A 55,251-nucleotide genomic window follows, 5' to 3' on the forward strand; every position below is an offset into this window, starting at 1 on the left:
CGGGGATAGGCCTCCGCTCCTTCCACGTCATTGCGAGCGCAGCGAGGCAATCCAGAGTCCCTCGGCGGAAAGATTCTGGATTGCTTCGCTGCGCTCGCAATGACGAGGTGGATGCAGCACGCGCCAAATACTCAGCCGTCGTCCTGGCGAAAGCCAGGACCCATTACCCCTGGGAGGGGTTTGGCGAAGATTGGTGGTTCGGTACTGTGATCTTCCGCGGTCGAAAGATCACGCGGTATGGGTCCTGGCTTTCGCCAGGACGACACCGAGAGAGCTACAGCCCACCCTTGGCCAGCCGCTTCATCACCTCGTCGAGCTGATCGAGGTTGCGGTAGTTGATCTGCACGGAGCCGCCGGGATCGCGGTGATTGACGGTGACCTTGAGGCCGAGCGCATCACTGACGCGCTTCTCCAGATCGACCGTGTCGGGGTCCTTTTCTTTACCGCCGGTGCCGCGCGCCTTCTGCGGCTTGCGCTCCGGCACGCCTTCTTCATGCGCGAGCGCCTCGGCCTGGCGGACGTTGAGGCCTTCCTCGACGATGCGCTTGGCCGCGGCGAGCGGGTCGGGCACGCCGATCAGTGCGCGGGCGTGGCCCGCGGTCAATTCACCGGTCGCGATGAAGGCCTGCACCTCGGCCGGCAGCTTGGTCAGCCGCATCATGTTGGCGACGTGGCTGCGGCTCTTGCCGACGACCCTTGCGATGTCGTCCTGGCTGCGTTTGAACTCGTTGGCGAGCGCGTGATAGCCCTGCGCCTCTTCCATCGGGTTGAGGTCCTCGCGCTGCACGTTCTCGACGATCGCGAACTCCAGCGCGTCGCTGTCGCTGATGTCGACCGGGACGATCGGCACCTCATGAAGACCCGCCATCTGCGAGGCGCGCCAGCGCCGTTCGCCGGCGATGATCTCGTAGCGATCCTGCGCGCCCTTCACGGGGCGCACCACGATCGGCTGGATCACGCCGTGCTGCTTGATGGAGTCGCTGAGCTCCTTCAGCTCCGTGTCCGAAAAGGTGCGGCGCGGATTGCGCGGATTGGCCTTGATGAATTCGATCGGCACCTTGCGCTGTGCGCGCGGACGATCGACATGCTGAGCCTCGCCGCCGACGTCACCGATCAGACTTGCAAGACCCCGGCCCAGTCGCGAACGCGCTTCGTCGGCCATCGCCAGCTCCCTTGGATTCACGGTGCAGCACTCCAGAACTGAATTTCAAATCGTAGATCGTAGGGTGGGTTAGCGCAGCGTAACCCACCACTGCTTCGTTCGAGGCGGCAGACATGGTGGGTTACGCCTTCGGCTAACCCACCCTACGCGCCGGTGTTGGATCAATGCGTCGTGCGCAGCTCGCGCTCGCGCTGGATCACTTCGGTGGCGAGGCGCAAGTAAGCTTCGCTGCCGACGCATTTGAGATCGTAGACCAGCACCGGCTTGCCGTAGGACGGCGCCTCCGAGATGCGCACGTTGCGCGGGATCATGGTCTTGTAGACCTTCTCGCCCATGAACTGGCGGACGTCGGCGACGACCTGGTTCGACAGGTTGTTGCGCGAGTCGAACATGGTCAGCACGATGCCGTGGATCGACAGGTTCGGATTCAGCGTCGAGCGCACCTGCTCCACCGTCTGCAGCAATTGCGACAGACCTTCGAGCGCGAAGAACTCGCATTGCAGCGGCACCAGGATCGCATCGGAGGCCGCCATCGCATTCACCGTGAGCAGGTTGAGCGAGGGCGGGCAGTCGATCAGCACATAGGTGTAGTCGGCATCCGGCGAGACGTTGTTGTTGAGCGCGCCGATCGCGTCGCGCAGCTTGAAGGCGCGGCCGGGCGTGGTGCCGAGCTCGAGCTCGAGGCCGGAGAGATCCATGGTCGAGGGCGCGATGTGCAGCCGCGGCACCGCGGTCGAGACCACGGCTTCGCGCAGAGGCGCTTCACCGATCAGCACATCATAGGTCGAGCAGGAGCGGCTGCGGCGGTCGATGCCGAGGCCGGTCGAGGCGTTGCCCTGCGGATCGAGATCGACGATCAGGACGCGCTCGCCAATCGCAGCGAGCGCCGTGCCGAGGTTGATCGCTGTGGTTGTTTTTCCCACACCGCCCTTCTGATTCGCCAGCGCCAGGATGCGCGGATGACCGTGCGGGACCTCGGCCTTCTCCTGGTCGGTCTGTTCTTGCTGCGGCTCGTCAATCACGCTCATCGAAATTCCCCACTCCCCCTGAACGCCTCACCCACGCCGTTCGGCGGCACTCAGCTCCACGATCCAACCGTCGCCGGTCCGGCTTGGGTGGAGCTGCGGCTGAATATTCCAATATTTAGCGGCTTCGGTCAATTCAGCCTCTACATCTTGACCCTTGAGAAACAACGCCTTTGCGCCCTGGCGCATCAGCGGCTCCGCAAAGCCGATGAGTTGATGTAGCGGAGCCAGCGCACGCGCGGTGACGCAATCGACGGGGCCGGTGATTCTATCCACATTATCCCCGATCTCAGCGAGATGTACGACTCCCGGAGATGCGGTGACGCGAATCGCTTCGCGCAGGAATGCCGCCTTCTTGGCGATTCGCTCGACGAGATGGACGCTCGCTCCGGGTGTCCCAGCCATGGCGCAGGCGAGGACGACGCCGGGAAAGCCGCCGCCGCTGCCGAAATCGGCCCAGCGCTTTGCGGTCGGCGCGAGATCGACCAGCTGAAGCGAATCGGCGATGTGCCGGGTCCAGAGGTTTGGCAGAGTCGAGGGCGCGACGAGATTGGTCTTGGCCTGCCACTCCCGCAGCAGGGCGATATAGCGATCCAGCCGGGCTTCGGTTTCACGTGAAACGGGAGCGAGCTTGAGCGCCGCGATCTTGTCGGCAGCAACGATGGCGTAGAGCGACTGATCGTTGGCGCTGGCCTTGTCGATCCTCGGCCTAGCCGGCGACGGCTCGGCTCGGCGACTGGCGCCCTCACCCGCTCCGGGTCGTCGCGATAGCGGTTTGTCCCCGCCCGGTCCGCGCTGTTTCACGTGAAACGCCTATGCGATTGGCTTATGCGATTGCCTTGGAAGTCTTCCGTGCCTCACGGCGGAGATAGGCCGCGAGGATGCCGAGCGCCGCCGGCGTCATGCCATCGATCCGGCCGGCCTGGCCGACGGTGAACGGCCGTGCCTTCTCGAGCTTGGCGCGGACCTCGTTGGAGAGACCGGGGACCTGTTGGTAGTCGACCTCCGCCAGCACCATCCCCTCGTCGCGCCGGAAGGCTTCGACATCGGCGCTCTGGCGCTCCAGATAGACATCGTACTTGGCGTCGATCTCGAGATGCGTGGCGATGACGGGATCGATCGCGAACAGCTCCGGCCAGATCGCGCGAACCTGGCTCCAGCCGATCTCCGGATAGGCCATCAGCTCGAAGGCCGAGCGGCGCTGGCCATCCCGGTTCAGCGACAGTCCGTGCTTGATCGCCTCGTTCGGGGTGATGGTCAGCGACTTCGACAGGGTCCGGGCGGCGTTCAGGGCGTCCATCTTGGCGCGATGATGCCGGGTCCGGGCACTGCCGACGCAGCCGAGCGCGATCCCCTTCTCGGTCAGGCGCTGATCGGCATTGTCGGCTCGCAGGGTCAGCCGATACTCGGCGCGCGAGGTGAACATCCGATAGGGTTCGCTAATCCCGCGGGTGACGAGATCGTCGATCATCACGCCGAGATAGCCATCGGCACGGTCGAACACCGTCAGCGCGGCGCCACTCGCAGCGAGCGCGGCGTTCAGGCCGGCCACGATGCCCTGCCCGGCGGCCTCTTCGTATCCGGTGGTGCCGTTGATCTGCCCGGCCAGGAACAGTCCGCGCAGACGCTTGGTCTGCAGGGTCGGATCGAGCTCGCGGGGATCTACGTGATCGTATTCGATGGCGTAGCCGGGGCGGACCATCTTCACCCGCTCAAGGCCGGGAATGCTGGCAAGGATCGCGAGCTGAACCTCTTCCGGCAGCGAGGTCGAGATGCCGTTGGGATAGACGGTCGTATCGTCGAGCCCTTCCGGCTCCAGGAAGATCTGGTGGCCATCGCGATCGCCGAAGCGGACGATCTTGTCCTCGATCGAGGGGCAATAGCGCGGACCAGAGCTCTTGATCTGACCGGAGTACATCGGGGAGCGATGGACATTGGCCCGGATCACCTCATGGGTCGCGGGCGTGGTCCGGGTGATCCCGCACTGGATCTGCGGGGTCGTGATCCGCTCGGTCATCACCGAGAACGGCTCCGGCGGCTCGTCTCCGGGCTGCATTTCCACCGCTGACCAGTCGATCGTGGTGCCGTCCAGACGCGGCGGCGTCCCGGTCTTGAGCCGTCCGAGGGAGAAGCCGGCCCGCTCAAAAGAGCTGGAAAGCCCCATCGCAGGTGCCTCCCCGACGCGGCCGGCGGGCCAATTCTTCTCACCGAGATGGATCAGGCCACGCAGGAAGGTCCCGGTGGTGACGACAACGGCCCCTGCCCGAAGCTCCCGGCCGTCGGCCAGGCGCAGTCCAGTGACCCGTCCCTCAACCACGATCAGCTCGTCAGCCTCGCCCTCGATGACGGAAAGTCTCTCGGTCTCCCGGATCGCGGTCTGCATCGCCGCGGCATAGAGCTTCCGGTCGGCCTGGGCCCGCGGACCACGCACGGCCGGGCCCTTCCGACGATTGAGAACGCGAAACTGGATGCCGCCGGCATCGCCCACACGGCCCATCAGACCGTCGAGAGCATCGACCTCGCGGACCAGATGGCCCTTCCCGAGACCGCCGATCGCGGGATTGCAGGACATCGCGCCGACCGTGGAGAAACGATGAGTCACCAGAGCGGTCGCCGCGCCCATCCGGGCAGAAGCAGCCGCAGCCTCACAGCCGGCGTGGCCGCCGCCAATCACGATGACGTCGAAACTCTCTCGCTCTGTTCGCATGGGCGGACTTCTATCCCAGAGCGGAAAAAGCCGGAAGTGGAAACTGGGTGGGGCAGTGTTTCACGTGAAACAGGGTGTCCCGGCGTGGGAGAGGCTTTTTGACGAGAACAACCCCATGCACAGTAGAGGCGGTGTTGAAGGGACTATTGTTTCACGTGAAACAAGGTCAGGTCCGAGCGCAGAAAGGGATTGCATAGTCGACCTCTCACCGCGTTGGGCACGGGTCGGGAGAGGACGACACCGACCGGCCGAGCGCAGCGAAGCAATCCAGAATCCCCCCGCGGAGGCAATCTGGATTGCTTCGTTGCAGGGCTCCTCGCAATGACGAGGTTGGGGCGCAGCCGCCGGCCCAATTCCTCGTTGCTGGTGGCGGGAATATCAGATCCCGCAGACGAAACCTGAGAGGCCGAACGGCGCGCCGCTGTTTCACGTGAAACAGAAGGGAACCGATCCCCGTCCCCGGATGGAGCGGAGCGAAATCCGGGAAGTGTCCCCGTCGGAGCATCTGTCCCGGATTGCGCTCCGCTCCATCCGGGCTACAAGGCTGGAACAGCGAGCCAGCGTTTCATGTGAAACACAAGTAATGGAACAAGTGCTAGTTCTACAATGAAGAACTAGCGCTACTTTCCGATGCAGAATTTCTGGAAAATGGCCCCGAGGACGTCCTCGACATCCACCCGGCCCAGCAGGCGCCCCAGAGCATAGGCGGCGGCACGCAGCTCTTCGGCCGCGAGCTCTTCGCCCTCTTCTACAAGCTCCAGACTCCGGCGCAAGCTGTCTGACGCCTGGCGTAACAGGTCGCGCTGGCGGGCCCGGGTCACCAAGGCGCCCTCGGTCGTCCCGAAGAAGCTGACCGCGAATTTGACGAGCGCAGCGACCAGCTCAGGAATGCCATCGCCCCGGCTTGCCGAAATCCCGAACTCTCCCGGCTCGGATCCCCCGACCCCGCCAAGGTCGATCTTGTTGCGCACGATCCAGACCGAGCTGGATCGATCGTCTTCGGATGTCCGCAACGACCGCATTGCCTCGGGACCGACCGGCCCCTCACCCTCGACCAGCCACAAGACCAGGTCCGCGTCCTCGGCCCGCGCCCGTGCGCGGCGCACACCTTCCTGCTCGACCGGATCGTCGGTCTCGCGAATGCCGGCGGTGTCGATGACCGTGACGGGATAGCCGTCGAGATCGAGCTGCACTTCGATCACGTCACGCGTGGTGCCGGCATGCGGCGACACGATCGCGACGTCGCGGCGCGCGAGCTGATTCATCAGCGTCGACTTGCCGACATTCGGCTCGCCCGCGATCGCAACCACGAGGCCGTCGCGCAGACGTTCAGAATGTCCCTGTGCCGCAAGCACTTTTGCAATTTCGTCGTGCAGCGCTTCGATCGCTTTCACCGCCGGCGCCCTCAGCTCCGCCGGCACATCGCCTTCATCGGAAAAATCGATGCCGGCCTCGATCAGCGCGGATGCCTCGATGATGCGCTCGCGCCAGTCGCGCGCGCGGTCGCCGAGCAGGCCCTGCAGCTGACGCAGCGCCTGGCGGCGCTGGCGGTCGGTGTCTGCATGAATGAGGTCGTCGAGGCCCTCGGCCTCGGTCAGGTCGAGCTTGCCGTTCTCGAAGGCGCGCCGGGTGAACTCGCCGGGCTCGGCCGCGCGCGTATTCGGAATAAAAGAAATAGCGGCGAGGAGCGCCGCCAGCACCGCGCGGCCGCCATGGACGTGGAATTCGGCGATGTCCTCGCCGGTCGCGCTGCCCGGCCCTGGAAACCAGAGCACGACAGCGTCGTCGATCGGCTGGCCCGCGCCGTCCCTGAGCAACCGGCGGCTCGCCTGCCGCGGCGCCGGCGATTGGCCCGCGAGCGTCGTCAGCACCAGGCCGGCCTGCGAGCCCGACACGCGCACCACGGCGATCGCGCTGGGCGCCCGGCCGGATGACAGCGCAAAAATGGTCTGGTCTCGCGGATGCATGGCCTATTTGTCCGGCTGCCAGTGAAAAGGCAAACATCCGTTTTTGGCCGGCCAGCGCCGGGATTTTGCCGCACCAGATCTCGCAACAATTTATGCTGCATCGCAACAATCCCGCAGCATTTTTGCTGCAAGAATACGCCCTTGCGCGGCGGACAGGCCGGCGGCAATTCAAGTATTATTTTGATATATCAACAGATTAAAAGACGCCCCGAACTTCGGTGGCTGGCTGCCATTCATGCTGCACTTCGCTGCAGCAAAGCCGCAACAAAAAGGGCGCCCGAAGGCGCCCTCTGATCTTTGCTGCACTGCACTCAGGTGTTCATGGAGTCGAAGAACTCCGAATTGCTCTTGGTCGAGCGCAGCTTGTCGAGCAGGAAGTCGATCGCGTCCATCGTGCCCATCGGATTGAGGATACGGCGGAGCACGTACATCTTCTTGAGCACCTGCGGATCGGTGATGAGCTCCTCCTTGCGGGTACCGGAGCGCGAGATGTCGATCGCCGGGAAGGTGCGCTTGTCCGAGACCTTGCGGTCCAGGATCAGTTCCGAGTTACCGGTGCCCTTGAACTCTTCGAAGATGACTTCGTCCATACGGCTGCCGGTATCGACCAGCGCGGTCGCGATGATGGTCAGCGAGCCGCCCTCCTCGATGTTGCGGGCGGCACCGAAGAAGCGCTTCGGGCGCTGCAGTGCGTTGGCGTCGACACCGCCGGTCAGCACCTTGCCGGATGACGGCACCACGGTGTTGTAGGCGCGGCCGAGGCGCGTGATCGAATCGAGCAGGATCACGACGTCGCGGCCATGCTCGACCAGGCGCTTGGCTTTCTCGATCACCATTTCGGCGACCTGGACGTGGCGCACCGCCGGCTCGTCGAAGGTCGAGGACACGACCTCGCCCTTCACCGAGCGCTGCATGTCCGTGACTTCTTCCGGACGTTCGTCGATCAGAAGAACGATCAGGTAGCATTCGGGATGATTGTGCGTGATCGAGTGCGCGATGTTCTGCATCAGCACGGTTTTACCGGTACGCGGCGGCGCCACGATCAGCGCGCGCTGGCCCTTGCCGATCGGGGCTACGATGTCGATCACGCGTGCAGACAGGTCTTTCCGCGTCGGATCGTCGATCTCCATGCGGAAACGCTGGTTCGGAAACAGCGGCGTGAGGTTGTCGAAATTGACCTTGTGCTTGGCCTTTTCCGGGTCCTCGAAATTGAGCGTGTTGACCTTCAGCAGCGCAAAGTAGCGCTCGCCCTCTTTCGGGCTGCGGATGTGGCCTTCGATGGTGTCACCGGTGCGGAGGCCGAAACGGCGGATCTGCGAGGGCGAAACGTAGATGTCGTCCGGGCCCGGCAGATAATTGGCATCGGGCGAGCGGAGGAAGCCGAAACCGTCGGAGAGCACTTCGACGACGCCTTCGCCGACGATATCGGTCTCGGCCAGCGAGAGCTGCTTGAGGATGGCGAACAGCAGCTCCTGCTTGCGCATGGTGCTGGCGTTCTCGACCCCATTCTCTTCCGCGAACGAGACGAGCTCGGCCGGGGTTTTCGACTTGAGGTCCTGGAGTTTAATTTCCCGCATTGGGGTGGTCCTGTGGGGTAACCTTGGAAGGGGTGCGAGGAGGCTCTGAAATGCGGACGTGAGAAGATAAGGTCCGCAGGTCTGGCAAGGAGAGTGCCGGTGAGGCTTCAAACCTGATGCGGTGTCCGGCCTCTGGAAAGCTCAGACACAACCACATCCGCCTGCGTTGGGTGGGATATCGATAATATAGAAAATCGCTCCCTTCTCCGCAAGCCGAAGCGCTGAGCTAAACCGCGCGGGGCTTGCCTAGAACGGCTTCACGATCACCATGATGACGATGAGAATCATCAAAACGGTCGGCACCTCATTGATAATCCGATAGAATTTCTGGCTTCGCGGACGCCTGTCGGCGGCGAAATCCTTGAGCCAGCGGGAAAAAAAGCCGTGGACCGCCGACAGCACCAGAACCAATGCCAGTTTTACGTGCAGCCAGCCGAACGTGAACCAGTGGCCGGACCAGGCGAGAAAGAGCCCGGCGAGCCAGGTAACGATCATCGCGGGGTTGATGATCGCCTTAAGCAGCCGGCGTTCCATGATTTTGAACGTCTCCGACTGCTTCGAGCCGATCTCGGCGTCGCAATGATAGACGAACAGCCGCGGCAGATAGAGCATGCCCGCCATCCAGGAGATGACGGCGATCACATGCAGCGCCTTGATCCAGAGATAGACGTCTTCGAACATTTTCGCGGCCCGGATTGATGCCCAGCGAAAGGAGCTGGGGATAGTAAGAACCCGTTAAGGTCTTACCCTGCACACATATCCGTCCGTAGCGCCTTCCTCAAATCTAGAATCTTAGATTCTTAAAGGTTTGAGTCTTAGTGACCGTGGATTGGACTCACGCAATTCCGTCCGCGTGTTCACGCGCGCTTGTTCACATTCCTCAACATATCCTGGGCCAGTTCGGCTTGTTCCGATAAGCCGTCCGGACTCAAAGGCTTGCGTCCGCTCGTCGGCAGCTTATCAAGGGGGTTATCCGCGCAATCCCGCTTCCCGCTTGAAGAGCCGCCGGACTTGTTCTGACGGTCACCGGTGTGAAGAAAATTGGCACTTGTCCCGTCCCTGGTGTCGCACATCCCTTTCCAAGCGGTTAAGCTCCACAGAAATCCACAAACCACCCCGCCCTCATCCCAAGAGTTTTTGTGCCGACCTCGAACAATTATTTCCATCTGCACCTGGTCTCCGACTCCACCGGCGAGACGCTGATCACGGTCGCGCGCGCCGTCGCCGCGCAGTATGCCAACGTGACGCCGGTCGAGCATGTCTATCCGCTGGTGCGGAGCCAGAAGCAGCTCGACCGGGTGCTCGACGAGATCGAGGAAGCGCCGGGGATCGTGCTGTTCACGCTGCTCGAGAAGGATCTCGTCGCCAGGCTCGAGGACAAGTGCAAGCAGATCAATGTTCCCAGCCTCTCGATCATCGGGCCGGTGATGCAGCTGTTCGAAGCTTATCTCGGCGCTGCGACCACGGGCCGCGTCGGCGCCCAGCACGTGCTCAACGCGGAATATTTCAAGCGCATCGACGCGTTGAACTACACGATGATCCATGACGATGGTCAGCATGTCGAAGGTCTCGACGAGGCCGACGTGGTCCTGGTCGGCGTGTCACGCACCTCGAAGACGCCGACATCGATCTATCTCGCCAATCGCGGCATCCGCACCGCCAACGTGCCGCTGGTGCCCGGCATTCCCGTGCCGGCGCAGCTGGAGACGCTGACGCGCCCGCTGGTGGTGAGCCTGCACGCGACGCCGGAGCGTCTGATCCAGATCCGCCAGAACCGCCTGCTCTCCATGGGCGCCGAATCCGGCAGCGACACCTATACCGACAGACAGTCGGTCACCGAGGAGGTCGCGTTCGCGCGCAAGCTGAGCGCCAAGCACGATTGGCCGCTGCTCGACGTCACGCGGCGCTCGATCGAGGAAACCGCCGCGGCGATCATGAAGCTCTACAGCGACCGCCAGCGCAACCGGCCGTCGGAATAGTTTCCGCGATGGCTCTGTGGCTCGGCAAAACTCCGTTGATCCTGGCCTCGCAAAGCAGCGCGCGGAAAATGCTGCTGGCCAATGCCGGGCTCGCATTCGAAGCCGTCACGGCTGACATCGACGAGCGCGGCATCCAGGCGAGCTCCAATCTCGGAGATCCGCGCGAGATCGCGCTGCTCCTGGCCCGCGAAAAGGCCAAGGCGGTCTCTGCCGATCGTGCTGGAAGCTATGTGATCGGCGCCGATCAGACACTTGCCCTCGGGAGTCGTCTCTTCAACAAGCCGGCCGGCCGCCCGCAGGCGCTGGCGCAACTGCGCGACCTCGTCGGCAACAGCCACGAGCTGAATTCCGCCGTGGCCGTGGCGCGGGACGGCAAGATCGTTTTCGAGGATGTTTCGGTGGCGCGCATGACCATGCGGCAGATGAGCGAGGCCGAACTCTCGGCCTATCTCGACGCCGCCGGCGATGCCGTGACCAGAAGCGTCGGCGCCTATCAGCTCGAGGGCCTCGGCATCCATCTGTTCGAGCGCATCGAGGGCGACCATTTCACCATTCTCGGCCTGCCGCTGCTGCCGCTGCTTGCGTTCCTGCGGAGCGAACAGCTAATTGCGGTGTAGATGCTAGAGAAGGCTGGGCGCTGATGCGGATCCTGGGACTGACCGGCTCGATCGGAATGGGCAAATCCACCACCGCGAAATTGTTCGCGGAGGCCGGTGTGCCCGTCTACGACGCCGATGCCGCCGTGCATCAGCTCTATGAGGGCGAGGCCGCGCCGGCGATCGAGGCCGCCTTCCCCGGCACCACCGTGAACGGCAAGGTCGATCGAACAAAACTATCGGCGCGCGTAGTGCACGATCCCGCCGCGATCAAGCAGCTCGAGCAGATCGTCCATCCGATGCTCGGCGCCTCTCGGAAGAAGTTCTTCGCCGACGCCGAGGCCGCCAAGGCGCCGGTCGTGGTTCTCGACATCCCGCTCTTGTTTGAAACCGGCGGCGAGAAACGGGTCGACGCGGTGGTCGTGGTGTCGACATCGCCGGAACTCCAGCGTGAGCGGGTGCTGGCGCGCGGCACGATGGACGAGGCCAAGCTCGATGCCATCATCGCCAAGCAGACGCCCGATGCCGAGAAGCGCAAGCGGGCCGATTTCGTGGTGGATACCTCACACGGACTTGAGCCGGTGCGCGCCCAAATCAAGCACATCCTGACCGAGGTCGTTAAGATGCCGCAGCGGCGAGCCTGATTCGCCGCTCTCACACGGCCTCTCATTTTTCCCAGGATCATGCGCGAAATCGTCCTCGACACCGAAACCACCGGCCTCGATCCGCTCCGCGGCGATCGCCTGGTCGAAATCGGCTGCGTCGAGATCTTCAATCGCATGCCGACGGGACAGACGTATCACGTCTATATCAACCCCGAACGGGACATGCCGGCGGAAGCCTTCGCGGTGCACGGGCTGTCGGCCGAATTCCTCTCGACCAAGCCGCTGTTCCACGAGGTCGTCGATGCGTTTCTGGAGTTCATCGGCGATGCGCCGCTGGTGATCCACAACGCCTCGTTCGACATCAGCTTCATCAATGCCGAGCTCGACCGGATCAAGCGTGCCGCGGTCCCGCGCGAACGGTTGGTCGATACGCTGCTGCTGGCGCGCCGCAAGCATCCCGGCGTGTCGAACCGGCTCGACGATCTCTGCTCGCGCTATTCGATCGACAATTCACACCGCACCAAGCACGGCGCGCTGCTCGACGCCGAACTGCTTGCGGAAGTCTATGTCGATCTGGTGGGAGCGCGGCAGTCGCAGCTGCTGCTGGCTTCGGACGCCGAAGAAATTCGCGTCAGTACGGCCGGCGACGCGCCGCGGCGGCAGCGTTTGGTGCCGCTCGCGCCGCGGGTTTCAGATGCCGAGCGGGAGGCCCATCGGGCCTTCATCGCGACGATGGGCGAAAAGGCGATCTGGAACGAGTTTTTGCCCGCTCCAGCGATCGCCGATCCGGCTGGTTAGGATCGCAAGTTAGGCCTGGCCGGTCTGGCCACCCTGGGCGGCCATCTGCCGTTCCATGTTCTGGCGATAGAGACCGACGAAATCGACGGGGTCCAGCATCAGCGGCGGGAACCCGCCGTCGCGCACCGCGGTGGCGATGATCTCACGGGCGAACGGGAACAGCAGCCGCGGGCATTCGATCATGACCAGCGGGTGCAGGTTCTCCTTCGGCACGTTGACGATCCGGAACACGCCGGCATAGGCGAGCTCGAACGAGAACATCACCTTGCCCGCGGTCTCGGCCTTGCCTTCGACCGTCAGCGTCACCTCGAACTCCTGCTCGCTGAGGTTATTGGCGCCGACATTGATCTGGATGTTGATCTGGGGCGGTTGGCCCTGCTGCTGGAGCGAGCTCGGCGCGTTCGGATTTTCGAACGACAGGTCCTTGGTATATTGCGCCAGCACGTTGAGCTGGGGAGCCTGGGCCGCCTCGGGAGGGGTACCGTTACCGTTGGTCATAGAAGTGTCTCCTTACCCGATTGGGGCTGAATTTCGCGGCGGTTGGCTAACATAGGGCTGCCTCGTTCCACAAGGACGAACGGTCCCGGACGGGGGATTCAGGCCGTGCCCGCAACTGTGACGTTCCGAGCGGACTTTAGGCGAAATCGCGCCTTAAACGATTGAAGATACGCGATTTCCGCCCAGGATCGGGTTTCCCCTTAAGCATAAAACGCGCTACACTCACCGCTGTGCCAAAAGGCGCCATTGGCCGGGCAAGATTTCGTGCCTACATCCCAGGGACCAGACGCGCGGGACCCAAAACGGTGATGTAGACTTGCCGTTCTCGTATGGAACGGTCTACTGGCCGGATCGATTTTCCCGGCAACGACGCCAAAGCGAAGACCCAGAAGCAAAGACCAGAAAGCGAATACGACGTGGATATCTACACCATCATCTTCCTGGCGTTGGCGGTCTTCATCTTTCTGAGGCTGCGCAGCGTGTTGGGGCAGCGCACGGGCAACGAGCGGCCGCCGTTCGATCACACTGCCGCCCGCAATGCGCTGGGGGGTGCCCAGGACAAGAACGTCGTGACCATGCCGGGCAAGGTGATCGACCAGGCCCCGCTGGCGCCGACGGTCGAGCCGACCGTGCCAAGCGATCGCTGGAAGGGTCTGGCTGAACCGGGCACCGCACTCGCCCAGGGTCTCGATGCCATCGTCGACAAGGATTCCACCTTCGATCCGCGCCACTTCATCTCGGGCGCCCGCGGCGCCTATGAGATGATCGTGCTGGCCTTTGCCAATGGCGATCGCCGCGCGCTGCGCGACCTCTTGTCGTCGGAGGTCTATGAGAGCTTCGACGCCGCGATCAAGGAGCGCGAGAAGAACGAGCAGAAGACCGAGACGCGCTTCGTCTCGATCGACAAGGCGGAGCTAGTCGGTGCCGAGTTGCGCGACCGGACCGCCCAGCTCACGATCCGCTTCGTCTCGCAGATGATCTCGGCCACCCGCGACAAGGCCGGCAACATCGTCGACGGCAGTGCCGACACGGTTGCCGACATCACCGATATCTGGACTTTCGCCCGCGACACCACCTCTCGCGATCCGAACTGGAAGCTGGTTGGCACCGGAAGCGCGAATTAAGCTCTTTCTCAAGAACAGCGCGACGGCGTTCTGCGCGGGTGTCGTCGTGCTGTCGACGTTTTCGCTCGGCGCCGAGGCGGCGCGGCGCCACTACCGCAGCCACCATCACCATCCGCCGCAATTGGCAGCCAGCCCGCCGCGGGCCTTGCCCTATCCGCAGCTCCCCCTGCCGTTCGAGATATCAGGCGCGCAATATCTGCCGCTGGCCTGGGCCGACGTGAAAGGCTGGGGCGACGACGATCATCTCGCCGCCTACAAGACCTTTCGCGCCAGCTGCAAGACGATCAACGCGCAGAACGGCGCGCCCGAGCCCAAGAATGAATACAAGGCGCTGGGGGCTTCGCTGAGCGAGCCCTGCCGGGTCGCCAAATCGCTCGAGCTCGGCGACGACGCCAAGGCAAAGACCTTCTTCGAGGAGAATTTTGCGCCGCTGCGCATCTCCCGCTTAGGGGAGCCCGACGGTTTCGTCACCGGCTATTACGAGCCGGTGCTCGAGGGATCGCGCACGCAGACCGACGTCTACAATGTCCCGGTCTATCGCCGGCCCTCGAACCTGTTCGTGCGCGGCTACAAGCAGGATTCCGTCAGTCTGCCCAACAAGGGCCCGGTCTACCGCAAGATCGGCCGCCGCAAGCTGGTGCCTTATTACGACCGCGGCGAGATCGAGGACGGCAAGATCGCCGGCCGCGGGTTGGAGGTTGCCTGGCTGAAGGATCCGACTGATCTGTTGTTCGCGCAGATCCAGGGCTCGGCGCGGATCAAGTTCGAGGACGGCACGACGCTCCGGCTCAATTACGACGCCTACAACGGTTATCCCTACACGGCGGTGGGACGCATCCTGATCGAGCGCGGCATCATTCCGAAGGAGGAGATGTCGATGCAGAAGATCAGGGAATGGATGGCGCAGAATCCGGATGGTGCCAAGGAGCTGCGCCGCCAGAACCGCGCCTACATTTTCTTCCGCGAGGTCAACCTCTCCGACAAGGACGAGGCGGTGGGCGCGCAAGGCATTCCGCTGACGGCGGGACGCTCGATCGCGGTCGACAAATCGCTGCATGTCTACGGCACGCCGTTCTTCATCGAGGGCGAGCTGCCGATCGATTCCGAACGTTCCAAGACGCCGTTTCACCGCCTGATGATCGCGCAGGACACCGGTTCGGCCATCATCGGCCCCGCGCGTGCGGATCTCTATTTCGGCGCCGGGCAGGAAGCCGGCCGTGTCTCCGGCCGGCTGCGCCATCCCATGCATTTCGTCATGTTGGTCCCGAAGGGTCTCGATCCCTCGGTGAGGGGCGCGAAGCTGCCGGTACCGGATCCGCGTCCCTCGGAGAAGATCGCAAAACTGTTTCCGCAAACCGATCCCGCCAGGACGGGCACGCCTGCTGCTGCGCCCGCCGTGACGCCAGGCAAGAACGAAACGGTTGCCATCGCCGGCCCTGTCCCGCTACCGGTGCCGCGTCCCGCGATCGAGCCTGTCCCTGAGCCGCGGCGGCCCGTGAAGAATCGTCCCCATCGGCAGCAATGAAGCGATCGTCCCGTCCGCCCGTGCTGGAGCCTCGCCCCTCGCCGCGCCGCCGCGCGCTGAGCGAGGATGAGCGCGCGCTGTGGGATACGGTCGCAAGACAGGTCAAGCCGCTCAGGAAGCATCGCGTGGCCAAGGCGCATGCCGCGCCGCCTGCCGTGCCTTTGCCCGTAGCCCAGGTGACCCGGCCTTCGCCACCGGCAAGGCCGGCTGCCACTGCATCGGCGCCGCGGCCTGCGAAACCGCAGGTCCCGCCCTTGGCGCCGCTCGGCAAGCGCGAGCGGACAAAATTGTCGCGCGGGCGCAGCGAGATCGAGGCGCGGCTCGACCTGCACGGCATGACCCAGATGCGCGCCCATCGCGCGCTGACCGGCTTCCTGCACCGCGCCCATCACGACGGCCTGACCTTCGTGCTCGTCATCACCGGCAAGGGACGCAGCGGCGGCGAAAGCGGCGTGCTCCGCCGCCAGGTGCCGGAATGGCTGAGCCTGCCGGAATTCCGCGCCTTCGTCGTCGGCTTCGAGACCGCCCATATCGGCCATGGCGGCGAGGGCGCGCTGTATGTGCGGATCAGGCGGGCGAGAATTTAAAACGGCCGGACGATTCCGACGCGTGGGATCAGTGTGATGATCAGGCCGAAGATGTTTGTCTTCCGGTCCTCCGCCGAAATCATTGGCGTTTCCCGCTTCGCTGGCAGCATCTTCACCGCATGCAGGATCAGGATCATGCAGACCGCCCAGTTCGAGATCCAGCGCGAATAGTCGAACACCATCGCGAACATCACGAGAAAAGCGAGGCTGACGCCTGTTAGCGCCGCGATGACGAGCCGCCTGTGCAGATCGCTGGCGAGCGCGCCGACCAGGCTGGCGAAGAAGCGCCACAGCGGCGTGTGCAGCCAGATCAGCAGCGCGAACACGGGCACGCCGAGGATGTTGTGCGGCAGGCGGCCCCAGGTGTCCGAGATTTCCTTCGCCAGCGGCTGATACCAGATGTAGGCGAACTGCAAGAGGTCAGTGCGGGACGGATCGGCCATCCGGGTCTTCAGATAGGCGACGAAGTCCGCTTCGGGGATCGGCATCGTTCCCAGGAATTGCGCGGCGAAGAACAGCGCGGAGACGACGGCGAAGGCGATCATGCCGAATGCGACATTGCCGCGATTGCTGCCGTAAGCGAGGTAATGCCTGATCACTGCGATGGTGATGATCGTCGGCACGTACATCAAGAGATGAATGTGATGGATCAACACCAGCACGATCGAGAACAGCGCCGCCAAAGCCACGAACAGCAACGAGCGCGCCGGCATCAGCAAGAGGACGATCGCCAGCGCGCAGCCATAGATGTCGAAATGGCCGAGCGTGTGCATGAAATTCTTCAGGAAGAACGGCGAGCCTGCTGTGAACACGAACAGCGGCAGCGTCTTCGCGGTGAAGCCGAACGTCCTCTGGAACAGCTTTGCGTACAGCCCTGATGTCACCAGCCATGTCGCCCCGCCCAGTGCGAACACCAGCCAGACCGGCACCTTGTCGGTGAACAGCGCGACGATCGCCCCGATCAGCGCGCGCTTGATGAAGCCGAGATGGTAGTCGACGAGGAGATGGATATAGGGGACGTAAGGCGGCAGCTGGATCTTGTGAACGAACACGCCGACGATGATTGCGGCGTTGATCGCGAGCAGGAGGCGCCAGGGGTTTTTCTGGACGTTAGCGAGCATGTGGCACTCGACGCGCGCCAACCACCGCCGTCGTCCCGGCGAAAGCCGGGACCCATAACCACGAATGTCTGTTTTGAGCCAAGGATGGAGCCGCTATCTTTTTCAACAATATCCGCCGGTGGTTATGGGTCCCGGCCCCCGTGCGCAATTGCGCACTAGGCCGGGACGACGGATAGATAGCCGACCTCCAAAAAACTACAAAATGAACCGGCTCAGATCCGCATTCTTGGCGAGGTCGCCGACGTGCTTCTGCACGTAGTCGGCGTCGACCTTGATGGTCTCGCCGCTGCGGTCGGGGGCGGTGAAGGAGATCTCGTCCAGCACCCGCTCCATCACGGTCTGCAGCCGCCGCGCGCCGATGTTCTCGACGGTGGAGTTCACGGCCACCGCGACGTCGGCCAGCGCATCGATGGCGCTGTCGGTGATGTCGAGCGTCACGCCCTCGGTCTGCAGCAGCGCAATATATTGCTTGATCAGCGAGGCCTCGGGCTCGGTCAGGATGCGCCGCATGTCGTCGCGGGTCAGCGCCTGCAGCTCGACGCGGATCGGCAGGCGGCCCTGCAATTCCGGCAGCAGGTCGGACGGTTTTGCGACGTGGAAGGCGCCCGACGCAATGAACAGAATGTGGTCGGTCTTCACCGCGCCATGCTTGGTCGAGACCGTGGTGCCCTCGATCAGCGGCAGGAGATCGCGCTGCACGCCCTCGCGCGAGACGTCGCCGCCGACGCGGCCGTCGCGGGCGCAGATCTTGTCGATCTCGTCGAGGAACACGATGCCGTTGTTCTCGACCGCGCTGATCGCCTCCAGCGTCAGCTGCTCGGTGTCCAGCAGCTTGTCGGACTCTTCATTGACGAGGATCTCGTGCGATCCCTCGACCGTCAGCCGCCGCGTCTTGGAACGGCCGCCGAGCTTTCCAAAAATGTCGCCGATCGAGATCGCGCCCATCTGCGCGCCGGGCATGCCCGGGATCTCGAACATCGGCATGCCCCCGCCGGACGATTGCGTCTCGATCTCGATTTCCTTGTCGTTGAGTTCGCCGGCGCGCAGCTTCTTGCGGAAGGATTCCCGCGTCGCCGAGCTGGAATTGGCGCCGACCAGCGCATCGAGCACGCGCTCCTCGGCGGCGAGCTGCGCCCGCGCCTGCACGTCCTTGCGCTTCTTCTCGCGCACCTGGGCGATCGCGACCTCGACGAGATCGCGCACGATCTGCTCGACGTCGCGGCCGACATAGCCGACCTCGGTGAATTTCGTGGCTTCCACCTTCAGGAACGGCGCGTTCGCAAGCTTGGCGAGCCGCCGCGCGATTTCCGTCTTGCCGACGCCGGTGGGGCCGATCATCAAGATGTTCTTCGGCAGCACCTCCTCGCGCAAGGAGCCTTCGAGCTGCTGCCGCCGCCAGCGGTTGCGCAGCGCGATCGAGACGGCGCGCTTGGCGTCGCCCTGGCCGACGATAAAACGGTCGAGTTCGGAAACGATTTCGCGGGGGGAGAAGTCTGTCATGGCACCTTAGCTAGGATCAGATGCGGGCCGGGACAAGCCGCTTTTTTCGGCCGTCAGATGATCGGCGGGCCCGACTGCCATTGTTTCACGGCCTCGATCGGATGGATCAGCATCAGGATATTGAGCGTCAGATTGTCGCGAATATGGAGCGCCAGCATGATCTCGAAGGCAAGGCCGAGCAGGACGGTCGCAGATACCGGCAGCACGCGCGCGACCAGGAACCCGAGCATCATGGCCAGATTGTCAGACACCGAATTGACGATGCTGTCGCCGTAATAGTCCAGCGAGATCGTGCCGGCGCGGTAGCGCTCAATGATGAAGGGCGAGTTCTCGACAATCTCCCAGGCGCCCTCGATCAGCATGGCGATGATCAGCCGCGCCGGCCACGACAAGGTGAGAAACGGCAGACGAGCGAACAGCAGCCAGGTCAAGCCGTAGAACAGGAAGCCGTGCAGGATGTGCGAGAAGGTGTACCAGTCGGCGATGTGCTGGGAATTCTCCGAGCTGTTCACCACGCCGTGCCACAGCTTGACATAACCGCAGGTGCAGATCGGCACGCGGCCCATCGCGAACAGGATCGCCGCTTGCAGCGCCAGCAACAGCAGCGCGACGCCGGCCCAGGCGAGCGGTGGAAATGCGACCTTGCTCTCCTGCGCATGTGCCAGCGTCATGCTTCGCGCACCATCAACAGCGCCGACCCGTCCGGCGTCTCGACCATGCGGTCTCGGACGAAGCCTGCCTTCTCGTAGGCGCGTACGGCGCGTGCATTGAGCGGATCCGGATCGGTGACAATGCGCGGCAGGCCGTGCCGCAACTGTTCGTCGACGAACGCGCGGATGAACGCCGAGCCGTGGCCGCGCCCGATCATGTCGCGCTCGCCGATGAACTGGTCGATGCCACGCGTGCCCTCCGGTTGCGGCCCGAAGCCCGTATTCCAGGCGGTCAGGCGGTAGCATTGAAGATAGCCGAAGGGCCTGTCGCCGGCCAAGACGATGAACTGGTCCATCGCCGGCTCAATGAGGTCACCGCTCACCAGCGCAAACTGCTCGTCCGGATCGCCCCACCATTCCCGCACATGGGCTTCGCCCAGCCACCGCCGGATCAGCGGCAGGTCGGCTGCGGCCATCGGTCGGAAGGTATAGGCGGGCGGCATCTCCTAGCCGCTCGTCAGGCTCTCGATGGTCAGGTTGCGGTTGGTGTAGACGCAGATGTCGGCGGCGATGTCGAGGGAGCGGCGGACGATGGTCTCGGCGTCCTTGTCGGTGTCGAGCAGGGCCCGGGCCGCGGCCAGGGCGTAGTTGCCGCCGGAGCCGATCGCCATCACGCCCGCCTCGGGCTCGAGCACGTCGCCGGTGCCTGTCAGCACCAGGGAGACGTCCTTGTCGGCCACGATCATCATGGCCTCCAGCCGCCTGAGGTAACGGTCGGTGCGCCAGTCCTTGGCGAGCTCCACGGCGGCCCGGGTCAGCTGCCCCGGATATTGCTCGAGCTTGCTCTCCAGTCGCTCGAACAGCGTAAAGGCATCGGCCGTGGCGCCGGCGAAGCCGCCGATCACGTCGCCCTTGCCGAGCTTACGGACCTTTTTGGCGTTGGACTTGATCACGGTCTGGCCGATCGAGACCTGGCCGTCGCCGCCGACCACCACCTTGCCGCCCTTGCGGACCGTCAAAATCGTGGTGCCGTGCCAGCCCGGCGAGCTGTTCTGGGTGTCCTGCATGAAATACCTCACTGTCCGGCCTGATTTAGGGGGTCCGAGCCAAGGGCACAACGGGCCGTTCCGGGCCGAATTTCGCTCACCATAGGCAGAAGTAGAGCCCCGGCCGGCCGTTCCCGCAGTAGCGAAGGTGTCATTTGGCTGTTAATAGACTGGCGTTTTCGGCCCCCGAGCATGATCCGGAAAAGTGGGCACCGGTTTTCCGGAAAAGATCATGTTCAAATAGAAGCGAAAGCCAGCTTTCAATGCGCACCGCGACGATCAAGCGCAAGACCAAGGAAACCGACATCGAGGTCTCCGTGAACCTCGATGGCACCGGCGTGGCCAATATCGCGACCGGCATCGGCTTTTTCGACCATATGCTCGATCTTCTCGCCCGCCATTCCCGCATCGACCTCACGGTCAAGGCGGTGGGCGACCTGCACATTGATTATCACCATACCACCGAAGACACCGGCATCGCGCTCGGCCAGGCGGTCAAGCAGGCGCTCGGCAACATGGCGGGCATCACCCGCTATGCCGGCGTGCACATGCCCATGGACGAGACGCTGTCGCGTGTGGTCATCGACATTTCGGGCCGCCCGTTCCTGGTCTTCAAGGCCGAATTCCCCCGCGACAAGATCGGTGAGTTCGACACCGAGCTGGTGCGCGAGTGGTTCCAGGCCTTCGCCATCAACGCCGGCGTGACTCTCCACGTCGAGACCCTATATGGCGATAACAGCCATCATATCGCCGAGTCCTGCTTCAAGGGTCTGGCGCGGGCGCTGCGCACCGCCGTTGCGATCGATCCGAAGGCGGCGGGCGAAATCCCGTCCACCAAGGGCTCGCTCGGCGGCTGACATCTCCGTCGCGCGGCGAATGCCGCCGGCGGCATCACTGATTTCTTCAGAACGGGGCATCACCATGCCTGTCTACACAGTTCATGCTCCCTTCCCTGGCGGAGCCGATCTGCGCGCGACCGACAAGTTCGTCTTCGTGCGCGACGGCTTCCATTTCTGGGCGATGATCTTCGGCCCGCTCTGGCTGCTGTGGAATCGGCTGTGGCTGGTGCTGATCGGCTGGCTGATCTTCATTGCCGCATTCCATGCCGGGCTCTCCAGCCTCGGTATTGGCCGCAGCTCGATCTTCCTCGCCGATATCGTTATCGCGCTGCTGATGGGTCTCGAGGCCTCCAGCCTGCGGCGCTGGACGCTGTCGCGCGGCAAGTGGCGGCAGCTCGACATCGTCATCGCCGACGACCATGACACGGCCGAGCGCCGCTTCTTCGAGCGCTGGAGCCAGAAGCAGCACGGCATCGTCAATGATCAATGGGCCGTCGACCGTGGCGGCCCGCCGCCGACCCGGGGCGTGCCCGGCCAGCAATTCTCGAACCCGCCGCCGATTCCGGCCGGCGGCATCATTGGATTGTTTCCAGAACCGGGAGGGTCAAGATGAGCGTCGCCATCATCGATTACGGTTCCGGAAATCTGCATTCCGCCGCCAAGGCTTTCGAGCGCGCCGCGCGCAGCCTCGAAAATCCGCAAAAGGTTTTCGTCACCAGCGATCCCGATCAGGCCTACGAGGCTGACCGTCTGGTGCTGCCGGGCGTCGGCGCTTTCGCCGATTGCCGGCGCGGGCTCGATGCCGTCAACGGCATGGTCGAGGCGATCACCGAAGCGGTGCGCGTCAAGGCGCGGCCGTTCTTCGGCATCTGCGTCGGCATGCAGCTGATGGCAAGCCGCGGCAAGGAGCATGTCATCACCGAAGGCCTGAACTGGATCGGCGGCGACGTCGAGAAGATCACGCCGCGCGACGAAAGCCTGAAGATCCCGCACATGGGCTGGAATACGCTCGAGGTGCTCAGGGAGCATCCGGTGCTGAACAGGCTGCCGCTCGGCCCCAAGGGCCAGCACGCCTATTTCGTGCACTCCTATCACCTCAATCCCGCCAGCGAGGCGGACGTGCTCGCGCGCGCCGATTACGGCGGGCCTGTCACCGCGATCGTCGCGAAGGACACCGCAATCGGCACGCAGTTTCACCCCGAGAAGAGCCAGCGCTTCGGCCTCGCCCTGATCTCGAACTTCTTGCGATGGAAACCGTGATTCTCTTCCCCGCGATCGACCTCAAGAACGGCCAATGCGTGCGCCTCGAGCAAGGCGACATGGCGCGCGCGACCGTTTTCAACCTCAATCCCGCAGCCCAGGCGCAGAGCTTTGCCGAGCAGGGCTTTGAGTATATCCACGTCGTCGACCTCGACGGTGCCTTCGCCGGCAAGCCGGTGAACGCCGAGGCCGTCGAGGCGATGCTGAAGACGATCAAGATCCCGGTGCAGCTCGGCGGCGGCATTCGCGATCTCAAGACCGTCGAAGCCTGGCTCGCCAAGGGCATCACCCGCGTCATCATCGGCACCGCTGCAGTGCGCGATCCTGAATTGGTGAAGTCAGCTGCGAAGAAATTCCCCGGCCGCGTTGCGGTCGGGCTCGATGCTCGTGACGGCAAGGTCGCGGTCGAAGGCTGGGCCGAGACTTCGCAGGTGACGGTGCTCGAGATCGCCAAGCGTTTCGAGGATGCCGGCGTCGCCGCCATCATCTTCACCGACATCGCGCGCGACGGCCTGCTCAAGGGCCTGAACCTCGATGCGACCATCGCGCTCGCCGACGCCATCTCCATTCCGGTGATCGCTTCCGGCGGCCTCGCCTCGATCGAGGATGTGAAAGCGATGCTGATGCCGCGGGCCAAAAAGCTCGCCGGCGCGATCGCCGGCCGCGCCCTCTACGACGGCCGGCTCGATCCCGCCGCCGCCCTCACCTTGATCCGCAACGCACGCGCGCCTGGGAGCTGACACATGTTCAAGGTGCGCGTGATCCCCTGCCTCGACGTCAAGGACGGCCGCGTCGTCAAGGGCGTCAACTTCGTCGATCTGCGCGATGCCGGCGATCCCGTCGAAGCCGCGATCGCCTATGACGCCGCGGGCGCCGACGAGCTGACGTTCCTCGACATCACCGCGACCCACGAGAATCGCGGCATCATGCTGGACGTGGTCCGGCGCACGGCGGAGGCCTGCTTCATGCCTGTGACCGTCGGCGGCGGCGTGCGCGAGGTCAACGACATCAAGACGCTGCTGCGCGCCGGCGCCGACAAGGTCTCGATCAACAGCGCCGCGGTGTCGCGGCGCGAATTCGTCAAGGAAGCTGCCGAAAAATTCGGCGAGCAGTGCGTCGTGGTCGCGATCGACGCCAAGCGGGTCAAGCGTCCGGGCGGTGACCGCTGGGAGATCTTCACCCATGGCGGCCGCAACTCCACCGGCATCGATGCCATCGAATACGCCCAGGAGGTGGTCTCGCTCGGCGCCGGTGAAATCCTGCTCACCTCGATGGACCGTGACGGCACGCGGCAGGGTTTCGACATTCCGCTGACCCGTGCGATCGCCGACAGCGTTCCCGTTCCCGTGATCGCCTCGGGCGGCGTCGGCAATCTCGACCATCTCGTCGACGGTATCCGGGACGGCCATGCCACGGCCGTGCTGGCCGCCTCGATCTTCCACTTCGGGGAATTCACCATCCGCGAAGCCAAGGAGCACATGGCGAGGCGCGGGCTGCCGATGCGCCTCGATGCCTGACGACTCCCGTTCGTAAAAATGCTACATAAGCCGCGGGGAATGGCCTCCGTGGCCTCATGTGTTTCCGAGTAAGTCCGATGTCGCGTTTCACGATCCACGATCTGGCCGAGACCATCGACGCCCGCGCGGCTTCCGGCGGCGAGGCCTCCTATACCCGCAAGCTCCTGGACAAGGGCGCCGAGCATTGCGCCAAGAAGTTCGGCGAGGAAGCAGTCGAAACCGTAATCGCAGCAGTCGAAAACGATCGCGCGCATCTGATCGCCGAGAGTGCCGATCTGCTCTATCATTTCCTTGTGCTTTTGAAGGCACGCGGCATAAAGCTGGAAGAGGTCGAAGCCGCGCTGGACAAGCGGACGAACATGTCAGGGTTGGAAGAGAAGGCGTCGCGCAAGAGCGGCAACTAGCCGAGGTGGAGAGGTCGCTTCATGGATATCCGCGCACCGGAGCAGCAGTATAATCCGTACCGCGTTTATACGCGCGATGAGTGGGCGCGCCTGCGCGACGATACGCCGATGACGCTGGAGCCGGGCGAGTTTGACCGGCTGCGCTCGCTGCACGATCGCCTCGACCTGCAGGAGGTCGAGGACATCTATCTCCCGCTGTCGCGCCTGCTCTCGATCTATGTCGATGCGATGCAGCGCCTGTATTACGCCGAGCGCCAGTTCCTCAACATCCGCGACCGCAAGGTGCCCTATATCATCGGCGTCGCCGGTTCGGTCGCGGTCGGAAAGTCCACCACGGCCCGCGTGCTCCAGGCGCTCCTGGCGCGCTGGTCGCCGCGCCCGAAGGTCGAGCTGATCACCACCGACGGATTCCTCTATCCCAACGCGGTGCTCGACCGGCAGGGCATCATGCAGAAGAAGGGCTTTCCGGAGAGCTACGACCTGCCGCTGCTGCTCAGCTTTCTCTCCGACATCAAGTCGGGCCGTCGCCATGTGCGCGCGCCGGTCTACTCCCATCTGACCTATGACATCGTGCCGGGCCAGTGGGCCGAGGTCGACCAGCCCGACATCCTGATCGTCGAGGGCGTCAACGTGCTGCAAACCGGCAAGCTGCCGCGCGACGGCAAGGCGGTGCCCGTCGTCTCCGACTTCTTCGACTTCTCGGTCTATATCGACGCCGACGAGGCGGCGCTGCGCCGCTGGTACATCAAGCGCTTCCTGGCGCTGCGCGACACCGCGTTCACCAATCCAAAATCCTACTTCAACCGCTACGCGCTGCTCTCGGACGAGGAAGCCACTGCGACCGCGACCGCGATCTGGGAGCGCACCAACCTCGCCAATCTCGAGGACAACATCCTGCCCACCCGCCCCCGCGCGACGCTGATCCTGAAGAAGGGCCCGGATCACGTGGTGGAGAGCGTGGCGCTCAGGCGGCTGTGATCGCGCCCGTGAACATGGGCTCCGGCTGGCCCGCAAATGTATCTTTTGTTGCAGACCAATAATGGGTCTTCCGCTATGCTTTGAAACGGCGGGAGGCACCATGGTTGATCGTATCAGAAGCGCTGCGGCGCAGCTCGAAGCGCCGGTCTGCCCGGACTGTCATATCGAGATGAAGTGGTTCCGCTCCGAACTGCTCGCGGATGAGCCGACCCCGATCATCGCGCATCTCTTCGTGTGCCCGCATTGCAAGCGGGCGGCCCAGACGGAGACCATCTTCAAGGCAGGCAAAGCGCCGACTGACAAGCTCTCTACGCCGCGGCCTACGGCTTCCGCCGCATAACTGGTCGTTTCCGGACCTACTGTTGCGCTTTCGAACCGACGAAGATGTGCCACGTCGTCAGAAACATTGCGGCGACGAGCGGGCCGATGACGAAGCCGTTCGCGCCGAAAGTTGCAAGGCCGCCCAGGGTGGCAAGCAGCACAATATAGCTTGGCATTCGGATCGACTGGCCGACCAGGACAGGGCGGAGAAAATTGTCGGCAAGACCGATCACGAAAGTCCCGAATGCGAGCAGGATGATTCCCTTCGTGACTGCGCCTGCCACAAGCAGGTAGAGCCCGACCGGAACCCAGACCAGGGCGGAGCCGAGCACGGGCAGGAGCGAGAGCAGCGCCATGAGAGCGCCCGCCAGCAGCGGCGCGGTCAGGCCGAGCAGCCAGAAGATCAGCCCGCCCAGCGCTCCCTGGATCAGAGCAACCAGGATGATTCCTTTGATCGTCCCGCGAACCGAAAGGGTGAACGCATCCAGAATCGCGGCGGTGTGGCTCGCACGCAGCGGCAGCGCGTCGCGGATGCGTGTGTTGAGCTCGTCACCGTCGCGCAGGAAGAAGAACAGCAGGTACAGCATCACGAGCAAGCTTGCGACGAACTCCACCGTCAGCTGGCCGATGTTGAAGGCATGGCCGGCCAGCTGCTGGCCGGCCGGGACGACCAGGCTCGAGAGGCGTTCTTTCAGGGCCGAAAGATCGATGCCGGCCAGGCGGTCCGAGACGGAAGCAGCCCAGTCCGGCAGCGCGGATTTCAGTTGCTGCAGAGGATGGGCGAAACTGATCTCCCCGCTCTGAACGCGCTGATACAGCTCCCCTCCCTGCTCGACGAGCGAAGCGATGACGATCGCCACGGGGATCAACACCATGACGACCACGACGACGACAGTGAATAATGCGGCAAGGTTGTGCCTTCCCGGGAGGGTTTTCAGGGCGTGTCGATAGAGTGGTGCGAAGATGATCGCCAGCAGCGTGGCCCACAGCAATGCTCCGGAGAACGGCCAAAGCACCCAGCCGAACGCGACGGAGATCGCGGCAAGCAAGACGAGGAATGAGCGGTCTTCCGATGTTCTCACGTGTTCGCCAGCCCTTCAGTCGCGCGTCACAAGACATCGGTATCACAAGATCGTGGCGGAGCGGCAAGTCACGCGGGACATTCGTCGCGCCAAGTCGCGCTCCCGTCACTTGCCCGCTTTCGCGGTCCAATCCGCAAGCTTGATGCGCCCTGCAAAAGTGGCGGGGCCCGAGCTGCCGGCCTTGTAGACGAAAGCTTCGCCTTCCTGCACGTCGCCGGCCTCCTTGCCGAAAGCATCGGCGATGTTCGTCTTGTGCGTGACCAGGAACGTGTTGGTGCCGGCCTTCGGCGGCGTATCGACGAGCTGACGCACGGCCTGGCCCGCCCTGGCATTTGCACCGGTCGGGTTTGCCATTCCCGATGCACTCGCGTTACTGCTGTCCGTCAACGCATCGACCGGCTTGACCTCGCGGCCGGAAATCAGCTTGCCGGCCTCGACCGCACGGTTCAGCCGGCTGGTGTAGACATTGCCGATCGGGATCGCGAGCTCCTTGATCGCCGTCCCGATCTGGCGCGCCGCATCCCTGCCCTTTTCACTGAGCTGACGCTGCGCGCTCATGTCGTCGAACTTGAAGGGATAGACGTCCTTTTGACTGTCGTCGGTGGCGGTGTGTCGAAAGACGAGGACGTAGCCGCCTTGCTTCAGCGATGCGATGAGGTCCGGCGTGTCGGCCGTGGCGGCCTGGGAGCAAACAGCGAGAAAGACAATGACGGAGAGCCGGTAAAGCACATTCATGCGCGATATCCTCGTCGGAAACCGAGCCCCCGAAGGATGATGACGCGCAGTGCGTTGGATTTCAATCGCAGATTGTCGGTCGGGCAAGGCGCTCCTGTCACCACATCGTCATTGCGAGCGCAGCGAAGCAATCCAGACTGTCCCCCCGGAGAGACTCTGGATTGCTTCGCTGCGCTGCGCTCGCAATGACGGGGAGAGAGTTGCAGGCTGCGGTGCCGTAGGGTGGGCAAAGGCGCGAAGCGCCGTGCCCACGCTCTGTGCCTGTTGTCGAACGATGCGTGGGCACGTTTCGCTTTGCCCACCCTACGGCAGCGTCGATTGCCGCTACACTGCCAGATGGCGCGACGCCGCCAGTCCCGCCAGTGCCTCGTCGAGCTTGTCCCGATCGAGCGGCTTGATCAGGAAGCCGTTCATGCCGGCCTCGAAGCACGCATAACGATCCTCAACTAGTGTATTGGCCGTGAGCGCCAGGATCGGCGTGTTATGGCCGCCGGTAGCGGACTCATGGGCGCGGATGCGCTTGGTTGCCTCGATGCCGTCGAGCTGCGGCATCTGGATATCCATGAGCACGAGATCGTAGGGCGTGCCGGCCGATGACGCCGCCAGCCAGGATTCCAGCGCGGCCTCGCCATGGACGGCGATGACGACGCGGTGGCCGATCTTTGTCAGCAGCGAACGCATCAGCAGCGCGTTGATCTCATTGTCCTCGGCGACGAGGATCGACAGGGCTTTCACCGACGCTGCGCCGGTGGATTCCGCCGGCGGTTCCGGTGCGAGGTCGGGCGAGGGGATCTCCGGCGTCAGCGTGAGGCGTGCGGCGAGCGAGGCCGCGCGCAGCGGCTTGACCAGAAATCCGGTGAAGGCCGGCGAGATCTTCTCATGCCGCGAGCTCGACGTCAGCAGCACCAGCCGCTGCGGCGCATGCGCGCGGGCGGTTTCACCCAGCCGGTCGGCAATGGCAGGACCGATCGCGCGATCGACCAGCACTGCGTGCCATGAACGTTCCGGCAGCAGCGCTTCCGCGACGGTGGCGTCCGACACCAGGCAGGTCTGAGCGCCCCAGCGCTCCAAGCGCCGCGCGATCAGCGAGGCCTCGATCCCCTCGGCGATCGCGAGGATCGACTTGCCGGTGAGGTCGGGGCTCGGGAACGTCGTCTGCCCCGTGGCTCCCAGCGACGGTGCGAGCGGCACCGCGACCTCGAAGGTCGCGCCCTTGCCCGGCTCGCTGGTCAGCGTGATGCGGCCGCCCATGCGCTTGACGATGCGTTCGCTGATGGCGAGGCCGAGCCCGGTGCCGCCATAGGTGCGGGCGACGCGCTCGTCGGCCTGCTCGAATTCGCGGAAGATGCGCTGCTGCGCTTCGGGCGCGATGCCGATGCCGGTGTCGCGGACCAGGAAGCTGATCTCGTTCGGCCAGATGCCGGGTTCGACAATCAGCGCGACGCCGCCGTGAGCTGTGAACTTGATGGCGTTGCCGGCGAGATTGAGCAGCACCTGACGCAGCCGTGCGGCGTCGCCGACGACTTCCAGCGGCAGGCGCTCGTCGACATAGGCGGCAATTTCGAGCTGCTTGGCCTGCGCACGCGGCGCCAGCAGCTCGGTGATCTCCTCGATCAGGGTCGAGAGCGCGAACGGACGCTGCTCGAGGTCGAGCTTGCCGGCCTCGATCTTGGAATAGTCGAGCAGCTCCTCGATCAGCGCCATCAGCGCTTCGCCCGAGGTCTTCACCGCCCTGGCATAGGTCGCCTGCTCCGGCGTCAGATTGGTGTCGAGCAGGAGGCCGCCCATGCCGATGATGCCGTTGAGCGGCGTGCGGATCTCATGCGATGCCATCGCCAGGAAGCGCGACTTGGCGCGGTTGGCGGCATCGGCCTGATCGCGTGCCTCCGACAGTGCACGCTCGGTCTCGGTGCGGTCGGTGACGTCGCGCCCCACGCTCTGCAGTTCGGCGGCCTGGCCGGCGTCGAGCCGCACGTAACCTTCACGCCAGGCGATCCAGCGCGCGCCGAGCGGCGTGGTGATCCTCTGGTCGTGGATGCGGGTGCCGTTGCTTTCGCGGGCGCTGTCGCCCTGCTCCAGCACGTCGAAATCGAAACGCGTGCCGACCAGCGCGCTGCGCGCCTGGCCCGCAAGCGCGCAATAGGCGTCGTTGGCGAAGGTGATGCGGCCCTGATGGTCGCGCAGCACGATCAGATCGCCCTGCTGCTCGAACAGGCTGCGGGCGCGCTCCTCGGCTTCCTTCAGCTCCCAATTGCGGTCGATCAGCGCCTCGTTGTGGGCGGCGAGCTTGCGCAGCCGCTTGTTGACGAAGCGCAAGCGCATGCTGAGCGTGGCAAGGCCGAGGCAGGCGAGGGCGAACAAAAAGCTCGCGCCGATCGCAAAGGCGTTGGGATCGTAGCCGGAATTCTCGGAGCGACTACCGGAGACGAAGCCATAGGCGCCGCCGAACGTCGCCGAGAAGATCATGAAGGAGCGGATCGCGAAGGCGATCCTGGGATGCTGCCGCCTGAAGCGGCGCATGCGCACCTTGATCCGGAACGTCCGACCCATCGCAACCCCGACTCTTGTCCGAAACCCCACCGCCGCTGCATGCGACGATGTCGCGCCGACCTTGCGAACAGCTTGAGGCGGTGGCGCCGCCTCCAAACAGGGTTGACGAGGTGTTAATGGCCTAGAACATGATCCGGAAAAGTGTGCAGCGGTTTTCCGGGAAGATCATGCTCGAACAATAACCTAAAGCGCGATGAGACTCCTCATCGCGCTTTAGAGCGAGGCGGCTTGGACCGGCCGGCGACCGTCGTGAGCGCCAACGATCAGCGCCGCGGCCTCGCGCTGCGAGAACGTCTTGGAGCGCACATAGATTCGGTAATCGGCGGGGCCGTCGGTCGAGAGATAGATGACCGGGCCGCCATCGACCGGCTGCGCCGCGATGGTGACGAGGCGGTTTGCCGGATTGGCCTGGCAGGAATCGGTCTCGGAACCGAGACCGTCGTCGACGACCGCGAAGTCCGCGGCGTCCGCATCGTCGGTGATCTGGACCCTGACGGTGGCCCGCGCGGGATCGTCGGTGAAGGCGACGTGGACGCCGGCGGTCCAGAACAGGGATGTCAGCTCGACCGAGGTTTCGCCCAGGGCGATGCAGGGATGTGAGACCGATCCGATCTCGCCGCGGGCAAACACCGCAGCCGCCAGCAGGGGAACAACCGAGGCCAGGATCTTGAAACGCAACATGACACTCTACTCGCCAGGCCCTTTTGAAAACCCGTCGGGCCTTATGGTTTGCAGAGCGTAAAGGAAACTCGTTACCGCCGGGTTGACGCGCGGAATGATCACGCCATCTGGCGCACATCCTCCGCGAGTGCGCGGTAGGACAAGGCCTCGGCGAGATGCAGCCGGCCGATCTTGTCGGCGTGATCGAGATCGGCGAGCGTCCGCGCCACCCGCAGCACGCGGTGATAGCCGCGCGCCGACAGCCGCATGGTCTCGGCGGCATCGCGCAGCAGTTTTTGACCCTGCGCATCGGGCTTGGCGATCTCCTCCAGCACGGAGGCGGGCGCCTCGGCATTGGTGCGGACATGCGGCAGGCCTGCATCGGCGTAACGCGCGAGCTGGATGTCGCGCGCCGCCGCCACGCGTGCGGCGACCTCGGCCGAGCCCTCCGCCGCCGGCGGCAGGATCAGGTCGGCGGCGGTCACGGCCGGCACCTCGATGCGCAGGTCGATGCGGTCCATCAGCGGGCCGGAGATGCGGGCCTGGTAGTCGGAGGTGCAGCGATCGATGCGGCCGCGCTTGCAGGCGTAACCTGGCTCGAAGGCGTTGCCGCAGCGGCACGGATTCATCGCCGCGACCAGCATGAAGCGCGCAGGGTAGGTAACGCGGTGATTGGCGCGGGACACCGAGACCTCGCCATTCTCCAGCGGCTGGCGCAGCGAATCCAGCACGCGCGGATCGAACTCCGGCAATTCGTCGAGGAACAGCACACCCTGATGCGCGAGCGAGATCTCGCCGGGTTTTGCGCGGATGCCGCCGCCGGTGAGCGCGGCCATGCTGGCGGAGTGATGCGGCGAGCGGAACGGCCGCCGCGATGTCAGCGCGCCGCCCTCGATCTCGCCGGCGACGGAAGCGATCATCTTCCAAAAGCTCGCCCGGCGACAGCGGTGGCAGGATCGAGGGCAGACGCGCCGCCAGCATCGATTTTCCGGCACCGGGCGCGCCGATCATCAAGAGGTGATGTCCGCCGGCGGCCGCGATCTCCAGGGCGCGCTTGGCGCTCTCCTGGCCCTTGATGTCGCGCAGGTCGAGCTTTGAGGTGGCGGCCTCGTGCACTTTCGGCGAGGGCCGCGACAGCACCTGCGTGCCCTTGAAATGGTTGGCGATCTGGATCAGCGATTGCGCGGCAATGATCTGGATATCCGGGCTGGCCCACGCCGCCTCCGAACCGCAGGACGCCGGGCAGATCAAGCCTTCCTCGCGCTGATTGGCGCCGATCGCGGCGGGGAGCACGCCGGCGACGGCTGCGATCGAGCCGTCGAGCCCGAGCTCGCCGAGCACGGTAAAACCGGTCAGCGCATCCGGCGGGATCGCGCCGATCGCCGCCATCAGGCCGAGCGCGATCGGCAGGTCGTAATGGCCGCCTTCCTTGGGCAGATCGGCGGGCGCCAGATTGACGATGATCCGCCGCGCCGGCAGCGCCAGCCCCGAGGCGATCAGCGCCGAGCGCACCCGCTCGCGCGCCTCCGACACCGCCTTGTCAGGCAGGCCGACGATGGCGAACGCAGGCAGGCCCGGCGCGACCTGCACCTGCACGTCGACCGCGCGGGCCTCGATCCCCTCAAAGGCGACGGTGGAAACCCGTTGAACCATGCCCGAACCAGCCTGCCCTCTCGCACAATCAAGGGTAGCAGAGCAGGGCGCCGTCCGCAAGAACAATACGGGAACAATCCAGGGCGCCCGTCCAGCCCTAACAGGCCGTAAACACAACGGAGACACTACGCCTTGAATGCGAGCGGCTCTCATCAGCACATTCCAACGAATGTCCGCTATTCCTGAGGGTGCGGGATGGGCCGTGGTCTAACGGGTGAACAGTTCAAATGCTTGCAAATCGCCGGAGAAGCGAACGTCGGGTGTGCAGCCGGCTCGCCAAGATTCATTTTGGGGCGGGCTCGCTGCCCAGGGACTGCACCATCACGGATATCTCGGACGGGGGCGTGAAAGTCGTGGCGGAGTTTCTGGAAGTGCCGCCGCAATTCACCATCATCTTTGCACCCGACTATTCCCGCCAGTGCCGCCTGCGCTGGCGCATCGGCTGCGAATTCGGTGCCGAATTCACCGACTAAGTCCGATCGATACGCGTCCTTAACGGGACTTTAGCGTTAATCGGTAAGCATCTCTGATCAGTTGCCGAGTGATCAGAGTATGCCCAAGCGTTCGTCCCTCGCCTTCCCCCCGGCGAGATTTCTGCTTTCCGCGCTCATCGTGCTTGCCCTCGGCGGCTGTCAGACGACGAGCCTCGAGGATGTCACCGGCGCGCTCGGCGGCAAGCCGGAAACAGCCGGCAAGGCCGACGCCAGGTCGGACATGGACGGGCTGCGCGAGCGCTATCGCGCCAAGCCCGGTGATCCCAACCTCGCGCTCGAATACGGCAAGGCGCTGCGCGCCACCGGCCAGCGCGCCCAGGCGGTCGCGGTGCTCGAGCAGGCCGTGCTCGCCCATCCCAGCAACAAGGCGCTGCTCGCCGGCTACGGCCGCGCGCTCGCCGACAACGGCAATTTCCAGCAGGCTTTCGACGTTCTGGGCCGCGCGCATTCGCCCGAGGATCCCGACTGGCGGATCCTGTCGGCGCAGGGCGCCGCGCTCGATCAGCTCGGCCGCAACGAAGAGGCGCAGCAATATTATGCGAGCGCGTTGAAGATCGTGCCGGACGAGCCGCAGGTTCTGTCCAATCTCGGCCTGTCCTACATGCTCCAGAACAATCTGCCGCGGGCCGAACAGGTGCTCGGCCGCGGCTATCAGCGCAATCAGAACGATGTGCGGATCCGTGCCAATCTCGCGCTCGTGCTGGGATTGCAAGGCCGTGAGGCCGAGGCTGAAATCCTCGTGAAGGCAGATTTGCCGCCGGACCAGGCCGCGGCCAAGGTCACGGCGCTGCGCCAGTTGCTGGCGAAGAAGCAGCAGCGGGCCGAGAAGTAGCCCGCTCGCCGCGTTTTCCGTACGCGAAACCTACGACGCCTTGCGATGCGGGGCGGAGCCGCGACCCGAGCGGCCCTTCAGCTTCTTCAGGAGCGGGCCGAGCAGCGAACGCTTCGGCTTCTTCACGTCGCCGCGCCCGGCGAGGCGGTTGGCCATGGTCTGGAACAGCTCGGTGGTGCGGTGGTTCTTGGAGACCTCCGCGATCATCTGGCCGTTATTGGCCGCGGTCGAGAACAGTTTCGAATCGAACGGGATCACCGCGATCGGCTGGCTCTCCATGGTCTTGGCGAACGCCTTGACCTCGATCTCCGCGCGCTTGTGCATGCCGACCTGGTTGATGCAGTACAGCGGCGGCCGGTCGTTCGGCCGCGCCGCCTTCAGCACGCTCAGCATGTTCTTGGTGTTGCGCAAATTGGCGAGATCGGGTTCGGCTACGATCACGATGTCGTCGGCGTTGACCAGCGCGCGCTTGGTCCAGGCGGACCATTGATGGGGAACGTCGAGCACGATGCAGGGCGTGGTCATGCGCAGCGTGTCGAACACCGCGTCGAACGCTTCGGCACCGAAATCATAGACGCGGTCGAGGGTGGCGGGTGCGGCGAGGAGGCTGAGGTGCTCGGTGCATTTGGCGAGCAGGCGCTCCATCAGCGCGGTGTCGGGGCGGTCCTGCGACAGCACCGCATTGGCGATGCCCTGCGCCGGATCCTGGTTGTAATCGAGGCCCGCGGTGCCGAAGGCGAGGTCGAGATCGATCACGACGGAATCGAGCGAAAGGTCGCGGGCGATGGTCCAGGCGACGTTGTGCGCGACAGTGGATGCGCCGACGCCGCCCTTGGCGCCGACCACCGCGATGACGCGGCCGGTGATGATGGCTTCGGAGGCCGAGAACAGGCTGCAGATCGAGCGGACCACGTCGAGCGTCTCGACCGGGCCAACCACATAGTCGTTGACGCCGCGCCGCACCAGCTCGCGATAGGGCGCGGTATCGCTGGGGTTGCCGATCACGACCACGCGGGTGCCGGGATCGCAGACGCCGGCGAGATCGTCGAGCCCTTCGAGGATGTCGCGCGTGCCGTCGGATTCGATCACGATCACGTTCGGCGTCGGCATCGATTCATAGACTTCGATCGCCGCAGCTAGGCCGCCTTCCTTGGCGGTGAGATGCGCCTTGGCGAGCCTTCGATCCTCGCCTGCGGCGGTCACCGCCTTGAGCGTCTGGTCGGTCTCGCAAAACGCCTGCACGGAGATGCGAGGAACCGGTGCAATGTGTTCCTCGGGGTGCCGCGGATCGTCCGCTTCTTCTTCGTCGTTGAAGCCTGTCATTTGCCTGTGTCGCTGAGTTTGGCCTTCTCGGCGTCGGGATTGGGAGTGGCGATCGGGGTGCCCTTGCGATAGCGGTCGAAGGCGATGTCGCGCCGCGCGGTGTAAACCGGCGTTTCCGAGCGCGGCTGCTCGAGGTCGGCGGGATTGTCGATCATCGCAGCAAGGTTGCGCTGACTGGCGCAGCCCAGATTGAAGTACGGCCGGTTCTCGTTGTAGCCGGGATCGAGGATGGACGGCCCGACGTCCTCCGGCCACAGCCCGCAGGGGCCGGCGACCGCGGCGATCCTGGAATAGCTGAGGCGGATGGTGGGCAGCAGGCCGGGATCCTCGGGCCGATAGGGACGCTTGACGATGGCGCGCGACGGCACGCCGCCGGATGCCAGCGCGGAACGGATTTCCTGGTAGGTCGCCGCCGCAGCGCGCGAATTCGCAGTGTCTACAGGCACGTCGACGACGACGGAGCCGGTGCCTTCGCGCACCCAGTCCCGGGCGATTCCCGCGACGTCGGAGTGCTGCGCGTCCGAGAGTCCGCCGCGCGCCTTGCCGACGAAGATCACGATCGACTTCTTGCCTTCCTGCACCGCGATCGGGTGGCGCTGGCGGTAGTCGGTCGGCACCGTCTGGGTGACGATCTCGCCGGTGGTGTTGCAGGCGCCGAGCATGACGGAGAGACCCGTCAACGCCAGCGCGACGCTTAAGCCGCGACGTCGATCCGCTGTCGTCTTCGTCATCGCTTGATCCCCTCTTGTCCCGGTCCCCAAACCGTTCGTTTCAGTCGATGATGAAGCCGAAATCGCCGCGATCGCCGTCGATTGGATCGACGCGCCGCGCGATGCCATAGAGGCGGTTCATGCGGCCGAGCAGCGCCGTCTGCGCGTCCGAGGCCGGCGCGAAGCCGTCGTCCGGCCGCGACAATTCCTTCTGGGCGACCGCGCGCACCACATAGGGCGTCACGATCACCATCAGCTCGGTCTCGTTGTTGACGAAGTCCTGGCTGCGGAACAGCGCGCCGATGATCGGCACCTGGTCGACGCCGGGGAGGCCGTTGATCGCCTGCTTGGTCTGCTGCTGGATCAGGCCGGCCATCGCCATCGAGCCGCCCGAGGGAATTTCCAGCGTGGTCTCGGCGCGGCGGGTCTGGATCGAGGGGATGGTGATCGAGCTGGTTGTGCCCGAGGACACCGCCTGCGTCACGGAGATGGCGTTCTGATTCGACAGCTCCGAGACTTCGGTCATCACGCGCAGGCTGATACGTCCCTCGCTGAGCACGACCGGCGTGAAGTTCAGGGAGATGCCGAACTTCTTGTAGGTGATCTGGGTGGTACAGACGTGGGTGACCGGATCGCAGGAATAGCCCGCAGGGATCGGGAATTCGCCGCCGGCGATGAAAGTGGCGGACTCGCCGGAGATCGCCGTCAGGCTCGGCTCGGCCAGGGTGCGCATCACGCCGGCGCTTTCCATCGCGCGCATCGTGGCGTTGACGGTGGCCACGCCTTTTGCAAGGCCAGTAACACCGAGTCCGTTGCTGCTGACGAGCGGGCCGCCGGAGACCGAGAACGGGTTGGAGTTGTTGAAATTCACGACGGCGGTGCCGGCGTTCAGGCTGGCGCTGAGATCGACGCCGAGCTGCTTGACGATGTCGCGGCGCACTTCGCCGACGACGACCTTGAGCATCACCTGGTCGCGGCCGCGCACGACGATGTTGTTGACGACCTTCTCGGCGCCGCCGACGAGCTTTGCGGCGACGTCGCCGGCCTGCTGGGCCTCGACCGGGCTCGACACCGAGCCGGTCAGCATCACGCTGTCGCCGACGCCTTCGATCTGCACGCCCGGCAGCGACTGACGCAGCGCCGCACGCATGCCGTTGAGGTCGCGTTTCACCGCGATGTCGTAGGCGGCGACCTGCTGGCCGTCGGCGGTGAAGAACACGACGTTGGTCTGGCCGACCTGGCCGCCGATGATGTAGGCGCGCTGGGCCGAGCGGATCACCGCATTGGCGATCTTGGGATCGGCCACCAGCACGTCCTTCACCTCGCGCGGCAGGTCGATGACGACGGATTTGCCGACGCCGAGCGAGAGAAAACGCGTCTTCGCCGGCGCGATCGAGCCGACCGACGACACGCCGAGATCCGGTACCTGCATCGGTGCCTGGTCGCCGACCGGCGCATCCGCAGCAGCGCTGACCATGTCGGGCGCTGCGAGCAGCCCGAGCATCAGCATCGCCCCTGTCCAGAACGTGCGTGCGCGAATCCCCCGAATGCGCAGGCCCGTCCGATCATCCCCGTAGTTCATGCTATCCCCATCACTTCTGTGACGTCAGTTGCCGCACCTGCACCCCGTAACGGATCACGTTGACCCCGCCGGAACGCTTGGCCGCCTGATCCTCGACCGTGAGTTCGGTCGCGTTGACATCGACGATGCTGCGCAGCGCGAGCTGGAGCGTGCCGCCCTGGCGCGCGGCCGACAGCGTCGCGACCTGATCGGGCTTGAGCTCGAGCGTGACGGTCTTGCCGATCACGGCGGTCTGGCCGTCCTTTTCCTTCGGCGCCTGGTCGATCGCGAGCACGCGGATATTGGACAGGATGACCTCGGACACGATGAGGTCGTTGCCGCCGGTTGCGCCGTTGGCGTCGGGATTCTTCAGGCGGCGCGTCAGGACGACATCGACGCGGTCGTTCGGCAGGATGAAGCCGCCGGCGCCGGTCTCGGCTGAAATCTCGGTGGAGACGGCCCGCATGCCCGAGGGCAGGATCGCGGCCATGAAGCCGGAGCCTTCGGCCCGCACCAGCTTCTGCTCGCGGATCGGCTCGCCCTGCATCAAGGGGACGCGTGCGATCGAGCCGGCGATCTGGGTCTGCGCGTCGGGCCTGGCGTCGCGGCGGATGAAGGCGCTGCTCGCGGTCGCGGCCGGCCAGGACTGCCATTGCAGGTCGTCGGGCTTCACGGCCTGGCCGAGCTGGATGTCGTTCTTCGCGATCAGAACCTCGACCGTCGGCAGCCTCTCGGCGACGGGAGCGACGGGGGCGGGCGCATTCTGATAGCCGCTCGCCAGATATGCAGCGACGCCGCCGGCGCCCAGCGCGATGACGAGAACGACAATGCGTGCGGTGTTCATACGCTTTTACTCTTACGCGGGTCACTCGAACCGCACCTGGCGGGTTCCCCTGCGTCGATGAGTAGGGAGTAAAAGTATAAGGGGTGTTGCGAGGCCGAATGCGCCGGCCGGTCACGATGCTGGTTTTCGGCAGATGGTGAACGCGGCGTTATTCAGTCGGCGAGCGGCCCCGTAGATTCACGCATGCCGGATCGCGCGTTCGCATGAGGCGCGGGGCGTCATGGTGAACGGGTGGTTAGTGGCTCCCACGTTTGGAGCTGCACGATCATGGTTGTGAGAAGGAAGCGGCGCGCTACATCACCGGTGTCGTCCTGGCGAAAGCCAGGACCCATTACCACCAATGGGAATTGTTGCAGAACGTGTCTACCCGACTTCGCCAAACCAGCGGTTGGGGTAATGGGTCCTGGCCTTCGCCAGGACGACGTTGGGGAAACAGTTGTGCGCAGCGCGCGTGCGTAGCCCGGATGGAGCGAAGCGCAATTCGGGCTACGAGACTTACTTCTTCCGCTTCTGCTCGATCACGTCCCAGATCTTCGCCGCCACGTCGGGGCCGCCGAGCCGTGAGATGGCGCGGATGCCGGTGGGCGAGGTCACGTTGATCTCGGTGAGATTGCCGTTGATGACGTCGATGCCGACGAACAGCAGGCCCTTCTCGCGCAGTGCCGGGCCGACGGTCGCACAGATTTCGCGCTCGCGCGGGGTGAGCTCGGTTTCCTGCGCGGCACCGCCGCGCACCATGTTGGAGCGGAGGTCGTCCGCGGCCGGCACGCGGTTCACCGCGCCGGCGAACTCGCCGTTGACGAGGATGATGCGCTTGTCGCCGTGCTTTACCTCGGGGATGAACTGCTGGATCACCCAGGGCTCTTTGAACGTGACCGAGAACATGTCGAACAGCGAGCCGAAATTCATGTCCTGCGGCATCACGCGGAACACCGCCGCGCCGCCATGGCCGTGCAGCGGCTTCATCACGACAGCGCCGTGCCGGTCGCGGAACGCGTTGATCTCGTCGAGGTCGCGCGAGATCAGCGTCGGCGGCATCAGCTGCGGGAAGCTCATCACGAACAGCTTTTCCGGCGCGTTGCGCACCGAGGCCGGATCGTTGACGACCAGCGTCTTCGGATGGATGCGCTCCAGGAAGTGCGTCGAGGTGATGTAGGCGAGGTCGAAGGGCGGGTCCTGGCGCAGCAGCACCACGTCGAAGCCGTTGAGCGCCTCGCGCTTGGGCTCGCCGAGGGTGAAATGATCGCCGGGCTCGTCACGCACGGTCAGAAGTTGCACCGGCGCGACCAGTTCATCGCCGACCATCGAGAGCTTGTCGGGCGTATAATAGGACAGGCCATGGCCGCGCTTCTGCGCCTCCAAGAGCAGCGCGAAGGTGGAATCGCCCTTGATGTTGATGCGGGCGATGGGGTCCATCTGGACGGCGACGTTGAGTTTCATGGTCTGCCTTTCAGGTCGAGGCGTCGAATGCCGCCAACACATGGCGCGGAAGCGAGCGCGGCGCAATCAGCATGGCGTCAAATCGCAATTCGAATTCGGCATGCTCGGGATGCGCCACGAGCCAGCCTTGGGCGGCGTCGATGATGCGCTGCTGCTGGCGTGGGGTTACCGCGAAAGCGGCATCATCCAGGCTGGCGCGCGCCTTGACCTCGACGAAGGCGATCAGATTGCGGCGGCGCGCCACGATGTCGATCTCGCCATGCGGCGTGCGGTAGCGTTTTGCCAGGATGCGGTAGCCCTTGGCCATGAGATAGGCGGCGGCGCGGCTCTCCGCGGAGATGCCGGTGCGGAAGGCGGCGACGCGCTCGGGCGAGGCGACTTTCGGTTCCGCACCCTCAGTCTTCGCCATCGTCGCCCCGCAGATCTTTTGCGAGCTCGAGCGCGCGGGCATAGACCTCGCGGCGCGGCCGGCCCGAGAGCGCGACGGCGTGCGCAACGGCATCCTTGACGCTGTGCGCGGCGAGCTGCTCGCGCAGGAGGTCGTCCAGCGCAGCCGATGTCAGCACCTCGGCGTCGGCCGCGGGCGGAGCGATCACCAGCACGAATTCGCCGCGCGTCTCCAGCGTTGCAGCGTCGCGCGCCAGCTCGGAAAGTGTTGCGCGCGAAATCTCCTCGTGCAGTTTTGTCAGCTCGCGGCAAATCGCGGCTTCACGGTTGCCCATGATCTCGGCGAGCTCGGCCAGCGTGTCCTGCACGCGGTTACCGGACTCGAACATCACCAGTGTCGCGTCGATGCGGGCGAGGTCGGCGAGGCGCGAGCGCCGCGCTGCGGATTTCGCCGGCAAGAAACCTTCGAAGAAGAACCGGTCGGTCGGCAGGGCCGCGACCGACAGCGCCGCCAGCACCGAGGACGGGCCGGGCAGCGCATACACGGCATGGCCGGCTGCGCAGACCTCGCGCACCAGCTTGAAGCCGGGATCGGAGATCAGCGGCGTGCCGGCATCCGATACCAGCGCGACCGAGCCGCCCTGCGCCAGCGCCTCCAGGATCTTCGGGCGCGCGGCTTCGGCATTGTGCTCGTGATATTGCCTGAGCTGGGCGGAGATGTCGTAGCGCTCGGTCAGGCGGCGCGTGATGCGGGTGTCCTCGCAGGCGATGACATCGACGCCGGCGAGCGTCTGCAGCGCGCGCAGCGTGATGTCGCCGAGATTGCCGATGGGGGTCGCGACCAGGTGGAGGCCCGCGGCCGCCTTCGGGGCCGCCAGCCGATGGGCATCGATGGAGAAGCCGCGCGGGGCGGCGTCTGGGCCTTCAGGCGTATTTATCGGGGCCGGCTTTGCGCGCATAATGAAGTCAACTTAGGCACGATCCGCAGGGCTGGGAACTGCTCTTCGAAAAGATCGTGCTGAGGTGAGGGGCGAGGAACGGACGGGAATGTGATCGACCCAAGGTCACGTCGAGGGGGAGTGAGGGCCCTCGTGCCATATTCGCGACGGAAACGCCGCCTTGATGCTACGCGACGAACGGCGAACAGCTGGCCAGGACGGGAAGGCAGCCGCGTTAAGCGGTCATTATCCTTTTGTTTTGGTTAACTATTTGTCGACACTATGCCTGAATCCGCGACTTGTGTCGCGGCAAAGAATGTTGTGACCGGCTGGCGAGAGCCGGCCGGAAGAGAAGCTGTCATGCTGGGCCCGCGTCATCCAAAATCTCCCGTTCCGGGCCCCCGATCGTCGGGAGCGACCCGGCGCAGTGCGCTCGGCCTGTTGCTGGGGGCGCCCCTGCTGTCGGCCTGCGCCGGCGTGCAGCAGAGCCTCAGCCAGTTCTCCAATCCGTTCTCCAGCTCCTCCGCGCCGCCGGCCCAGCCGGCAGGTCCCCCGCAACAGGCGACGACCGCCGGCAGCGGCGGGGTCAAGGTCGCGGTGATCCTGCCGCTCTCGGCGGCCGGCAATGCCGGGCTTGCCGCGCAGTCCATGCGCAACGCCGCCGAGATGGCGCTGGCCGAGTTCCAGAACCCGAACATCCAGCTGCTGATCAAGGACGACAATGGCAGCCCGCAGGGCGCGCAAGCCGGCGCGCAGCAGGCTGTCGAGGAGGGCGCCGAGATCATCCTGGGGCCGCTGTTCGCGCAATCCGTGCCGGCCGTGGCGCAGGTCGCGCGCACCCGCAACATCCCGGTGATCGCGTTCTCGACCGACTCCAGCATCGCCGGCCGCGGCGTCTATCTGCTCTCGTTCCTGCCGGAGTCCGACGTCAACCGCATCATTGAATATTCCGCCAGCATCGGAAAGCGCTCCGTCGCCGTGCTGGTGCCCGACAATGCCTATGGCAATGTGGTCGAAGCCGCGGTGAAGGCGGCGGTGCCGCGGCGCGGCGGGCGCATCGTCGCGTTCGAGAAATACGGCGCCGATCGCGCCACGCCGGCACGCACCGTGGCGCAGCAGCTCGGCAGCGCGGACGCGCTGTTCATTGCCGACGACGGCGATGCGGTGGTGACGGTCGCGGATGCGATGACCGCGGCGGGTGCGAATTTGCGCAACATCCAGCTGCTCGGCACCGGCCTGTGGGACAATCCGCGCGTTTATGCGAGCTCGGCGCTGCAGGGCGGCCTCTACGCCGCGCCGGATCCGGCCGGCTTTCGCGCGTTCTCGGGCCGCTATCGCACGAAGTACGGCGCCGAGCCGATCCGCACCGCGACGCTCGCCTATGATGCGGTCGCGCTCGTCGCCGCGCTGGCGCGCACGCAAGGGCCCACGCGCTTCTCCTCCGATGTGCTCACCAATCCTTCGGGCTTCGCCGGCATCGACGGCCTGTTCCGCTTCCGCCCCGACGGCACCAATGAACGCGGCCTTGCGGTGATGAAGGTGACGACCGGCGGCGGCGTTGCGGTCGCGGGCTCGCCGAAGAGTTTTGGGGCCTAGTTCAGGACGACGGTGCCGTAGGGTGGGTTAGCCGAAGGCGTAACCCACCTCTTCTACCTCTGCGGAGACAGACAGTGGTGGGTTACGCTTCGCTAACCCACCCTACGGCATCGCGTTACGCCGCGAGATCCGCAACCACCGCATCCAGCACCGGAAAACCGCTGCTTGTCACGCGCAACCGTCCCGTCGCATCGACCGTGATCGCGTCTTCCTCGCGCAGCAGCGCGATGCGCTTGGGATCGAGCGGGCGGCCTGACAGCGCTTTGTAGCGCGCGGGGTCGATGCCTTCGGCGAGACGCAGTCCCATCAGCAAAAATTCGTCGGCGCGCTCCTCGCTGTTGAGGAGATCGTCGGTGATGACGCCGTGGCCGTTGGTCTCGACCCGCATCAGCCAGGCCTCGGGACGCTTCTCGGTGGCGGTGGCATGGCGCACGCCATCGATGTCGAGACGGCCGTGTGCGCCCGGGCCGATGCCGGCATATTCGTCGCCGCGCCAGTAGACCAGATTGTGCCGGCACTCGGCGCCGCGTCGTGCGTGGTTGGAGATCTCGTAGGCGGGTAGCCCCAGCTTGTCGCAGGTCTCCTGCGTGACGTCGTAGAGCGCGCGCGCGACCGCTTCGTCCGGCGTCTTCAGCTTGCCGGCCTGGTGCAGGCCGAAGAACGGCGTGCCTTCCTCGATCGTCAATTGATAGAGCGACAGATGTTCGGCCGCTTCATCGATCGCGTGCCGCAGCTCATCGGCCCACATCGCCGGCGTCTGGTCGGGACGGGCGTAGATCAGGTCGAACGAATAGCGGTCGAATGAGCGGCGCGCGATGGCGACGGCATCGAGCGCCTCGCGCGCGCTGTGCATGCGTCCCAATGCTTTCAGCGAGGCATCGTCGAGCGCCTGCACGCCGAGCGAGACGCGGTTGACGCCGGCTGAGCGATAGCCGGCGAAGCGCGTGGCTTCGACGCTGGTCGGGTTCGCTTCCAGCGTCACCTCGACGTCGCCTGCGACGGTCCAGTGCTTGCCGATGGCATCGAGCACCGCGCCGACGGTTGAAGGCTGCATCAGCGACGGCGTGCCGCCGCCGAGGAAGATCGAGGTCACTTCGCGGCCGGGTGCGCGCTCGGCGGTCGTTGCGATCTCGCGCGCGAAGGCCGAAGCAAAGCGCGCCTCGTCGATCGCGGCGTGGCGGACATGGCTGTTGAAGTCGCAGTACGGACACTTCGACAGGCAGAACGGCCAGTGCACGTAGACGCCGAAGGCTTCCTTAGCGCGGCTCAAGGCAGATCTCCGCCAGTTTCACGAAGGCGCGGGCGCGATGGGACAGACCGAGGCCGAGCGGCGGCAGGCCGTGCTTCTCGATGCTTTCCATCTCGCCAAAGGTGCGGCCGTGGCCATCGGGCAGGAACATCGGGTCGTAGCCGAACCCGGCGGTGCCGCGCGGCGGCCAGACCAGCGTGCCGTCGACGCGCGCCGCGACCTCTTCGAGATGATCGTCGGGCCAGGCCACGCAGAGCGCGGAGACGAAATGCGCGGTGCGCTTTGCGGGCGTGCTCGCGCCGCGCTCCTGCAGCAGCCGCTCGATCTGCGCCATCGCCGCGTTGAAATCCTTGGTCGGACCGGCCCAGCGCGCGCTGTAGATGCCGGGCGCGCCGTCGAGCGCATCGACCACGATGCCGGAATCGTCGGCGAAGGACGGAAGCTTCGTCGCTTTCGCCGCCGCGATCGCCTTGATCGCGGCGTTGCTGCGGAAGTCGTTGCCGGTCTCGTCCGGTTCGTCCAGGCCGAGCTCACCGGCCGACACCGCCTCGATCCCGTACGGCGCAAGCAGCTCCTTCATCTCGGCGAGCTTGCCGGGATTGTGGGTGGCGATGACGAGCTTTCCGGTGATTCGGCGGTGCATGGGCCTATTGACTACGCGACAGCCAGTTTCTGCAAGTCCACGAGACGCGCGACGCCCTTGCGCGCCAGCGCCATCAGCGCCAGGAACTCGGTTTCCGTGAACGGCTCGCGTTCCGCGGTGCCCTGCACCTCGATGATGCGGCCATCGCCGGTCATGACGAAATTGGCGTCGGTTTCGGCTTCCGAATCCTCGGCATAATCGAGATCGAGCACCGGCGTGCCGTTGTAGATGCCGCAGGAGATCGCCGCGACGTTGTCGCGCAGCACGTTGGCCTTGATCATGTTGCGCGCCTTCATCCAGCTGATGCAATCGGCGAGCGCGACCCAGGCGCCGGTGATCGAGGCCGTGCGGGTGCCGCCGTCGGCCTGGAGCACGTCGCAATCGACCGTGATCTGGCGCTCGCCGAGCGCTTCGAGGTCGACGATGGTACGCAAGGAGCGGCCGATCAGGCGCTGGATCTCGACGGTGCGGCCGCTCTGCTTGCCGGCCGAGGCTTCGCGGCGGGTGCGTTCGGAGGTCGCGCGCGGCAGCATGCCGTATTCGGCGGTGACCCAGCCGCGGCCCTGGCCCTTCAGCCATGGCGGCAGGCGGTCCTCCAGCGTGGCGGTGACCAGCACATGGGTGTCGCCGAATTTCACCAGGCAGGAGCCTTCCGCATATTTGACGACGCCGCGCTCCAGCGTCACGGGGCGCAATTCGTCGGGCGCACGGCGGCTTGGCCGCATGGGAAATCCTCCAAAATTCTCGGAAAAAGGCTGTTCGCGGTGCTTGTAGGTGGGGTGACGGTGGGCGGCAAGGGGGAAGATCGGCGCTTGTTCGCCCCGGTTTTCCACCCCGCAAACGCCACGCTTGTCAGAACCGTCCCGGATGGACAAATTATGAGCATCTGAGAGGAGTTACCGTCTGTGGCCCATCACGATCCGATCCATCTGATCGCGCCGCGCGCAGGCCTCGCCCAGCTCAACGAGCGTTCCCGCGACATCTTTCGTCAAATTGTCGAAAGCTATCTCGCGACCGGTGAGCCGGTCGGCTCGCGCAACATTTCCCGCCTGATTGCCACGCCGCTGTCGCCGGCCTCGGTTCGCAACGTCATGGCGGATCTGGAACAGCTCGGCCTGATCTACGCCCCGCACACCTCGGCGGGCCGGCTGCCGACGGAACTCGGCCTGCGCTTCTTCGTCGACGCCCTGATGCAGGTCGGCGATCTCAATGAGGCCGAACGGCAGTCGATCCAGAGCCAGCTTGCCACGGTCGGCCAGGCCCAGTCGGTCGAGGCGGCGCTGGACCAGGCGCTGACGCGGCTGTCGGGCCTGACCCGCGCCGCGGCGGTGGTTTTGACGCCGAAATCCAATGCGCGGCTCAAGCACATCGAATTCGTCCGCCTGGAACCGGAAAAAGCGCTGGTGATCCTGGTCGGCGAGGACGGCCAGGTCGAAAACCGGGTGCTGACGCTGCCGCCGGGGGTTCCCTCCTCGGCCATCACCGAAGCCGGCAATTTCCTCAATGCCCGGATTCGCGGCCGGACACTGGCCGAGGCGCGGCTCGAGCTTGAAACCGCGCTCGGGCAAGCCCGCGCCGAGCTCGATCAGCTGACGCAGAAGGTGATTTCAGCCGGCATCGCCAGCTGGTCGGGTGGCGAGAACGAGGACCGCCAGCTCATCGTCCGCGGTCACGCCAATCTGCTGGAAGATCTGCACGCGCTGGAAGATCTGGAGCGGGTGCGCCTGTTGTTCGACGATCTCGAGACCAAGCGCGGCGTGATCGACCTGCTCGGCCGCGCCGAGACTGCCGAGGGCGTGCGGATCTTCATCGGCTCCGAGAACAAGCTGTTTTCGCTGTCGGGGTCCTCCACCATCATCTCACCCTATCGGGATGCCGCCGGCCACATCGTCGGTGTTCTCGGCGTGATCGGGCCGACGCGGCTGAATTATGCCCGCGTGATCCCGACCGTGGACTATGCCGCCCGCATCGTCAGCCGCCTTTTGGGGGGCTGACCGGCATTTGCGCCGATCACGGGCGCTTGATTTTCGGCGCTTAAGGCACGATATCCGGGCCAACAATCCTTCCTGACAATCCTTGGAAACGAGTTCGAGATTTGAGCCGATGACCGATCGAGACCGGCAACCCGAAGACACGACCGCGCCGACCGGCGAGCCCGTGGTGTCAAAACCCTACATCATGCCCGACGATCCCGAGCCGGGTTCGGTCGAGCTGCTGCAGAAGGAAGCCGCCGAGGCGCGCGACCGCATGCTGCGGACGCTGGCCGAGATGGAGAATTTGCGCAAGCGCACCACCAAGGAAGTCGCCGACGCCCGCCTCTACGGCATCACCGGCTTTGCCCGCGACGTGCTCGACATCGCCGACAATCTCCAGCGCGCGCTCGATGCCGTTCCGGCTGAGGCCCGTGCCACGGCCGATCCCGGCCTGATCTCGCTGATCGAAGGCGTCGAGCTCACCGAGCGCGCGCTGCTCAACGCGCTGGAAAAGCACGGCGTGAAGAAGCTCGATCCGCAGGGCCAGAAGTTCGATCCGAACTTCCACCAGGCGATGTACGAAGTGCCCGATCCGTCGGTGCCGTCGGGCACCGTGGTGCAGATCATGCAGGCCGGCTACACCATCGGCGACCGCGTGCTGCGTCCGGCCCTCGTCGGTGTCGCCAAGGGCGGCGCGAAGGCCGCGCCTGCGGCCAACAACAATGAGTCGAGCGGCGCGACGAACTGAGTCTCAGACCCTCATGGTGAGGAGCCGCGCCCTTGCGCGGCGTCTCGAACCATGCAGGCCCGGCTGTTGCAGCGTGGCCTTCATCCTTCGAGACGCGCGCGAAGAAGCGCGCTCCTCAGGATGAGGGTCTTGCAATATCGCACGCTGCCTTACGCACTCACCGCGATATCCGCGGACTGGATGCGCTTCACGCCGGCCTTGGCCATATCGGCCCAGGCTTTCGCCAGTGAGCCCTGGGTGTCGATGCCGCGGCAGGCGTCTTCCACCACATAGACCTCGAAGCCCGCCTTGCGTGCGTCCAGCGCGGTCCAGGCGACGCAGAAATCCGTGGCAAGTCCTGCGACGAAGACGCGCTTGATCTTGCGGCCCTTCAGATAGCCTGCAAGTCCCGTCGAGGTCTTGCCGTCGGCTTCGAGGAACGCCGAGTAGCTGTCGACGTCCTTGTGAAAACCCTTGCGGATGATGAGCTCGGCGTGCGGGATCGCAAGGTCCTTCGACAGCGCCGCGCCATCGGTGCCCTGCACGCAATGGTCCGGCCACAGCACCTGCTTGCCGTAGGGCAGGTCGATGGTCTCGAACGGCTTCTTGCCGGAGTGGACCGACGCAAACGAGACGTGGCCGGGCGTGTGCCAGTCCTGCGTCATCACCACGTTCGCAAACGCTTTTGCCATCTTGTTGATGACGGGCACCACCTGCTCGCCTTCCTTCACGGCGAGACTGCCGCCGGGCAGGAAGCAGTTCTGCACGTCGATCACGAGCAGCGCGGACGCATCGTCCGGCTTGATCGATGCCGCTGCAAACAGCGCGGTTGGCGCGAGGGTCGCCAGCGCCGTCGTTCCAAGCATTGCCAAGACCTGTCGCCGATCCAGCATCGTTCGTCTCCCTCCAGGATGATCCAACCGGGGAAGCCTAGTTCCGTTCGTATACGAACAGAAGCCCGAAAATGCAGCCGGGATTGGTGAGGGGTTGGGCTCTCGAACCCAAAATCGTCGTCGTCCCGGCCTAGCGCGCAATTGCGCGTGGGGGGCCGGGACCCATACGCCGCAGCGATAGTTTTGCGAAGACTCGGAGTTACGAGCTCGCCACACAACCACCCCCTGTGGTTATGGGTCCCGGCCTCCGCCGGGACGACACCGAGTGTGTTGGAGCGCCTCGGCCTACCCCTTCGGCTGGATCCCGTCGCGCACGGCGCGGAAGCGGGTGAAGGCGGCCTGCCACTGGTCGCGCGGGGCGCTGGCGATGATGCGCAGCGAGGCACCGCCGCTCGAGAAGCGGATCCACTGCACGACGGTCACCGGCGTCTTGTCCTTGCCGCTGACGCCGTCGATCCGGGTCTCGAAGCCCTGCTGGCCGTTGATGCGGATCGGCTCCGACATGGTGACGCGGGATTCGCGCACGCCGGGGATCTGGAGCGCGGCCTCTTGGGCGAAGCGGGCGCGATCGTCGGCGGCTTGCGGGGTGGCGCCGATCAGGCCGAGGATCATGAACGGCTTCGACTCATAGCCTGCGCTCTCGTTGCCGTCGGCCAGGATGATGCTGGCGCCCGGCGCCAGCGTGCGGATGTCCTTGAAGTCGGCCAGATCGGTGATCTTGAACGGCATCAGCGCGATCTGCTCTTCGGCCGAGACCTGCTTGCGGGTGGTGGCGGTCGCGAACATCTGGCGCACCGCCTCGTCGGTGTAGATCTTGGTCGCGTTCTCCGGGATCTGCACCGCGACATAGCCGGAGAAGCCGGCGCCCGGCACGATCATCGAATAGCGTTTCACCGGGGTATCGCCGGCCTTGCCGCTCTCGGTGGTGAAATAGGCAAGACCCGCGGGGGTCTCGATCTTGTCCTGCTTGACGCCGCCAGCGCCGGCCGGATTGGAATTGAAGGCGCTCACGACCTCGCCATAGGCGGCCGGCGGCAGCTCTGTGATCAGCACCTTGACGCTGCCGTCCTCGCTCTCGAAGCCTGGAAAGGTCTTGGCCGTGCTGAGGCCGACCAGGGGCACCATGCCGAGGCGCAGGCCGGGCGGGAAGATGGCGTCGGCAGCCAGGGCCGGGAGCGCGGAGGCAACGAGGAGGGCGAGCGCGGCGAGGGGGCGGATCAGCTTCATGGGCACTCTGATTGGTTCACATTGAGGCCGTTCGATGGTCGGCCACCGGGCCGCTTTGTCGCGCGAAGCAGCCTTGGCGCGGCTGTCGGCCGGCCCGCCTTTTAGCGGTTTTGGCCCCGCCGTAACAGGGTGTGGCGGCTTGCGGGGGCGGGGTGGCGGAACGGCGGACCTGTTAATATTTCCTCACCCGCAAGGGCGGTTGAGCCCGGATATGAGCTCTTAAAACCCAATGTTTTCACGGCCGAAACGTTGCTTCGGTCCTTGCGGCCCCCTCCCCCCCTCCTATATGAGCCTCAATCATCGCAATATCGCGGATGTTTGATCTTAGGGGGTTTCGGTTCGGGTGCCTTCTGGGCCCAGCCAACCTGCCGCAAAACGAAGGATATCAGGACCATGGGAAAGGTCATTGGGATCGACCTCGGCACCACGAACTCGTGCGTCGCCGTGATGGATGGCAAAAACGCCAAAGTCATCGAGAATTCCGAAGGCATGCGCACGACGCCTTCGATCGTCGCCGTGACGGACGACGGTGAGCGCCTCGTCGGCCAGCCTGCCAAGCGCCAGGCCGTTACCAATCCCGAGCGTACGTTCTTCGCAGTGAAGCGCCTGATTGGCCGCCGCTACGACGACCCGATGGTCGAGAAGGACAAGAAGCTCGTTCCGTACAAGATCGTGAAGGCTTCCAACGGCGACGCCTGGGTCGAGGCCGACGGCCAGACCTACTCGCCCTCGCAGGTCTCGGCGTTCATCCTGCAGAAGATGAAGGAGACCGCGGAAGCCCATCTCGGCCAGAAGGTCGATCAGGCCGTCATCACCGTTCCCGCCTACTTCAACGACGCCCAGCGCCAGGCGACCAAGGACGCCGGCAAGATCGCGGGCCTTGAAGTGCTGCGCATCATCAACGAGCCGACCGCGGCCGCGCTCGCCTATGGCCTCGACAAGACCAAGGCCGGCACGATCGCCGTGTACGACCTCGGCGGCGGCACCTTCGATATCTCCATTCTCGAAATCGGCGACGGCGTGTTCGAGGTGAAGTCGACCAACGGCGACACCTTCCTCGGCGGCGAAGACTTCGACATGCGTCTCGTGGGTTATCTGGCCGACGAGTTCCAGAAGGAGCAGGGCATCAACCTGCGCAACGACAAGCTCGCACTTCAGCGTCTGAAGGAAGCCGCTGAAAAGGCCAAGATCGAGCTGTCGTCGACGACGCAGACCGAGATCAACCTGCCCTTCATCACCGCGGACCAGACCGGCCCGAAGCATCTGACGATGAAGCTCACCCGCGCCAAGTTCGAGGCGCTGGTCGACGACCTCATCCAGAAGACCGTCGAGCCCTGCCGCAAGGCGCTGAAGGACGCCGGCGTCACCGCCGGTGAGATCGGCGAAGTCGTGCTGGTCGGCGGCATGTCGCGCATGCCGAAGGTCCAGGAAGTCGTGAAGCAGCTGTTCGGCAAGGAGCCGCACAAGGGCGTGAACCCGGACGAAGTCGTGGCGATCGGCGCCGCGATCCAGGCCGGCGTGCTCCAGGGCGACGTCAAGGACGTGCTGCTGCTCGACGTGACCCCGCTGTCGCTGGGCATCGAGACGCTGGGCGGCGTGTTCACCCGCATCATCGACCGCAACACCACGATCCCGACCAAGAAGAGCCAGGTGTTCTCGACGGCTGAAGACAATCAGAATGCCGTCACCATCCGCGTCTTCCAGGGCGAGCGTGAAATGGCGGCCGACAACAAGATGCTCGGCCAGTTCGACCTGATGGGCATTCCGCCGGCTCCGCGCGGCATGCCGCAGATCGAGGTGACCTTCGACATCGACGCCAACGGCATCGTCAACGTCTCGGCCAAGGACAAGGCCACCGGCAAGGAGCAGCAGATCCGCATCCAGGCCTCGGGCGGCCTGTCGGAAGCCGACATCGAGAAGATGGTCAAGGACGCCGAGGCCAATGCCGAGGCGGACAAGAAGCGCCGCGAGGCCGTCACCGCCAAGAACGAGGCGGATGGTCTGGTGCATTCGACCGAGAAGGCCCTGGCCGAGCACGGTTCGAAGGTCGCCGAGACCGAGCGCCGCGCCATCGAGGATGCCGTCAGCGACCTCAAGGAAGCGCTGAAGGGCGACGATGCCGAGGCGATCAAGGCCAAGACCCAGACGCTGGCCCAGGCTTCGATGAAGCTCGGCGAGGCCATGTACAAGCAGCAGGCCGAGGCCGACGCCAAGAAGGACGCGGCCAAGGACGACGTCGTCGACGCGGAGTTCACCGAAGTCGACGACGACAAGAACAACAAGAAGTCCGCCTGAACCCCAAGAGGGTGACGATGCGGACGGCTTGGACCCCACACACGCTACCGGCCTCCTCCCTCGCGGGGGAGGCCGTCGTGTCGGGCTCGTCGGGCCAAGACTCCTTTAAAGTCGGCCCCGTTACGATCAATCAATTCCCAGCCGTTATTCTCAACGCCGCCGTGCCGCCCTCTGCCGCAAGGCGGAAGGCTGCCTATATGGTCGCGTGGCGACGTTGTTTCGCTCCGACTTGACTCGCGATTGGATAGACCGAGCCCGCCATGTCCACCAAGCGCTGCTATTACGAAACCCTCGAAGTCGAACGCACCGCTGACGATTCCGTCCTGAAATCGTCCTTCCGCAAGCTGGCGATGAAGTTCCACCCCGACCGCAATCCCGGGGACGACACCAGCGAGGTCAAGTTCAAGGAAATCAACGAGGCCTACGAGGTCCTGAAGGACAAGGACAAGCGCGCGGCCTATGACCGCTTCGGCCATGCCGCCTTCGAGCAGGGCGGTCCCGGCGGCGGCGCCGGTTTCGGCGCCGGCTTCGCCTCCTCTTTCTCCGACATTTTCGAGGACCTGTTCGGCATGGCCGGACAGCGCGGTCGCGGCGGCCGCGAGCGCGGTGCTGACCTGCGCTACAACATGGAAATCACGCTCGAGGAAGCCTTTGGCGGCAAGACCGCGCAGATCGAGATCCCGGTCTCGGTCACCTGCGAGGCCTGCTCGGGCATCGGCGCCAAGGCCGGTACCAAGCCGAAGACCTGCTCGACCTGCGGCGGCGCCGGCCGCATGCGGCAGTCGCAGGGCTTCTTCACGCTCGAACGCACCTGTCCGGGCTGCCAGGGCCGCGGCCAGATGATCGAGGAGGCCTGTCCGTCCTGCTCGGGCCAGGGCCGCGTCACCCGCGAGCGCACGCTGTCGGTCAACATTCCCGCCGGCGTCGAGGATGGCACGCGGATCAGGCTCGCCGGCGAAGGCGAGGCCGGCGTGCGCGGTGGTCCGCCCGGCGACCTCTACATCTTCCTGTCGCTGGTCCAGCACCAGTTCTTCCAGCGCGACGGCGCCGACCTGCATTGCCGGGTGCCGATCTCGATGGTGACAGCCGCGCTCGGCGGCGAATTCGAGGTGCCGACCATCGACAAGGCCAAGGCCAAGGTGAAGGTGCCGGCCGGGACCCAGTCCAATCGTCGATTTCGCATTGCATCAAAGGGCATGCCCGTGCTGCGCTCGCGCCAGACCGGCGACATGTATGTTCAGGTCGTGGTCGAGACCCCGCAGAACCTCACCAAGAAGCAGCAGGAATTGCTCGCCGAGTTCGAAAAGCTCTCCTCCGGTAACACCCAGCCGGAATCCGAGGGTTTCTTCGCCAAGGTCAAGGACTTCTTCGGTAATCGGGCGAACTGACCCGGCTTGACCGTATCGTCCGCGGCCTATACCTGTTTATGACCATTTTCTGACACGCCGCGGTCCCGCGGTCCCGTCCGGTCCTGACATGCCATTGCCATCGTCCGCGCGTGCGTTGAAGAAGCCTCGTCTCGACGACGAGGTGCGCTTTCTGAGATCGTGGATCGAAAAGCCCCTCCACATGGGCGCGGTGATGCCGTCGGGCAAGCTCCTGGCCCGGACCATGGCCCACTATGTCGACGTCGATTCCGACGCCCCGGTGGTCGAGCTCGGGCCCGGCACCGGCGCCATCACGTCGGCGCTGATCGAGCGCGGCATCGACCAGAAGCGTCTCGTCCTCGTCGAATACAATCCCGGCTTCTGCGCGCTGCTGCGTGACCGCTACCCGCAGGCCAAGGTCGTGCAGGGCGATGCCTATCGGCTGCGTGACACGCTCTGGAACGTGCTGAGCGCACCCGCCTCGGCCGTGGTCTCCGGCCTGCCGCTGGTCACAAAACCGATGCTGACGCGGCTGCGGCTCATTCGCGATGCCTTCACGGCGCTGGCGCCCGGCGCGCCCTTCGTCCAGTTCACCTATGCGGTGGTGCCGCCGATCCCGAAATCGCTGCCCGGCGTGTCCACAGAGGCCTCGGAACGGATCTGGATGAACCTTCCGCCGGCCCGCGTCTGGGTGTATCGCAAGGACTAATTCCGCCGGCGTTCTTCTTCGCGCGGCGGGCTCGTTTCGCCGAACGCATGGAAGCGGATGTCCGCACCCAAAATCCTGGTCATTCCCGGCTCGCTGCGCACCGGCTCGCACAATGCGAAGCTGGCGGCCGTCATAGCCTATGAGTTCGCCCGGGCCGGTGTCGACGTCACCCGCATCTCGCTCGCCGATTTTCCGCTGCCGATCTATGACGGCGATCTCCAAGCCAAGTCCGGCGTGCCCAAGAACGCGATCAATCTGAAGCGCATGATCGGCGCGCATCACGGCGTGCTGATCGTCTCGCCCGAATACAATGCCTCGGTGCCGCCGCTCCTGAAGAACGCGATCGACTGGGTCAGCCGCGTCCACGAACTGCACGAGGCGCGCGGCGAGGTGTTCCGCAACCGCACCTTTGCGCTCGCCGGCGCTTCGCAGAGCCGGCTCGGTGCCGCGCGCGCGCTCCAGGCCTTGCGGCTGATCCTGACCTCCTGCCACGCCAATGTGATTGCCAGCCAGCTCGCGCTCGCCTTTGCCGACCAGGCCTATGACGATATGGACAGGCTGAAGAACGAGGGCGATATCGCCGCGTTGAAGGAGCTGGTCGCGCAGTTGATCGACGTTTCCCAACGCATGATGTGAGGTGACATGACGCCAGCCGAAATCGCCCCGAAGGACCGCCTGATCGTTGCGCTCGATCTGCCGAGCGTCGATGCCGCGGAGGCGATGATCGCGAAGCTCGGCGACAGCGTCTCGTTCTACAAGATCGGCTATCAGCTCGCCTATGCCGGAGGCCTGCCGCTGATCGGCAAGCTCGCCGACAAGGGCAAGAAGGTGTTTGCCGATCTCAAGATGCACGACATCGGCAACACGGTGACGCGCGGTGTGGAGAGCGTGGCCAAGCTCGGCGCGACCTTCCTCACCGTGCACGCCTATCCGCAGACCATGAGAGGGGCCGTCGAAGGCCGCGGCAGTTCGAAGCTGAAGCTTCTCGCCGTCACGGTGCTGACGTCCTACAACGACGATGATCTGCACGCCGCCGGTTATCGGCTCAGCGTCTCCGAGCTGGTCGAGGCGCGCGCGCAGCAGGCGCAGGTGCTCGGCGTCGATGGCCTCGTGTCCTCGCCGGAGGAGGTCGGAGCCTTGCGCAAGATCGTCGGCCATCAGATGAACCTCGTCACGCCAGGCATCCGCCCGGCAGGCTCGGCCAGCGGCGACCAGAAACGCATCATGACGCCGGGCCGCGCGATTGCCGCCGGCGCCGATTACCTCGTCGTCGGGCGCCCGGTTGTGGAAGCCGCCGATCCCAAGGCGGTCGCGGAAGCCATCCACGCCGAGATCGCGCAAGCTCTCGGCTAACTACCGACAACAGGGAGAAGAACAATGGCAAAAGGCTACTGGATCGGCCGCGTCGACGTGAACAATGACGAGGGCTACAAGCCCTACGTCGTCGCCAACGGCCCGATCTTCAAGAAATGGGGCGGCCGCTTCGTCATCCGCGGCGGCAAGTTCACCACCGTCGAGGGCGCCAGCCGCACCCGCAACGTCGTCATCGAATTCCCGGACTATCAGACCGCGATCGC

57 protein-coding genes and 1 pseudogene (2 of these 58 only partly in view) are annotated in these 55,251 nt (G+C 65.0%); 28 read left to right on the plus strand and 30 right to left on the minus strand.

Translation table 11 applies throughout. The features are described 5' to 3' along the window. Positions 1-9: the end of a DNA polymerase III subunit delta gene (holA, locus tag XH79_RS15660; RefSeq protein WP_212346079.1), read on the plus strand. 1,020 nt of this gene lie to the left of the window's left edge; the window shows 9 of its 1,029 coding nt (coding positions 1,021-1,029); the start codon falls outside the window, past its left edge; the stop codon is at positions 7-9. Between the two features lie 265 nt (positions 10-274). Here holA and XH79_RS15665 read toward each other — a convergent pair whose 3' ends face one another. The 5 genes from XH79_RS15665 to mnmE all read right to left on the minus strand — a co-directional run bounded on the left by XH79_RS15665 (position 275) and on the right by mnmE (position 6,861). Next, the gene (locus XH79_RS15665; RefSeq protein ID WP_271582199.1) at positions 275-1,162 is read right to left on the minus strand and encodes a ParB/RepB/Spo0J family partition protein; all 888 of its coding nucleotides are present in this window, start codon (positions 1,160-1,162) and stop codon (positions 275-277) included. A 161-nt stretch (positions 1,163-1,323) separates the two neighbouring features. After that, complete coding sequence (locus XH79_RS15670; RefSeq protein WP_212348502.1) at positions 1,324-2,190, minus strand: ParA family protein; 867 nt, start codon at positions 2,188-2,190, stop codon at positions 1,324-1,326. 27 nt (positions 2,191-2,217) lie between these two features. Continuing rightward, positions 2,218-2,850, minus strand: a complete 633-nt coding sequence (gene rsmG / locus XH79_RS15675; protein ID WP_271582237.1) for a 16S rRNA (guanine(527)-N(7))-methyltransferase RsmG — start codon at positions 2,848-2,850, stop codon at positions 2,218-2,220. A gap of 163 nt (positions 2,851-3,013) precedes the next feature. Beyond that, positions 3,014-4,894, minus strand: coding sequence for a tRNA uridine-5-carboxymethylaminomethyl(34) synthesis enzyme MnmG (gene mnmG / locus XH79_RS15680; protein WP_271582200.1), 1,881 nt, complete (start codon positions 4,892-4,894; stop codon positions 3,014-3,016). A 620-nt stretch (positions 4,895-5,514) separates the two neighbouring features. Further along, positions 5,515-6,861, minus strand: coding sequence for a tRNA uridine-5-carboxymethylaminomethyl(34) synthesis GTPase MnmE (gene mnmE, locus XH79_RS15685; RefSeq protein WP_271582201.1), 1,347 nt, complete (start codon positions 6,859-6,861; stop codon positions 5,515-5,517). Here mnmE and XH79_RS15690 point away from each other — a divergent pair. Next, positions 6,825-7,061, plus strand: coding sequence for a hypothetical protein (locus XH79_RS15690; RefSeq protein WP_271582239.1), 237 nt, complete (start codon positions 6,825-6,827; stop codon positions 7,059-7,061). The genes mnmE and XH79_RS15690 overlap by 37 nt on opposite strands. A 111-nt stretch (positions 7,062-7,172) precedes the next feature. Here the strand turns inward: XH79_RS15690 and rho are convergent, their stop codons facing one another. Next, complete coding sequence (gene rho, locus XH79_RS15695) at positions 7,173-8,438, minus strand: transcription termination factor Rho (RefSeq protein WP_011083462.1); 1,266 nt, start codon at positions 8,436-8,438, stop codon at positions 7,173-7,175. Between the two features lie 246 nt (positions 8,439-8,684). Next, positions 8,685-9,119 (minus strand): protoporphyrinogen oxidase HemJ, encoded by a 435-nt coding sequence (gene hemJ / locus XH79_RS15700; protein WP_271582202.1) that lies wholly within the window; start codon positions 9,117-9,119, stop codon positions 8,685-8,687. A gap of 458 nt (positions 9,120-9,577) precedes the next feature. Between hemJ and XH79_RS15705 the strand changes: the two genes are divergently transcribed. Genes XH79_RS15705 through dnaQ form a run of 4 tightly spaced genes read left to right on the plus strand, consistent with a single transcriptional unit; the run spans position 9,578 to position 12,416 of the window. Then, positions 9,578-10,417, plus strand: coding sequence for a pyruvate, water dikinase regulatory protein (locus tag XH79_RS15705; protein ID WP_271582203.1), 840 nt, complete (start codon positions 9,578-9,580; stop codon positions 10,415-10,417). Positions 10,418-10,425: 8 nt separating this feature from the next. After that, on the plus strand, positions 10,426-11,034 hold the full coding sequence (locus tag XH79_RS15710) for a Maf family nucleotide pyrophosphatase (RefSeq protein ID WP_271582204.1): 609 nt from the start codon (positions 10,426-10,428) through the stop codon (positions 11,032-11,034). 23 nt (positions 11,035-11,057) lie between these two features. Beyond that, positions 11,058-11,657, plus strand: a complete 600-nt coding sequence (coaE, locus tag XH79_RS15715) for a dephospho-CoA kinase (protein ID WP_212348484.1) — start codon at positions 11,058-11,060, stop codon at positions 11,655-11,657. Between the two features lie 39 nt (positions 11,658-11,696). Continuing rightward, positions 11,697-12,416, plus strand: coding sequence for a DNA polymerase III subunit epsilon (dnaQ, locus tag XH79_RS15720; RefSeq protein ID WP_271582205.1), 720 nt, complete (start codon positions 11,697-11,699; stop codon positions 12,414-12,416). Positions 12,417-12,425: 9 nt separating this feature from the next. Here the strand turns inward: dnaQ and secB are convergent, their stop codons facing one another. Further along, positions 12,426-12,914, minus strand: a complete 489-nt coding sequence (gene secB / locus XH79_RS15725; protein WP_018646030.1) for a protein-export chaperone SecB — start codon at positions 12,912-12,914, stop codon at positions 12,426-12,428. Positions 12,915-13,330: 416 nt separating this feature from the next. On the opposite strand from secB, the gene XH79_RS15730 reads away from it, so the two are divergent. Genes XH79_RS15730 through XH79_RS15740 form a run of 3 tightly spaced genes read left to right on the plus strand, consistent with a single transcriptional unit; the run spans position 13,331 to position 16,150 of the window. Then, positions 13,331-14,038, plus strand: a complete 708-nt coding sequence (locus tag XH79_RS15730) for a Tim44/TimA family putative adaptor protein (RefSeq protein ID WP_212348477.1) — start codon at positions 13,331-13,333, stop codon at positions 14,036-14,038. After that, positions 14,016-15,563, plus strand: a complete 1,548-nt coding sequence (gene mltA, locus XH79_RS15735; RefSeq protein ID WP_271582206.1) for a murein transglycosylase A — start codon at positions 14,016-14,018, stop codon at positions 15,561-15,563. Before XH79_RS15730 ends, mltA begins: the two co-directional genes overlap by 23 nt. After that, a complete protein-coding gene (locus tag XH79_RS15740; RefSeq protein WP_271582207.1) occupies positions 15,560-16,150 on the plus strand; it encodes a Smr/MutS family protein in 591 nt (196 codons plus the stop codon). Before mltA ends, XH79_RS15740 begins: the two co-directional genes overlap by 4 nt. On the opposite strand, the gene XH79_RS15745 is transcribed toward XH79_RS15740, so the two are convergent. The 5 genes from XH79_RS15745 to hslV all read right to left on the minus strand — a co-directional run bounded on the left by XH79_RS15745 (position 16,147) and on the right by hslV (position 20,488). After that, positions 16,147-17,271, minus strand: coding sequence for a hypothetical protein (locus XH79_RS15745; protein ID WP_271582208.1), 1,125 nt, complete (start codon positions 17,269-17,271; stop codon positions 16,147-16,149). The genes XH79_RS15740 and XH79_RS15745 overlap by 4 nt on opposite strands. A 195-nt stretch (positions 17,272-17,466) precedes the next feature. After that, positions 17,467-18,771 carry an ATP-dependent protease ATPase subunit HslU gene (gene hslU, locus XH79_RS15750; RefSeq protein ID WP_271582209.1) on the minus strand — a complete coding sequence of 435 codons (1,305 nt, stop codon included), beginning with the start codon at positions 18,769-18,771 and terminating at the stop codon, positions 17,467-17,469. A gap of 53 nt (positions 18,772-18,824) precedes the next feature. Further along, positions 18,825-19,442 (minus strand): DUF2585 domain-containing protein, encoded by a 618-nt coding sequence (locus tag XH79_RS15755; protein WP_271582210.1) that lies wholly within the window; start codon positions 19,440-19,442, stop codon positions 18,825-18,827. Next, positions 19,439-19,924 carry a GNAT family N-acetyltransferase gene (locus XH79_RS15760; protein WP_212348442.1) on the minus strand — a complete coding sequence of 162 codons (486 nt, stop codon included), beginning with the start codon at positions 19,922-19,924 and terminating at the stop codon, positions 19,439-19,441. The genes XH79_RS15755 and XH79_RS15760 overlap by 4 nt, the downstream gene beginning before the upstream one ends. Positions 19,925-19,927: 3 nt before the next feature. Further along, positions 19,928-20,488: an ATP-dependent protease subunit HslV gene (gene hslV, locus XH79_RS15765; protein ID WP_212348439.1), complete on the minus strand. Its 561-nt coding sequence runs from the start codon at positions 20,486-20,488 to the stop codon at positions 19,928-19,930. A gap of 242 nt (positions 20,489-20,730) precedes the next feature. Here hslV and hisB point away from each other — a divergent pair, with 242 nt between their 5' ends. The 8 genes from hisB to XH79_RS15805 all read left to right on the plus strand — a co-directional run bounded on the left by hisB (position 20,731) and on the right by XH79_RS15805 (position 25,805). Further along, entirely contained in the window at positions 20,731-21,324 is a 594-nt protein-coding gene (hisB, locus tag XH79_RS15770) for an imidazoleglycerol-phosphate dehydratase HisB (protein WP_271582211.1), read from the plus strand. 64 nt (positions 21,325-21,388) lie between these two features. After that, positions 21,389-21,919 (plus strand): DUF2628 domain-containing protein, encoded by a 531-nt coding sequence (locus XH79_RS15775; RefSeq protein ID WP_271582212.1) that lies wholly within the window; start codon positions 21,389-21,391, stop codon positions 21,917-21,919. Then, positions 21,916-22,566, plus strand: a complete 651-nt coding sequence (gene hisH / locus XH79_RS15780) for an imidazole glycerol phosphate synthase subunit HisH (protein ID WP_212348429.1) — start codon at positions 21,916-21,918, stop codon at positions 22,564-22,566. The genes XH79_RS15775 and hisH overlap by 4 nt, the downstream gene beginning before the upstream one ends. Continuing rightward, positions 22,563-23,306, plus strand: coding sequence for a 1-(5-phosphoribosyl)-5-[(5-phosphoribosylamino)methylideneamino]imidazole-4-carboxamide isomerase (gene hisA / locus XH79_RS15785; RefSeq protein WP_271582238.1), 744 nt, complete (start codon positions 22,563-22,565; stop codon positions 23,304-23,306). The genes hisH and hisA overlap by 4 nt, the downstream gene beginning before the upstream one ends. Before the next feature lie 3 nt (positions 23,307-23,309). Then, a complete protein-coding gene (gene hisF, locus XH79_RS15790) occupies positions 23,310-24,083 on the plus strand; it encodes an imidazole glycerol phosphate synthase subunit HisF (RefSeq protein WP_018646048.1) in 774 nt (257 codons plus the stop codon). Between the two features lie 77 nt (positions 24,084-24,160). Next, complete coding sequence (locus XH79_RS15795; protein WP_212348423.1) at positions 24,161-24,487, plus strand: phosphoribosyl-ATP diphosphatase; 327 nt, start codon at positions 24,161-24,163, stop codon at positions 24,485-24,487. A 21-nt stretch (positions 24,488-24,508) separates the two neighbouring features. Next, positions 24,509-25,465, plus strand: a complete 957-nt coding sequence (gene coaA, locus XH79_RS15800) for a type I pantothenate kinase (RefSeq protein WP_212348420.1) — start codon at positions 24,509-24,511, stop codon at positions 25,463-25,465. A 100-nt stretch (positions 25,466-25,565) separates the two neighbouring features. Beyond that, positions 25,566-25,805, plus strand: coding sequence for a hypothetical protein (locus tag XH79_RS15805; RefSeq protein ID WP_271582213.1), 240 nt, complete (start codon positions 25,566-25,568; stop codon positions 25,803-25,805). Between the two features lie 16 nt (positions 25,806-25,821). Here XH79_RS15805 and XH79_RS15810 read toward each other — a convergent pair whose 3' ends face one another. From XH79_RS15810 to XH79_RS15830, 5 genes and pseudogenes are all read right to left on the minus strand, one after another. After that, on the minus strand, positions 25,822-26,868 hold the full coding sequence (locus XH79_RS15810) for an AI-2E family transporter (protein WP_271582214.1): 1,047 nt from the start codon (positions 26,866-26,868) through the stop codon (positions 25,822-25,824). Between the two features lie 105 nt (positions 26,869-26,973). Further along, on the minus strand, positions 26,974-27,603 hold the full coding sequence (locus XH79_RS15815; protein ID WP_271582215.1) for a histidine phosphatase family protein: 630 nt from the start codon (positions 27,601-27,603) through the stop codon (positions 26,974-26,976). Positions 27,604-27,927: 324 nt separating this feature from the next. Further along, positions 27,928-30,153, minus strand: coding sequence for a PAS domain-containing hybrid sensor histidine kinase/response regulator (locus XH79_RS15820; RefSeq protein WP_271582216.1), 2,226 nt, complete (start codon positions 30,151-30,153; stop codon positions 27,928-27,930). A gap of 213 nt (positions 30,154-30,366) precedes the next feature. After that, positions 30,367-30,834, minus strand: a complete 468-nt coding sequence (locus XH79_RS15825) for a hypothetical protein (protein WP_212348404.1) — start codon at positions 30,832-30,834, stop codon at positions 30,367-30,369. Positions 30,835-30,932: 98 nt separating this feature from the next. Continuing rightward, positions 30,933-32,466, minus strand: a pseudogene (locus tag XH79_RS15830) (YifB family Mg chelatase-like AAA ATPase). A 227-nt stretch (positions 32,467-32,693) separates the two neighbouring features. Between XH79_RS15830 and XH79_RS15835 the strand changes: the two are divergent. Further along, on the plus strand, positions 32,694-32,939 hold the full coding sequence (locus XH79_RS15835) for a PilZ domain-containing protein (protein WP_011083489.1): 246 nt from the start codon (positions 32,694-32,696) through the stop codon (positions 32,937-32,939). Between the two features lie 79 nt (positions 32,940-33,018). After that, complete coding sequence (locus XH79_RS15840) at positions 33,019-33,792, plus strand: tetratricopeptide repeat protein (protein ID WP_271582217.1); 774 nt, start codon at positions 33,019-33,021, stop codon at positions 33,790-33,792. 30 nt (positions 33,793-33,822) lie between these two features. On the opposite strand, the gene XH79_RS15845 is transcribed toward XH79_RS15840, so the two are convergent. From XH79_RS15845 to rsmI, 7 genes are all read right to left on the minus strand, one after another. Further along, a complete protein-coding gene (locus XH79_RS15845) occupies positions 33,823-35,115 on the minus strand; it encodes an AAA family ATPase (RefSeq protein ID WP_212348384.1) in 1,293 nt (430 codons plus the stop codon). Then, positions 35,112-35,846, minus strand: coding sequence for a CpaD family pilus assembly protein (locus tag XH79_RS15850; RefSeq protein WP_271582218.1), 735 nt, complete (start codon positions 35,844-35,846; stop codon positions 35,112-35,114). The genes XH79_RS15845 and XH79_RS15850 overlap by 4 nt, the downstream gene beginning before the upstream one ends. 40 nt (positions 35,847-35,886) lie before the next feature. Next, positions 35,887-37,407 (minus strand): type II and III secretion system protein family protein, encoded by a 1,521-nt coding sequence (locus XH79_RS15855; RefSeq protein WP_271582219.1) that lies wholly within the window; start codon positions 37,405-37,407, stop codon positions 35,887-35,889. A 10-nt stretch (positions 37,408-37,417) separates the two neighbouring features. Continuing rightward, positions 37,418-38,230, minus strand: a complete 813-nt coding sequence (gene cpaB / locus XH79_RS15860) for a Flp pilus assembly protein CpaB (protein ID WP_271582220.1) — start codon at positions 38,228-38,230, stop codon at positions 37,418-37,420. 495 nt (positions 38,231-38,725) lie between these two features. Beyond that, complete coding sequence (gene gshB, locus XH79_RS15865) at positions 38,726-39,670, minus strand: glutathione synthase (RefSeq protein WP_271582221.1); 945 nt, start codon at positions 39,668-39,670, stop codon at positions 38,726-38,728. Between the two features lie 10 nt (positions 39,671-39,680). Next, positions 39,681-40,079 carry a YraN family protein gene (locus tag XH79_RS15870; protein WP_212348369.1) on the minus strand — a complete coding sequence of 133 codons (399 nt, stop codon included), beginning with the start codon at positions 40,077-40,079 and terminating at the stop codon, positions 39,681-39,683. Then, the gene (rsmI, locus tag XH79_RS15875; RefSeq protein ID WP_271582222.1) at positions 40,066-41,016 is read right to left on the minus strand and encodes a 16S rRNA (cytidine(1402)-2'-O)-methyltransferase; all 951 of its coding nucleotides are present in this window, start codon (positions 41,014-41,016) and stop codon (positions 40,066-40,068) included. The genes XH79_RS15870 and rsmI overlap by 14 nt, the downstream gene beginning before the upstream one ends. Before the next feature lie 339 nt (positions 41,017-41,355). On the opposite strand from rsmI, the gene XH79_RS15880 reads away from it, so the two are divergent. Beyond that, positions 41,356-42,591 carry a penicillin-binding protein activator gene (locus tag XH79_RS15880; RefSeq protein WP_212348362.1) on the plus strand — a complete coding sequence of 412 codons (1,236 nt, stop codon included), beginning with the start codon at positions 41,356-41,358 and terminating at the stop codon, positions 42,589-42,591. A gap of 115 nt (positions 42,592-42,706) precedes the next feature. On the opposite strand, the gene hemW is transcribed toward XH79_RS15880, so the two are convergent. The 3 genes from hemW to rph are packed head-to-tail and all read right to left on the minus strand — an operon-like array spanning position 42,707 to position 45,208. After that, positions 42,707-43,861, minus strand: coding sequence for a radical SAM family heme chaperone HemW (gene hemW, locus XH79_RS15885; protein WP_271582223.1), 1,155 nt, complete (start codon positions 43,859-43,861; stop codon positions 42,707-42,709). Beyond that, complete coding sequence (gene rdgB, locus XH79_RS15890) at positions 43,848-44,483, minus strand: RdgB/HAM1 family non-canonical purine NTP pyrophosphatase (protein ID WP_271582224.1); 636 nt, start codon at positions 44,481-44,483, stop codon at positions 43,848-43,850. Before rdgB ends, hemW begins: the two co-directional genes overlap by 14 nt. Positions 44,484-44,494: 11 nt before the next feature. After that, on the minus strand, positions 44,495-45,208 hold the full coding sequence (gene rph, locus XH79_RS15895) for a ribonuclease PH (RefSeq protein WP_212348353.1): 714 nt from the start codon (positions 45,206-45,208) through the stop codon (positions 44,495-44,497). Positions 45,209-45,388: 180 nt separating this feature from the next. Between rph and hrcA the strand changes: the two genes are divergently transcribed. Together hrcA and grpE are read left to right on the plus strand one after the other, a co-directional pair. Further along, positions 45,389-46,477: a heat-inducible transcriptional repressor HrcA gene (hrcA, locus tag XH79_RS15900; protein ID WP_212348351.1), complete on the plus strand. Its 1,089-nt coding sequence runs from the start codon at positions 45,389-45,391 to the stop codon at positions 46,475-46,477. Positions 46,478-46,586: 109 nt separating this feature from the next. Further along, the gene (gene grpE, locus XH79_RS15905; RefSeq protein WP_212348348.1) at positions 46,587-47,204 is read left to right on the plus strand and encodes a nucleotide exchange factor GrpE; all 618 of its coding nucleotides are present in this window, start codon (positions 46,587-46,589) and stop codon (positions 47,202-47,204) included. Between the two features lie 149 nt (positions 47,205-47,353). Here grpE and pncA read toward each other — a convergent pair whose 3' ends face one another. Beyond that, a complete protein-coding gene (pncA, locus tag XH79_RS15910; protein WP_212348345.1) occupies positions 47,354-48,076 on the minus strand; it encodes a bifunctional nicotinamidase/pyrazinamidase in 723 nt (240 codons plus the stop codon). Between the two features lie 285 nt (positions 48,077-48,361). Continuing rightward, a complete protein-coding gene (locus XH79_RS15915; protein WP_271582225.1) occupies positions 48,362-49,303 on the minus strand; it encodes a hypothetical protein in 942 nt (313 codons plus the stop codon). 393 nt (positions 49,304-49,696) lie between these two features. On the opposite strand from XH79_RS15915, the gene dnaK reads away from it, so the two are divergent. The 6 genes from dnaK to XH79_RS15945 all read left to right on the plus strand — a co-directional run. Further along, positions 49,697-51,598 carry a molecular chaperone DnaK gene (gene dnaK / locus XH79_RS15920; protein ID WP_018645013.1) on the plus strand — a complete coding sequence of 634 codons (1,902 nt, stop codon included), beginning with the start codon at positions 49,697-49,699 and terminating at the stop codon, positions 51,596-51,598. A gap of 260 nt (positions 51,599-51,858) precedes the next feature. After that, on the plus strand, positions 51,859-52,986 hold the full coding sequence (gene dnaJ / locus XH79_RS15925) for a molecular chaperone DnaJ (protein ID WP_271582226.1): 1,128 nt from the start codon (positions 51,859-51,861) through the stop codon (positions 52,984-52,986). Positions 52,987-53,074: 88 nt separating this feature from the next. Continuing rightward, the gene (locus XH79_RS15930; RefSeq protein WP_212340012.1) at positions 53,075-53,674 is read left to right on the plus strand and encodes a class I SAM-dependent methyltransferase; all 600 of its coding nucleotides are present in this window, start codon (positions 53,075-53,077) and stop codon (positions 53,672-53,674) included. A gap of 57 nt (positions 53,675-53,731) precedes the next feature. Further along, entirely contained in the window at positions 53,732-54,310 is a 579-nt protein-coding gene (locus tag XH79_RS15935; protein WP_271582227.1) for an NADPH-dependent FMN reductase, read from the plus strand. A 6-nt stretch (positions 54,311-54,316) separates the two neighbouring features. Then, positions 54,317-55,027: an orotidine-5'-phosphate decarboxylase gene (gene pyrF, locus XH79_RS15940; protein ID WP_271582228.1), complete on the plus strand. Its 711-nt coding sequence runs from the start codon at positions 54,317-54,319 to the stop codon at positions 55,025-55,027. A gap of 24 nt (positions 55,028-55,051) precedes the next feature. Further along, a protein-coding gene (locus tag XH79_RS15945) for a DUF1330 domain-containing protein (protein ID WP_212340018.1) crosses the window boundary here: on the plus strand, positions 55,052-55,251 show its 5' portion. The gene runs 112 nt beyond the window's last position; only the first 200 of its 312 coding nucleotides appear in the window; its start codon is at positions 55,052-55,054; its stop codon lies beyond the right edge, outside the window.

This window comes from Bradyrhizobium sp. CCBAU 45389 (assembly GCF_028128625.1).
Lineage (GTDB): Bacteria > Pseudomonadota > Alphaproteobacteria > Rhizobiales > Xanthobacteraceae > Bradyrhizobium > Bradyrhizobium liaoningense_B.

Excerpts from the sequence above, each read along its gene's own strand:
- XH79_RS15850 (WP_271582218.1), bottom strand. The coding sequence starts at position 35,846 with ATGACGAAGACGACAGCGGATCGACGTCGCGGCTTAAGCGTCGCGCTG.
- XH79_RS15690 (WP_271582239.1), top strand. The coding sequence starts at position 6,825 with ATGACAGCGCAAAAATGGTCTGGTCTCGCGGATGCATGGCCTATTTGT.
- XH79_RS15835 (WP_011083489.1), top strand. The coding sequence starts at position 32,694 with ATGCTTGCAAATCGCCGGAGAAGCGAACGTCGGGTGTGCAGCCGGCTC.
- XH79_RS15795 (WP_212348423.1), top strand. The coding sequence starts at position 24,161 with ATGTCGCGTTTCACGATCCACGATCTGGCCGAGACCATCGACGCCCGC.
- XH79_RS15840 (WP_271582217.1), top strand. The coding sequence starts at position 33,019 with ATGCCCAAGCGTTCGTCCCTCGCCTTCCCCCCGGCGAGATTTCTGCTT.
- coaA (WP_212348420.1), top strand. The coding sequence starts at position 24,509 with ATGGATATCCGCGCACCGGAGCAGCAGTATAATCCGTACCGCGTTTAT.
- XH79_RS15915 (WP_271582225.1), bottom strand. The coding sequence starts at position 49,303 with ATGAAGCTGATCCGCCCCCTCGCCGCGCTCGCCCTCCTCGTTGCCTCC.
- XH79_RS15820 (WP_271582216.1), bottom strand. The coding sequence starts at position 30,153 with ATGGGTCGGACGTTCCGGATCAAGGTGCGCATGCGCCGCTTCAGGCGG.
- hisF (WP_018646048.1), top strand. The coding sequence starts at position 23,310 with ATGTTCAAGGTGCGCGTGATCCCCTGCCTCGACGTCAAGGACGGCCGC.
- hslV (WP_212348439.1), bottom strand. The coding sequence starts at position 20,488 with ATGCAGGACACCCAGAACAGCTCGCCGGGCTGGCACGGCACCACGATT.
- rdgB (WP_271582224.1), bottom strand. The coding sequence starts at position 44,483 with ATGCACCGCCGAATCACCGGAAAGCTCGTCATCGCCACCCACAATCCC.
- dnaJ (WP_271582226.1), top strand. The coding sequence starts at position 51,859 with ATGTCCACCAAGCGCTGCTATTACGAAACCCTCGAAGTCGAACGCACC.
- dnaQ (WP_271582205.1), top strand. The coding sequence starts at position 11,697 with ATGCGCGAAATCGTCCTCGACACCGAAACCACCGGCCTCGATCCGCTC.
- XH79_RS15745 (WP_271582208.1), bottom strand. The coding sequence starts at position 17,271 with ATGCTCGCTAACGTCCAGAAAAACCCCTGGCGCCTCCTGCTCGCGATC.
- XH79_RS15845 (WP_212348384.1), bottom strand. The coding sequence starts at position 35,115 with ATGACAGGCTTCAACGACGAAGAAGAAGCGGACGATCCGCGGCACCCC.
- hemJ (WP_271582202.1), bottom strand. The coding sequence starts at position 9,119 with ATGTTCGAAGACGTCTATCTCTGGATCAAGGCGCTGCATGTGATCGCC.
- XH79_RS15815 (WP_271582215.1), bottom strand. The coding sequence starts at position 27,603 with ATGAATGTGCTTTACCGGCTCTCCGTCATTGTCTTTCTCGCTGTTTGC.
- XH79_RS15755 (WP_271582210.1), bottom strand. The coding sequence starts at position 19,442 with ATGACGCTGGCACATGCGCAGGAGAGCAAGGTCGCATTTCCACCGCTC.
- XH79_RS15805 (WP_271582213.1), top strand. The coding sequence starts at position 25,566 with ATGGTTGATCGTATCAGAAGCGCTGCGGCGCAGCTCGAAGCGCCGGTC.
- XH79_RS15670 (WP_212348502.1), bottom strand. The coding sequence starts at position 2,190 with ATGAGCGTGATTGACGAGCCGCAGCAAGAACAGACCGACCAGGAGAAG.
- XH79_RS15825 (WP_212348404.1), bottom strand. The coding sequence starts at position 30,834 with ATGTTGCGTTTCAAGATCCTGGCCTCGGTTGTTCCCCTGCTGGCGGCT.
- hslU (WP_271582209.1), bottom strand. The coding sequence starts at position 18,771 with ATGACAGACTTCTCCCCCCGCGAAATCGTTTCCGAACTCGACCGTTTT.
- pncA (WP_212348345.1), bottom strand. The coding sequence starts at position 48,076 with ATGCTGGATCGGCGACAGGTCTTGGCAATGCTTGGAACGACGGCGCTG.
- XH79_RS15760 (WP_212348442.1), bottom strand. The coding sequence starts at position 19,924 with ATGCCGCCCGCCTATACCTTCCGACCGATGGCCGCAGCCGACCTGCCG.
- XH79_RS15855 (WP_271582219.1), bottom strand. The coding sequence starts at position 37,407 with ATGAACTACGGGGATGATCGGACGGGCCTGCGCATTCGGGGGATTCGC.
- XH79_RS15930 (WP_212340012.1), top strand. The coding sequence starts at position 53,075 with ATGCCATTGCCATCGTCCGCGCGTGCGTTGAAGAAGCCTCGTCTCGAC.
- rsmI (WP_271582222.1), bottom strand. The coding sequence starts at position 41,016 with ATGCGCGCAAAGCCGGCCCCGATAAATACGCCTGAAGGCCCAGACGCC.
- hisB (WP_271582211.1), top strand. The coding sequence starts at position 20,731 with ATGCGCACCGCGACGATCAAGCGCAAGACCAAGGAAACCGACATCGAG.
- mnmE (WP_271582201.1), bottom strand. The coding sequence starts at position 6,861 with ATGCATCCGCGAGACCAGACCATTTTTGCGCTGTCATCCGGCCGGGCG.
- XH79_RS15880 (WP_212348362.1), top strand. The coding sequence starts at position 41,356 with ATGCTGGGCCCGCGTCATCCAAAATCTCCCGTTCCGGGCCCCCGATCG.
- XH79_RS15740 (WP_271582207.1), top strand. The coding sequence starts at position 15,560 with ATGAAGCGATCGTCCCGTCCGCCCGTGCTGGAGCCTCGCCCCTCGCCG.
- XH79_RS15710 (WP_271582204.1), top strand. The coding sequence starts at position 10,426 with ATGGCTCTGTGGCTCGGCAAAACTCCGTTGATCCTGGCCTCGCAAAGC.
- hisH (WP_212348429.1), top strand. The coding sequence starts at position 21,916 with ATGAGCGTCGCCATCATCGATTACGGTTCCGGAAATCTGCATTCCGCC.
- secB (WP_018646030.1), bottom strand. The coding sequence starts at position 12,914 with ATGACCAACGGTAACGGTACCCCTCCCGAGGCGGCCCAGGCTCCCCAG.
- XH79_RS15665 (WP_271582199.1), bottom strand. The coding sequence starts at position 1,162 with ATGGCCGACGAAGCGCGTTCGCGACTGGGCCGGGGTCTTGCAAGTCTG.
- pyrF (WP_271582228.1), top strand. The coding sequence starts at position 54,317 with ATGACGCCAGCCGAAATCGCCCCGAAGGACCGCCTGATCGTTGCGCTC.
- rho (WP_011083462.1), bottom strand. The coding sequence starts at position 8,438 with ATGCGGGAAATTAAACTCCAGGACCTCAAGTCGAAAACCCCGGCCGAG.
- XH79_RS15870 (WP_212348369.1), bottom strand. The coding sequence starts at position 40,079 with ATGGCGAAGACTGAGGGTGCGGAACCGAAAGTCGCCTCGCCCGAGCGC.
- cpaB (WP_271582220.1), bottom strand. The coding sequence starts at position 38,230 with ATGAACACCGCACGCATTGTCGTTCTCGTCATCGCGCTGGGCGCCGGC.
- XH79_RS15935 (WP_271582227.1), top strand. The coding sequence starts at position 53,732 with ATGTCCGCACCCAAAATCCTGGTCATTCCCGGCTCGCTGCGCACCGGC.
- grpE (WP_212348348.1), top strand. The coding sequence starts at position 46,587 with ATGACCGATCGAGACCGGCAACCCGAAGACACGACCGCGCCGACCGGC.
- dnaK (WP_018645013.1), top strand. The coding sequence starts at position 49,697 with ATGGGAAAGGTCATTGGGATCGACCTCGGCACCACGAACTCGTGCGTC.
- mnmG (WP_271582200.1), bottom strand. The coding sequence starts at position 4,894 with ATGCGAACAGAGCGAGAGAGTTTCGACGTCATCGTGATTGGCGGCGGC.
- coaE (WP_212348484.1), top strand. The coding sequence starts at position 11,058 with ATGCGGATCCTGGGACTGACCGGCTCGATCGGAATGGGCAAATCCACC.
- rph (WP_212348353.1), bottom strand. The coding sequence starts at position 45,208 with ATGCGGCCAAGCCGCCGTGCGCCCGACGAATTGCGCCCCGTGACGCTG.
- XH79_RS15775 (WP_271582212.1), top strand. The coding sequence starts at position 21,389 with ATGCCTGTCTACACAGTTCATGCTCCCTTCCCTGGCGGAGCCGATCTG.
- gshB (WP_271582221.1), bottom strand. The coding sequence starts at position 39,670 with ATGAAACTCAACGTCGCCGTCCAGATGGACCCCATCGCCCGCATCAAC.